This window comes from Serratia sp. PL7, from assembly GCF_945957435.1.
Genome location: NZ_CAMFLB010000010.1, coordinates 115,344 through 172,638, shown reverse-complemented (window position 1 = coordinate 172,638; position 57,295 = coordinate 115,344). Strand labels below are relative to the sequence as shown.

The following is a 57,295-nucleotide window of genomic DNA, read 5'->3' as shown; positions in this document are numbered from 1 at the left end:
GGAAACGGAAATCCTCCAGCATCGGATGGTTGCTAAAGCCCAGTTTGCCGGTCACCTTGATGCTGCGGGCCTTGGTTTGCACTCCGTTAAACTGAATGCCCTGCTCCACGTCGTAGCCTTCTACACCATCAAGCCCCTCAAGGAAGTCGAAGTGCCACCAGGCGCGGCGAAACTCGCCATCGGTCACGACCTGTAAGCCGATCTCTTGCTGTTTGCCGACAATATGGCGGATTTGCTCGTTTTCTACTGCGCGCAGCTGGGCCGCGTCGATCTCACCATTCTGAAACTGCTGACGGGCCGTTTTCAGCGCCGCAGGGCGCAACAGGCTACCGACAACGTCGGCGTGAAAGGCATGGCTGGCTTTGGACATGTTCTGCTCCGATGATGCACTGAGGGCTAGTCGCCATCAGTTCCAATCATTGACAAGTTGAATTATTACGCTGGGTTACAAATAGACATCCAGACGTCTACACCGCTTGAGTGCATCCTTTCATGTCACCGGTTACTCGGCAATGGAGAAATTTTCATTGGTGTTGAATTAAATTCAAGTTGGCCGGACTAATCCAGCCCCAGAAGCGTGCGGGTTTTGCGCAGCGTAGCTGGCGGCAGCGGCAAATAACCGTCGTGATTAACCAGATCCTGCCCCTGCGCAGACAGCACTCGGTCGAGGAACGCCGCCGTCAGGGGTTCCAGCGGCTGGTTGGGAGCTTTGTTGATATAGATATACAGGTAGCGCGCCAACGGATAGCTGCCGTTACGCACGTTGGTTTCGCTAGGTTCAATATAACGGTCACCCGTTTCTGCCAGAGGCAACAACCGCACCCCGCTGGCACGAAAACCGATGCTGGCATAGCCAATGCCGTTTAACGATCCGGCCACCGCCTGCACCACCGAGGCCGACCCCGGCAGTTCATTCACTCGCGCCATAAAATCACCACCGCATAACGCGCGCAGTTTGAAATACCCATAGGTACCCGAGGCGGAATTGCGGCCAAAGCGTTGCAAGGCACGTTGCTGCCAGCTGCCCTGCAGCCCCAGCTCTCCCCAGCGGTTAATCGGCGTGTTTTCCCCGCAGCGGCGGGTAGCGGAAAAGATTTGATCCAGCTGTTGCAGGTTCAAGCCACGTAGCGGATTGTCCTGATGCACCAGCACCACCAGCGCATCAACCGCGACCGGCACCGCCAGCGGCGCATAGCCATAGCGGTGCTCAAACGCCGACACTTCCGCCGCCTTCATTGGCCGGCTCATTGGCCCAAGCTGCGCCGCTCCTGCCGCCAATGCGGTGGGTGCCGTCGAGGAACCGGCAGCCTGCAGTTGCAGGTTCACGTTGGGATAGTGTCGGCTGAAATCCTGCCCCCACAGCGCCATCAGGTTGGCAAGGGTATCGGAGCCCACGCTGGACAGGTTGCCGGAAAGCATGCCATCCGGAGCAGCCACGGCCCCGCGGCCAACCAACAACAGTAGGCAAAGCAGCAAAGCTTGGGTAAATCGATTCATGGCGGGTTACCTGTTAATTTTTCACCGCATTCTCTGCTAAAGCCGCGGGAACAATCAACCGGTTAGGCAAGGTAAAGATAAAACGGGTGCCAATGCCTGGCTCGCTGAGGATCTCCAGCCGTGAATCATGATGGCTGAGCGCATGCTTCACGATGGCCAACCCGAGCCCACTGCCGCCGGTCTGGCGCGAACGCGCTTTATCCACGCGATAGAAACGCTCGGTCAGGCGCGGAATATGTTCGGCACCAATGCCCGGCCCGTTATCACTGACCTGGAACTGAGCCCCCTGCGGCGTCTGCTGCCAACTCACTTCGATATTGGTGCCCACCGGAGTATGGTTGACGGCGTTGTACACCAGATTGGAAACCGCACTACGCAGTTGATCCTCGTTACCGAACACCTGCAGATTTTCGTTCACCCGGAAATTGATCTGGTGATTACCACCGCTGAGCGACTGCGCCTCACGCTGCAATACCCGCAGCATTAACGGAATATCCACCTTCTCGTTCATATCCACGTTTGGTGCAGCCTCGATCCTGGAGAGCGTAAGCAACTGCTTCACCAGGCCATCCATGCGTTTGGTCTGCTCTTGCATGGTGCCCAAGGCTTTGCCACGCAGCGAACCATCCAGCTCTTCATCGCTCATCATCTCCAGGTAGCCCTGCAACACCGTTAGCGGCGTACGCAACTCATGGCTGACGTTGGCGAAGAAGTTGCGCCTAGCCCCTTCCAGTTGGCGCATCTGGGTCACATCTCGGGCCACCATCAGCAGTTGGCCTTCGGAATAGGGCATGATACGGAATTCGACAAAGTGCTCGTTATTCAGCTGTAGCGTCAGCGGCCGGGTAAATTCTTGCTGTTGCAGATAATGGCTGAATTCCGGATAGCGCAGCAGGTTAAGGATGTGTTGGCCATTATCTTCCGGCCAGCGAAAGCCCAGCAGATGCTGGGCCAGGCCGTTGCACCAGAAGATATTGCCCTCAACGGTGGTCATCACTACCGCATCCGGTAAGGATTCGGCCCCACTGCGAAAGCGTTTGATCAACAGCGCCAGCTCACGGCGGCGGCGGCGATTACGCTGCTGCATCTGGTACAGGCCATAGAACAGCGGTTCCCAGCTCCAGCGGCCCGGCGGCGGCGTCATGCTGCGGTCTACCCACAGCCAGTGGGAAAGTTTGAGTTGGTTATAAAAGTTCCAGGCCAGCGCGGCCAGCACCGAAACCAATAGCAGCCAGGGCAGATAACCGAAAATCAGCCCCAGCAATAAGGCAGGCAGGCAAAAAAGGGCCAGCTCCAGCGCCAGCCTCTTCCACGATAAACGTTCTAGCACGGTAACCTCTCCAGCGCTGTGCGATCAGTAGCGCGTTGAGAACCGATAACCGGTGCCGCGAACGGTTTGAACCATCTTGTCATGACCACTGGTCTCCAGCGCCTTACGCAGCCGGCGGATATGCACATCAACGGTGCGGTCTTCCACATAAACGTTAGTGCCCCAGACGTGATTAAGCAACTGTTCGCGGCTATAAACACGCTCCGGATGAGTCATAAAGAAGTGCAGCAGTTTGAACTCGGTCGGCCCCATCTCCAGCGCCTGCTCATTGGCCATCACCCGGTGCGAGGAAGGATCCAGGCTTAACCCCTGCATTTCAATCACTTCTTCTACTGCCATTGGTGAAATACGGCGCATCACCGCCTTGATACGTGCCACCAGCTCCTTGGGTGAGAAAGGTTTGGTGATGTAATCATCCGCACCAACCTCCAGGCCACGTACCCGATCCTCTTCTTCACCGCGCGCGGTCAGCATCATCACCGGGATATCCCGGGTCATCGCCTCGCGCTTCATATGCTTGATAAACTGAATGCCGGAACCACCCGGTAACATCCAGTCCAGTAACACCAAATCAGGGAACGGCTCAGACAGGCGCGTAACGGCACTGTCATAATCCTCGGCTTCCAACGGTTGGTAACCATTCTGTTCCAACACAAAGCACACCATCTCACGGATCGGCGCTTCGTCTTCCACCACCAGTATGCGTCTTGCCATCGTCAATCCTGCCAATGTGTTAGCGATCTCAGTTGATTGCGGTCGCCATTATGCGTCAGTTTTGTGACACTTTTATGAAAAAAAAGCCCGGTCGATCGCAGTAAGCATAGCGATTATTTCTGACGTTAAAGAAATATCATCATGCTTGAGTTACGATAAGGCCCATTTACGCCCTTATCATCCTGTTAGCGATGGAAGACCTATGCGCCTGATCCATACCTCCGACTGGCATTTGGGCCAGTACTTTTTCACCAAAAGCCGCGCCGCCGAGCATCAGGCCTTCTTACGTTGGCTGATCGAACAGGTGGAACAGCAGCGGGTGGATGCGCTGATCGTCGCAGGCGATTTATTCGATACCGGCTCCCCACCCAGCTACGCCCGTGAACTGTACAATCGCTTTGTGGTGGAGCTGCAACGCACTGGCTGCCAACTGGTGGTGCTGGGCGGCAACCACGATTCCGTGGCCACGCTGAACGAATCACGTGAGCTGCTTTCCTGCCTGAATACCACCGTGATTGCCAACGCGCAAAGCGAGCTTGAGCAGCAAATCGTGGTGCTCAATCAGCTTGATGGCCAACCAGGTGCGGTACTTTGCGCCATTCCGTTCCTGCGCCCACGGGATCTGCTCACCAGCCGCGCCGGTGAGTCTGGCAACCAAAAGCAGCAAGCTCTGCAAGAAGCCATCGCCGAACATTACCAAAACCTGTATCAGGCGGCCTGTACGCGCCGCGATGCGTTGGGTTTGCCACTGCCGATCGTCGCCACAGGCCATTTGACCACCGTGGGCGTCACCACCTCGGATTCGGTACGGGATATCTATATCGGCACGCTAGACGCCTTTCCGGCCCAGGCGTTCCCCCCTGCCGATTACATTGCGTTGGGGCATATCCATCGCGCGCAGAACGTCGCCAAATCCGAGCATATCCGCTACAGCGGTTCGCCAATCCCACTGAGTTTTGACGAGTTAGGCAAAGCCAAAAGCGTGTTTCTGGTCGATTTTGCCGACGGTGTGCTGCAACAGATCACACCATTGGAGATCCCCATCTTCCAGCCCATGCAGCTGATCAAAGGTGATTTGCAGCAAATAGAGGCTCAATTACAGCAGTTTGCCGATTATCAGGGCGAACTCCCGGTTTGGTTGGATATCGAAGTAGCCACTCAGGATTACCTCAGCGATATTCAGCGCCGCATCCAACAGCTGGCGGAAGATTTACCGGTTGAAGTGGTGCTGCTGCGGCGCAGTAAAGAGCAACGTAGCCAGACCATTGCCCAGCAGGATAAAGAAACCTTGAATGAGTTAAGCGTCGGCGAAGTCTTCGAGCGCCGCTTGGCGTTGGAAGCCGAGATGGCCGAACCGCGCCAACAGCAGATGCGGCAGATGTTCCAGCAGGTGGTGGAAACCTTGCATCAGCATGAGGAGCCATCGGCATGAAGATCCTGAGCCTAAGGCTGAAAAACCTCAACTCGCTACAGGGCGAGTGGAAAATCGACTTCACGGCGGAACCCTTCGCCAGCAACGGCCTGTTTGCCATCACCGGCCCCACAGGAGCAGGTAAAACCACCCTGCTGGATGCCATCTGCCTGGCACTTTATCACCAGACGCCGCGCCTGGAAGTCAGCGCCAGCCAGAACGAATTGATGACCCGCCATACCGCCGAATCGCTGGCCGAAGTGGAGTTTGAGGTCAAAGGCGTCGGCTATCGCGCCTTCTGGAGCCAACGCCGGGCGAAAAACGATCCGGACGGCAACCTGCAGGCTCCCAAGGTGGAGCTGGCACTGCGGGCAGACGGCAAAATCCTGGCGGATAAAATTTCCGATAAAAAAGAGCTGATTGCCGCAATCACCGGGCTGGATTTTGGCCGCTTCACCAAGTCGATGATGCTGTCGCAGGGCCAGTTCGCCGCCTTCCTGAACGCCAAGGCCAACGAGCGTGCCGAACTGCTGGAAGAACTGACCGGCACCGAGATTTATGGGCGGCTATCGGCACAGGTCTTCGAACAGCACAAGCAGGCGAAAAGCGATCTGGACGCTTTACATCATCGAGCCAGCGGGATTGAACTGCTCAATGATGAGCAGCGCCAGGTGCTGGAAAACCAGCTCGGGGAACTCGGAGCTGAAGAGCAGCTTCTTAGCCAACAGGCGCAGCAGCAACAGCATCAGTTGAGCTGGCTACAACGCTGGCAAACCATCCAGCAACAGACTCAGGATTATCAGCAACAGTTGGCTGTTGTGCAGCAGGAGTTTCAACTGTCCGAACCGCAGTTGCAACAGTTAGCTCGCAGTGAGCCTGCCGAGAAACTGCGCCCGTTGCTCAATGAGCGTAATCGTTGTCAGCGGGATAGTTTGGCGTTGCAGCAACAGATCGAACAGTTGGCTCAGCAGCAAGAGCGGCAATTGGCCGAACTAATCCCGTTACAGCAGCAGTTGGAGCAGTCGCAAAAGGCCAGACAAGCCCAGGCGGAACATCAGCAACAGCAGCAAACGCTGATAGATGACAAGGTGTTGCCGCTCGATCATCAGATTGCTCAGTCACAAAACCAACTGGCAGAAGCGCGTAAACAGCATGCGGAGAGCCAGCGGCAGAGCGAAGAGCTGCGGCGCACGCTGGAACAACTCACCGAAAGACGCGGCCAACTGGCTACCCTGGCGGGTCAATATCAGGCCAGGCAGCTTGAACTCACGGCGGCGCTGGATAGCCAACTCCAGCAGCAAGCCACGTTAGAGGCGCAATCCCCACAGGAGAAACTGCGTCACCGCCAGGCCGAACTGAGTGGCTTGCGCCCGGTTCGTCAACAGTTGTCCAAACTGGCCTTACTGTTCCAGCAGAACCAACAGCGCCTTGAGCAGCACCGGCTCGAATTCACTACGCGCCAAAAACAGCTGACCGAAGTAGAAACCCAGCTCGATGCGGTGCGCCAGCAGTATAAACAGCAAAAAGCGCATCTGACAGACGTTGAGAAAACGCTCGAACTGGAAAAGCGCATCGTCAGTCTGGAAGCCGAACGGGCGCGTCTGCAAACCGATGCCCCCTGCCCGCTGTGCGGCTCCACACAGCATCCGGCGATCGAGCAATATCAGGCCGTCAAACCGTCGGAAACGGAACAGCGCGTCGCTCAATTGCGCGCCCAAACCGAAGAGCTGCACACTAAAGGAACAGAGCTGCGCGCACGCAGTGAAAGCCTGAAAGAGCAGCAGCAACGCCTGCAAACGCAGTTGAACCAGGAACTTGAGCAGCAGGAAAGCCATCTGCAAAGCTGGCAGACCCTCAGCGCCCCCTTGGCCTTCGACTTTACGCTGCAAGACAGCGCCCGGTTAACCGCCTGGCTGGAGGCTTGCGATAGTGAGGAACAGGCCGGTCAGCAACTGCTGTTGCAGCACGAACGGCTCGCCAAGGCCGTACAGCTTGCGAAGGATGCCCTGAATGCCCTGCAAACCGAACAGCAAAGTTCGCAACAGGAAACGGCGCGGCTGAATGAGCGCTTTGAGCTGCTGCAGAAAAATCAGCAGGAAACTCAACGCCAATTGGCACAGTGGCAACAGCAGTGCCTGACGAATGAAACTCAGCTGCTGGCACAGCGTAACGAACGCATCGCGCTGTTTGGTGAGCGAACGGTGGCTGAAGCCCGTGAGCAGTTACGCACGGCACAAATCGCCGCAGAGCACGCCTTGCAGCAGGCTACTGAGCTATTGCACAAAGCCCAGGAGCAGCGCGATCGCCTGGCTGGCCAGTGGGTCGGTTTGCAGCAACAACAGCAACAGCAAGCCGAACGGGGACAACAGGCCGAGCAACAGTGGCAGCAGGCCTTGGCTAGCAGTACCTTCGACGATGAGGCCGCATTCAACGCCGCGCTACTGGATGACGACGTACGCCAGCGCTTACAGCAGCACAAAGAGCAGTTGCAGGAGCGCCAGGTGCGGGCCACAACGCTGTTGGCGCAGGCCGTACAAGCTCTGGAACAGCACCGGCTGGATCGCCCTGCGGAACTGGATGAAACCCAGGTTAATGTTGAGCAACTCACCACCGCGCTCGGCGAACTGGCAGAGCGGCTGAAAACACTACAGCTGCGCCAAGGCGAGGTGCGCAACCAACTGAGCAGCGATGCCGAGCGCCGCCTCAATCAACAGTCCCTGTTCGAACAGATCGCCCAAAGCCAACAGCAGTATGACGACTGGAGCCTGCTCAACCAGCTTATCGGCTCCAAGGAGGGCGACAAGTTCCGCAAGTTCGCTCAGGGCCTGACCCTGGATCACCTGGTGTATCTGGCCAACAACCAGCTTGGCCGCCTGCACGGGCGCTATCTGTTGCAGCGCAAAACCAGTGATGCGCTGGAGCTACAGGTGGTTGATACCTGGCAGGCCGATGCCCTGCGCGACACCCGTACCCTTTCCGGCGGTGAAAGCTTCCTGGTGAGTCTGGCGCTAGCGCTGGCCTTGTCCGATCTGGTCAGCCACAAGACCAGCATCGATTCGCTGTTCCTGGACGAGGGCTTCGGCACGCTGGACGCCGAGACGCTGGATACCGCGCTAGATGCCTTGGACAGCCTTAACGCCACTGGCAAAACCATCGGCGTGATCAGCCACGTGGAGGCGATGAAGGAGCGTATCCCGGTGCAGATTAAGGTGAAAAAGGTCAATGGGCTGGGAGTCAGCCGACTGGACGCGCAGTTTCGCATCGAATGACCGCGACTGAGGTTTACGTCAAGAGGTAACTACGACCAGAAGTGTGATCGCGGCGACAGTACAGGCTGAAAAGCATTGAGCCAGAGCCGACAACGGTTATCATGATAATGATTACAGGATTGTCACTGTGCATACAGGCAAAACCTGACCTCCGGGATCGCTCCTGGACGTCGGGTTTTTTCGTTTTCAGCGGGCCGGGAATAGCCATGAAAATCGCTAAAATACTCAATAATAACGTAGTGATTACGCTGAATGACCATCAGGAAGAAACGGTGGTTATGGGGCGTGGCATTGGCTTTCAAAAGAAAGCCGGGGAAAGTGTGGATGACAGCCTGATTGAAAAGGTGTTCACCCTCAACAGTGGCGAAATGAGCGAACGCTACAAAGAACTGCTGGCGGAGATCCCGCTGGCATGTGTGACCACCGCAGACAAGATCATCACCCTCGCCCGCGAGCGGCTGCCGGGGAAACTGCATAACATTGTCTACATCACGCTGACCGACCATATCCATTTTGCGCTGCAACGCCACGCGCAAGGGCTGGATATCAAGAACGCGCTGCTGTGGGAGATCAAGAAACTCTATCCAAACGAGTTTGCCATCGGGCTTGAGGCGTTAACCATCATCGCCCAGCGCCTGGAAACTACGTTGCCGGAAGACGAAGCTGGGTTTATCGCCCTGCACCTGGTCAACGCGCAGCTCAATGATGAAATGCACAACACCCTGCATATCACCCGCGTGATGCAGGAGATCCTCAATATCGTCAAATATCATTTCCGTTTTGACTACAACGAGGAAACCCTCAGCTACCATCGTTTTGTCACCCACCTGAAATTCTTTGCCCAGCGCCTGCTAGGCAAGAATTACGTCAACAGCGAGGACGATTCGCTGTATCAGGTAGTGAAGGAGAAATACCGCGAGTCATTCGCCTGTGCTGGCAAGATCAACCAGCACATCGAGAAGAGTTACCAGCATCAACTGACCAGCGAAGAGATGCTGTTTCTGACCATCCATATCGAGCGGGTACGCAGCGAAAGCGAGAAAGATTACACGCCGAAGGACTGAGACTGGGGTTCACAACGGGCGCAGCATGTGCGCCCTACGAAGGTTTGTTAGACCTGTGGCCAGAGCCAGGCGGCACCGCGTACACCGCTGGAATCACCGTGTATCGCCTTACGGATTGGCGTTTCGCACTCGCCGCCAAATACCCAGGGTTTCACCAGTGACGGCACCGTTTGATACAGCCGCTCCACGTTGCTCATGCCGCCGCCCAGGACGATCACATCCGGGTCAAAGAGATTGATCACGTGAGCCAGTGACTTTGCCAGCCGCATTTCGTAACGCTGAATAGCCAACTCTGCCACCGCATCCTGTTGTGCCACCAGCGCCATAATCTCGTGACCTTTCAGCGCCTGACCACTCAGCCGCGCATAATCGGTAGCGAAACCGGTACCGGAGATAAAGGTTTCTATACAGCCTTGCTTGCCACAGTAACAGGGCACCTCGGCGCGAAAACGCAGCTCGTCTTCATCCAGCCACGGCAGCGGATTGTGGCCCCACTCGCCGGAAATACCGTTGCCCCCGGCATGTACCTGGCCATTAATCGCTACCCCAGCCCCACATCCGGTACCAATAATTACCGCAAATACGGTTGGTTTTCCGGCGGCGGCCCCATCGGTGGCTTCTGATACCGCCAGGCAGTTGGCATCGTTAGCCAGCCGCACTTCACGTTGCAACATAGCGGAAAGATCTTTATCCAGCGGTTGACCATTCAGCCAGGTGGAGTTGGCATTTTTTACCAGGCCGGTAAAGGGCGACAGCGTCCCAGGGATCCCCACGCCCACCGAGCCTTGCTGGCCGGTTTTTGCCTCCGCCAGCGTCACCAGCCCGCAGATAGCCTCAAGCGTCAGTTGATAATCGTGACGAGGCGTGGCAATACGATGGCGGAACAGCTCCGCGCCGTCGTTGGCTAACGCAATTACTTCAATTTTGGTGCCACCCAGATCGATACCAATACGCACAATTTCTCTCCCCAATTCAGCACGACAACAAACTTGCCGCCCAGTGTAGCGCATAGCCCGGCTCACGCCACGCTCACCGAATGTGACACCAATGGCAATTTCCCTATCTGGCTGTGTGAAACGCGGCAGCGGACGCAAATCAGCGGGAATGAGGCGATTTTTCAGCGTCAATTCGTTATTATGCCGCCCTGCTTTTGATGAATCTGCGTGCCAAATGCACGCCCAGCCTGGGATAACATTATGCTGTGGTTTAAGAATTTGATGGTTTACCGTTTGAGCCGCGACGTTGCGCTAACTGCGGATGAAATGGAAAAACAGCTCAGCGCCTTTGCCTTCACCCCGTGTGGCAGCCAGGACATGGCGAAAACCGGCTGGGTTTCCCCGATGGGTTCTCACAGCGACGCACTGACGCACGCGGTTAACGGCCAGATCATGATTTGCGCCCGTAAAGAAGAGAAGATCCTGCCCTCTCCGGTACTGAAACAAGAGCTACAGGCCAAGATCGAAAAACTGGAAGGCGAGCAGCACCGCAAGCTGAAAAAAACCGAGAAAGACTCCCTGAAAGATGAAGTGCTGCACAGCCTGCTGCCACGCGCCTTCAGCCGCTTCAACCAGACCTATATGTGGATCGATACCGTTAACGGCCTGATTATGGTCGATGCCGCCAGCGCCAAACGCGCCGAAGATATGCTGGCGCTGCTGCGTAAGAGCCTGGGCTCTCTGCCGGTGGTACCTTTGACCATGGAAAGCCCGATCGAGCTGACGCTGACCGAATGGGTCCGCTCCGGCGAACTGCCAGCCGGTTTTATCATTCAGGATGAGGCCGAACTGAAGGCCATTCTGGAAGAAGGCGGAGTGATCCGCTGTAAGAAGCAGAACCTGATCAGCGATGAGATTGCCGTGCATATCGAAGCTGGCAAGCTGGTGACCAAGCTGGCGGTAGATTGGCAGGAACGCATTCAACTGGTGCTGGCCGACGACGGCTCACTCAAGCGCCTGAAGTTTGCCGATACGCTGCGCGATCAGAACGATGATATCGATCGTGAAGATTTTGCCCAGCGTTTCGATGCCGACTTCATCCTGATGACCAGCGAACTGGCGGCCTTGATCAGCAACACCATCGAAGCCTTGGGTGGCGAAGCACAGCGCTAAAACAGAAGGGGCGCAACAAGTTGCGCCCTCTGAGGAGTGCCGGGGAAAATCTTCATCCCCGGCCAAACTGTACTGATTACTTACTCAGATAACGACACAGGTAGGCCGTCGCATCGGCAACCTGAACGTTGAATTCACTCTGCGCAGGCACAAAGAACTTCTCGCCTGGCGTAAACACCTGCCAATCTGGTGCGCCCGGTAACAGCACTTTCAATGCCCCGGTGATCACCGTCATCTCTTCCGGCTGTGCGGTACCGAAGGTGTACTCACCCTCTTCCATCACCCCGACGCTGGTACGACCGATGCTGCTACTATCGTAACCGATAGACTTCACTTTCCCGGCAAAATACTCGTTCACTTTCAGCATAGACTGGCACCTGCGTAATCATCTTTGAGGGATCTCCATATTGGGGGATGAAACCGGGTCTGTCACTGGTTTTTGATGCGAAATGCGATCGTTACGCACGGCAAAACATGAGCGGGATCAAACAATGGGTTCGGTGACCAAGGTTCGGCGTTCTATTGCTCATTCAATCTGACAGGCATCACGGTTATTTCCGCTGTTGAAAATGGCTCAGGCTGCCATAAAGCGCCAGCAGACGGTCATATTCAGCAGGATCGTAGAAGCTGCAGGTACCGCGCCCAAACTCTTTGGCCACTTCCACGGCAAATTTCACCGCCAGCGCGATATCCACTTCATGGCTGGCACCGGTGCCACAGCCCGGCACCACCGACTCAGTACAGATTGCCACACCGACCACTGGCGCTGCCGTAGCGGTTGAAGGTTGCAGGATACTGTTGAGATGATGAACACCATTACCATAGGGCGTAATGTCCTGCATGGTGATCGGGAAGGTCACTGCCGGGCGGCCACTGGTCATTTCCATGATACGCAAAAGGTCTTCCGACACCCGCAGGATGTAGCCCTGTTTCACCGTCGGTGACAGCGCATAGCCCTTGTGGTTGATAATGCGATTGCCCTTGGTGGTATCGATCGACAAAATGGCATCGGCTTGCGGCACCACTTCGTTATCATTCATCGTGACGTCATCGATGGGTGAATCCATAAAATCGACCGGATCGTGTGGGCGAGTGGGTGCGTTCGGGCAAATATGCGTAGTGATCACCACATCACCAGGCAGAACGTCACCTTTGCGCTGCATTTCTGCCAGCTTTAGCGCACTGGCGATCGCCGCAATCGCCCCGTCACCGTCTGACACCAATCCTATGCGCGTGGGGCGAGCTCCAATGCCGCCCAACCGGCCAATAATTCCCAACGTTGGCGCATCACCACCGGATTGCTTGCCTGCACTGCCAGGGATCTCGATGCGGACAAAATCCGTGGTGCCCTTCTCACCGCTGACACGATGAGTGCTGGCCTTGACCGACGGGTAGTGGGCAAACAGATCGACCACGTCCTGCCCTTTGACATAGGCATTATCAATCAGCTCAAAGACCTGCAGCGTTTGTTGCAAACTCATGTTAATCCCTCGCAAATGTTGCCTGATAGGTTTATGCCTCCCGCAATTGCAGGCACGGCGTTATTTTCCCTTGCTGGAAAAGATCGAGTTGAAGAAGTTGTATAGCGCGTCACCGGCAATAAACCCGGCAGCCATGATCTCCATCGGCGCGCGGCCTTTATCCCCCCAGCGTTTGATGATCAGAATGCGCAGCGCGATACCGGCAAGCACCGCCCATCCTGCCAAGGCGTTATTAATCAGCAAACCTGTCGCAAGTAGCACGCCGAGCTGGCGTTTAGGCCCCCCAATAAACTGCACTATCGCGCCTGGTATGGCCCAAATCAGCAGGCTGGACGCAATACCGGGCTGGGCTCCTGCCTCAATGGTTTTGGCGTATACCCGGGCCACCGGTGGGATCAACTCCTGCAGGAAATAGCTGGTGTAAGAGAGATAAACCACGGGAATGGCGATCACAAAAGCAATCATGGCGGCAATCAGCTGAATACGCCGCCCCAGCAGTTCCTGCTGTAAATCCTTACCGTAACCCCGCAGGATAAAACCGGCTTTCAGATCAAAGCCCATATCGGCAAACGCCGGCCCGGTCGCTGCGGTAAAGCCGGTGAGAATGCACAGCGCCAGAGGAGGGAAACCAAGCATGATCCCAACGATCAGCGTGATCAGCGCCACTGCAAATGCCGGAAACCAGCCGGAATGCATCGCCGCAATGCCGACGATCAATTCATGTACAAAGGCAGCAAACGCGGCATAGATGACAAACAGCACCAGCATGGTCAGCGACATTTCGCTGTATAGCCCGCCCCCCAAAGCCAGCATCCCGGCAATCACGACATATCCGACAGCCCCCAGACCCAAGGCTTTGCGTACTTCACTGTCAGGTTGGGTATAGGTCGATGTCGAACTTTGATTTTTGTTGCGGATCACCTGCACCACCTGGATCAATGCCACCAGCCCGGCACCGACCATCACGCCATGCGGAATATAGTGCGCATTGATGTCGACACCGGTCAGCGGCTGGCCATAAGCACGCAGCAACAGGCCAACACCGAACATGCTCAGCGCCCAGATATTGCCAATAAATGCAGTACCGAAGGCCGCCATGGGGATCTTCAACATCGAGCCTGCAATCCCCACAACAACGCCGACAACCAGCAACCAGGCCTGTTTACCACCACGGTCACCGGCCTTGATAGCCTCCGCCGCCGCGACTCCCGGGGGCCAGGCATTCGCCGCCGGGAACACTTTAGTGTCAAACATCCGGTACAGCAGGTAAGCATCCAGCAGCATCGCCGCCGCTACGCCGCAAAACATCGGCAGGATCAATTGCGGTTGCCCCATGACATAAGGCACGGCAATCGGCATCAGCAGGCTATTGGCCGCCCCGAAAGTGGCTGAGGATATTACCGTTTGGGCCAGATTCTGAGTGTGTATAGAACGATAGCGTTGGAACATGCGCAGCGGGATCCGGGCCAGCAGCATGGCGATCAGCGCACCGATAATCGAAGTATTAGGCGTCACACCCAAGGTGGTGATCAACTGTACGCCAATTATCGCCCCGACGACGGATAGCAGCACCATCACCAGTAACGTACCGATATCTTTCAATGGATTACTCGTTATATCTGGTTTCATAAATCCACCCTATGAATATCCCTGCTAAATGGCAAAAATAATATTTCCGACATAGATTGCCGATAGAGTTCCATTATTCGAAACTCTATACAGTGAAATAGATTATTTAGTGCCTACCTTGGCCACATTAATGGCAGAAAGACTGTCTCTGCTATTAACTCATCAGCGAAATGCCCTGGTATTGGCGCGCTAATAAAGCCAGTTTACGGTGAGCTATTTGATCTGTTGCCAATAATCATCACCAAGTTTTTCCGCCAGTTGCCGGGAAACCGTCATTAATGCCTCAAGCACCTGGGGAGGATAAGGCTGGTCCTCGGTCTGTGAGGGGAATGAGAGACATAACCCCACCGTCTCACTGCGGTGTTTATTCATCACCGAGGTTGCCAATGAACTGATACCAGGCAGCGTTTCGTTACGGGCCAATGACCAGCCCTGCTGCCTGATGGTTGCCAACTTTTGCAGCAACGCCTCCAGCGTTTTTGGAGAGTTTGCCGAAGCAACCTGGTAGCCCGCAGCAAAGCGCTCACGCACCTGCTCATCACTCTCGCGCGCAAGTATCGCGCGCCCTACAGAAGTTTCTGCCGCTGGCGAACTGGCCCCCACCGGTGTCACCACCTGCAAAAAATGGCGGCCAGGCAGCGTACGCATAACCCAATTCTCCCGCCCCTCCAACACCGATATATAGCCGGTACAGAAGGTTAACTGATTAAGCTGCATCATCGCCGCCGTGGCACTTTCCACCAACGGAGTGGAAAGATAATGGCTAGCTACCCCAAGCAGCAGATAGCCAATATGGTACTGACGGCTTTGCGGGTCCCGCTCTAACAGCCCCTGGCTTTCCATCGTTTGTAGCAGGCGCGATACGGTACTTTTTGGCAGCCTCAACCTTTCGACGACATCAGTAAAAGAAATCCCCCCTTGGCCATGCGTTATCTGCCGTTGAGAAAATAGTTTTAATACCGCAGCAGCATTTTCCAAGGTAGTCATGGCTCGCCTTGTTCCACTATATGGAACCTAGTTCCCAATCAATATTTAGAAACCTAAAACCCATTCCACTTATCGTCAAGCAGTTTATTTTTATCACACAGCGAAATTACAGCGAATGATGCTTTAACATTGAGAATACTGCACAGATAGCAAAGTCATTTTCCGAGATAATTGGCATATGTCCGTCTTTCAGCGTCAATATCAGCATAAGCTACCAATATTCGCTAAGTCGTCAGCGCGGTTGATACCGCTATTAAAAGATGGCGCAAGATATAAATGGCGAGAAAAGTCTCGGACAGAATGATGGAGATGGAACCAAATGCGGGGAAAAACCGATCGGGGATAGCACAACGCAGTTGAAAAAATGAAGCCGGTTTATACCGGCCACTTGTTGTTACACCACAGGCTATTCACCCAGGCTTTCATCCTCGTAACGCCGCTTGGCGTCTAACGCTTCCCGCTCGGTTTCGTGCTCGCTGATCAGCGTATCGGGTTTCGGGTGATCGGCCCGTAGCTCATACCAACGAACCTGATTGCCCACTTCGCCCTTATCTACGGCCTTGATACGCGCCGTTCTCGGGTAGGGAGGTTTACTCGGCATAGTGCTCTCCAATGTGATGACCTGTTGTTAAGTATAGACAACCCCCCTGAAATGCCAGTTATCGGCGCGACCCCAAATCCCGGTCCTGGTGTTCACCGGCCAGCAACTGTGTCAACTCAACACAGGATTGGATCTGGCCATCACGCACGATGAAATGAGCTAACACCCTGATCTGGCTCTGGCTGCCATCACGTTTCTCAACATTCACCCAATGATGGGTGAAGACATTTTCCCCGGCGGCGGCGATGGCGAGGATCTGAAGCTGCATGCTGCAGGTGATCTGTTTAAGCAAGGCCATATGCTGGATAAACTGCGGGTAATCTAGCGTATGACCATCCACCGTCTGGTGATAGTGGCGGCTGAACAGATTGGCAATCAGCTCGGGCTGGTGTTCAGGATTAGCTACAATTTGCTGTAAAGCCGTAAGGACAAGAGTTTGGTGAATCATGCTGTTCTCTCCGGTGTGATAGCGTCCAAAGAGCATAAAGGCAATCAGCAATGGCATAATAACCGTATCAAGATATTCAATAACGCTAATCGGCCAACCTGATGAAACTGCACAGCGAACGTTTGTTGCACGCTAAAAAACACCTGACGCCTTGGCATCAGCATCAACAGGGGCAGGTCTATCTGTTGACCCACGGCATGATGATGTTAGAAACCGCGGGGCAGCAGTGGGCAATGACTGCCGGTAACCTTGGCTGGCTTCCGCCCCACTGCCCTCATCAGGCACTGGCCTGCGGCAAGGTGATCGGCTGGATCCTTTATTTACCCGAGACCTGCTGCAACACATTGGCGGCAACGCCACGCCTGACCGCCGCCAACGCCTTAAGCTCGGCGCTAGTTGAACGCGTTGCACAGTTTTCTGCGCCGCTCGACATGGCGCAACAACGTTTGGTGGAGGTTCTGCTCGATGAGATGCGAAGCGAGGAGGCCGAACCGCTGCAACTACCGCTGCCACAAGATGCCCGGTTGCTGAGAATTGCCTATGGCTTATTGAACGATCCCGCCAATGATCGCCAACAAGGTGAATGGGCTGCATGGGCGGGCTTAAGCCCCCGCACCCTTAGCCGACGCTTTATGCAGGAAACCGGCATGAGTTTTTCCCGCTGGCGTCAACAAGCCAGGGTGATCCGTTCGTTGGAGGCGCTATCGGCCGGTATGCCCGTTGCTAACGTAGCCAACGAATGTGGCTATGAGAACGTCAGCGCCTATATTGCCGCCTTCCGTCAGCGATTTGGCATAACGCCAGGGCTTTATTTTACTTAGTTAATCGGCTGCGGCTAAGCGGGCGCAGCATGCGGCGCCCCTACAGCACATAGCGAGTGGGTTGGGATTGGTCAGTGATATCGTGGCACAAGATGTGGCCTGGGAAATTACTTTACCGCCTCGCCTTGCAAGACCGCCAAGATTTGCTCGACTACCTGCTGGGGATTAGCGGTGCCATCCATAACATGGTGCGCAGCCTCCTGATAGAGAGCCTCACGTACCGCCAATACTTCCAGCATTTCTTCGGCAATGGGACGGCCAGTGAGCGTTGGGCGCTGCCCCTCTTCCGGAAACTCTGCCAGCCGTTGCGCCAATACGCTGGCTGGGGCACGTAGATAGAGCACCGTGCCATGCTGACGCATAAAACGCCGGTTCTCTTCGGCCAGGATCGCCCCGCCGCCGGTGGCAACTATGGTTGACGGTTGGGTTACCGCTTGCAAGGTCTGGGTTTCGCGCTGGCGAAATCCCTGCCAACCCACCTGTGCGACCATTTCCGCTACGCTCATTTGCGTGGTCTGCTGCATAAACAGATCGGTATCGATAAACCGATAGCCCAGCGCCTGCGCCAATGCACTGCCGACCGTGGTTTTACCTGCTCCACGAGCTCCTACCATAAAAATGGCTTGTGTCATTACGGGTTGTCCCTTTTGCGGTGACTGAATGCATTAGATTGCCTGCGAACCTGCCCGCAGGTCGATCGAGCGTTGGCGTTGTAACTGCATCATACCGCCCTGAATCTGTATTTCAATCTTTACGATAGTGTAAATTCCATAGCACAGCGGCTATTGGCAGCAAACCCATGTTCTACCTCCTGCGCCAGAAGATGCTGTAAATACGCATCCAACCGTGCGACAGGAATGGTACGAAAGCCAAGGCGCTGGTAATAAGGTGCATTCCATGCCACTTGCACGAACGTCGTTAGCGTTAACCGTTGGATACCTTAGCGCAAGGCCAGCCCGCTAATCTCTTCGATCAGGCGCTTGCCCACGCCTTGCCGCTGCCAATCGGCCGCAACCGAAAGCTCGGCGATATGCCAGCTGTGCGCAAAGGGCTGCACCGCGATAAAACCGGCGATCTGCTCAGTTGGGCTAGCCATCACCCACTCCTGCTGCTGCTCGATAAAATCGACGTGCTGCCGCGGGCTCATCACCTCACCTTCGGCAATAAACTGTAACTCTGGCTGCTGGCGAAACAGCTGGGCGGCGGAACGTTCAACCGCGACCAACTGCGGGATATCCTGCGGTTGTGCCAAGCGTAGCTTCAGGCTCATGTCTGGCTCCTGGTTAGCGGCCGGCTATTTAAACAGATTTTGCCGCAGGCAGAAATCACCAATAGCGCCACAAAGTGCTATATGATAATTACTCTCATTTAAATATTCAATCAACACCGAAGATACGCCCTGAACAACCTCAGCAGATAAAAAACCAAAAGCAGTCGCCACGCTGCGGCCTTGCAGGCTAAATTGGTATCACAACACCGGGGGATAAAAATGGCTCAACAGATCGTTACGCTGACAGACTACCCACACTTTGCCGATGTCTGTGCCGCTTGGGCATTTGGCCAATGGGGCTCACAACGCGGCGGTACGCTGGAACGAACCCGCCAACGCTTTGCTTTGTGCAGTAAACCCAGCGAAGATTTCCTGACGCTGCTGCTGATTGATGGCGAGCGCCCATTGGGGATGGCCAGCCTGTGGCCGAGTGACGATCATCATCGTAGGGATCTCTCCCCCTGGCTGGCCGGCGTCTTTGTACACCCGGATCATCGTCGGCAGGGTATTGCCCAGCGCCTGGAGCAGGCGATCGTCAGCGCGGCACAACAACGCAGCCATCCCGTTCTGCATCTGATCACCGATCACAGCGAGGCGTTGTACGCCGGTTGGGGCTGGCAAACTATTGAACGCCGCCAGCAATATGACGACGAAGTGGTGGTGATGGAAAAGCGGCTGTGATCAGCGCGGGGTACACACATACACCAGCGCAGGGGGGAAGTTACGCACCTCTAACCGCCGCTGCCAGTGAAAATAGCGCGAGAGCAGCTTTTCCGAGAGATGACTGTATTGGAACAGCACTAACGTGCCGTTATTGGCTCGTAAACGCTGCTGCGCCTGCTGCAAGATACGCACTCTTATCCTGAGCGGGATCGACAGCAGCGGCAAGCAGGAAAAAATAACGTCGTAATCGCGCTCCAGCCTTTCCGCCGAATAGGCCATCACCCGCAGGCGGCTATCATCAATCTGTTGCAGCTTATGGACGAAGCTGGTTTGAATTTCATAGGCATCCAGTTGAGCATCGGCCCGCAGGCGGCCCAGGATCCGTTTGGTCAGCACACCGTCCGCCGCCCCTAGCTCGGCCACCGTCAAGGCTTGCGTCCACTCGATTTGTTGCAGCATCGCCTGGCAGAGCCATTGAGAGGAAGGTGCCAATGTGCCCACGGTTCGGGGGGAGGCCATAAACTGGTGAAGGTAGGAGAAGTGATGCTTTAGTTGCAGCCGTGTCGCATTTAACATTGAGGCCTCCATCGTATGAGTTCCCCAATGTGGACTGAATTTCTTAAGGTTTCATTAACCCCATTCCGAAAACGGTCCTGATAGTTGTAATCAAATGCAACCAGGCATCATAAAATAAAAGCCAAAAAGGCTGCGATAATAATCAACCAACAAAATATTGGACAGATTATTATCCGCAGCCGTCTATTATATTGGCCAACCTCATTGGCCACTCAGCTATTTATCGTTGATTAATTAGCGATAAACTTCCGCAGTACCGCGCCAGTCGCTGGAATCCCCTGGATTATCCAGGCCAATGATTCGATAGTGCGATCCGCCGTCTGCAGTCGCTTTTTGTTTCAGCGCATGGATAGCGTCATCCGGTGAGCCGCTGATACCGGAAACCGACACCGTGCCGATGCTCTGCATGCTGCTGGCTTGAGCGCTATCAACCTGTTTGGCGCCCATGGTTGCGGCCATGGTGGAGAATGAAGCGGTGGCGATCAGTGCTGCTGCGATGCATGGTAATAGTTTCATGATTGACTCCGTTATTTTCATTTGAACTCGTTCTCAGTGAGGTTAATTATGAGTTAACCATTGAAAACAGACGTCATCCAATGTAAAGAAGCTCAATCATTGTGAGCAAAATAAGGAGAAAGTGAGAGTGGGTATTTCCTGATAGCGCATAACTTTATTTATAGCGCAAATTTTACGCTCTATTTGAAAAAATTAATAATTATATTTAGTCAACTGAGATAACCCGGTTTATTTTAAAGCAATTTTCCTTCTCCCTGCCCCCGCTCAACGGATAATTGGGCCAAACCTGGCCCAATTATCCGGCAGACATTCTTCTATCAACTTACTGCACCTGTTCAGCGCAATGGTTCTGGCAGGGTCAGCACCCACAGTTCGCTCAAGGACTCTGGCTGTACCAATGGCCGCAATTCAATCGTCGTGTTTACCGGTTTACCTGCCAAACTCAGCTTCCCTTGCTGATCCAGCTGATAGTCGCCAATCTTCTTCCCTTCAGGCTCAGCGTTGACCAGCTTGGCCTGCAAACCAAAGTCGTTGTCGTTAATCACCGCCAGTGTGCGATTGTCGATCAGCGCCAATCCTTCCACCTTCTCCTGCTGCCAACCCAGTTTACGCAGATCGACCACTTCACGTTTCTGGGCCAGCTTCACCCCACGCTTGGCCAGTTCGCTGGTATCAGCAAATTCCAACGCCTTGCCCTGGCCATCGAACGACGTCAGATCGCTGGCCTGGCTAAGATCAACCAAATAGATCTTGTTCATCATTTGCTTGTCTTTGTCACTGCCCTGTTCGATCAGCAGGATATGTTGATTATCGACCGCCACGATATCGCCAATCTTGGCATCTTTGGCTTTCTGGTAACGGGCGATATCGATCGGATAACCATACATGGCCGTTTTGCCACTGGCAGGATCAAAGCTGACCAAACGGGTAAACTGCGCCTGGTTTTTGCTCTTGCCATCGATATCCAGCGTGCTCTGCACCGCGGCCAGGATCCGCCCATCCGGTAACCGGGTTACGCCTTCAAAACCCCGGTTCGGTTGACGCCATTTAATGATGTTCGGCAGGCCGCTGGCAACCGCCTGCTCCCCCGCTAATGGTGTTGGGCCATATTTCGCCAGAATTTTACCCTGGCCATCGATATGGATCAGGAAGGGGCCATATTCGTCACATAGCCAATAGCCTCCTTTACCATCTGGCGTGATCCCCTCGGTATCCAACCCGCGTTTGTCACTCGCCAGCGGCTTGAGCGTATCCGTCAATGCCACTTCATTGGTTGAGCCAATCAGGTTGCCAGGCAACGGCAAGCCGCTAATAGGGCCGTTATCATCGTGCAAAGGACGGGCTTGGGTGGCAATGGCCTTACCGCCACCAATACGGATTTCCATCAATAAGGGTACAAAAGCCGGGTTGGCAAAAATCTTGGCCTCCTGTTTGCCGACTGCTGGCGCATCAGCGTTCGGGCCACGATCGGTCACGGTGGTCAGCAGTAGATCCCCCCCTTCCCGGCCATTAAATACCAGCCCGGAACCAATCCCTACCGGTAGCCCATTGGGAAACTGGCTGGCAAAAGCGCCGGAATAACCCACCCGATCGCCGTCAGGAAAGCTGACGTTGTAACGAGCAACGCCAATATCGGCAGCATAGGACAACAGCGGTAAGACAGAGGCCAACAACACGCCAAGCGGTTTGATTCTCATAGCATTAACTCTTTGTAAGGGAAAGTAACAGCCTGAGAGCCTAACCACCAACAATGACAGTTTTATGACGATCAAGTCTAAAACAACCGATAACAAATAGAAATAAACAATCAGCCCTTCATTATTGAGTGATAAAAACCAATTGAAAAATAAGAATTTACCCACGATAAAAATAAAACACAGAATTAATCCTATATAAAATAGGAAAATTACCCATCCACAAGATAAAAAAACAGCAAAAAATAAGATAATTTCTTAAAATATTCGCTTTCACATAGACAAAATAAAAAGATAGGGCTTTAATACCGGCCGTAATCGAAGGTGTGCACGAAAATTTATGTTTTAGACCACTACAATATTAAAAAGGTGCTCTATAGTTTTAGTGCTAACGCCCGTTAGTTTGTTCCCCCAGCAGGATGGAGTCTATGTCAAAGCGACTTTTTGCCGAATTTTTCGGTACTTTTTGGTTGGTGTTCGGTGGTTGTGGTAGCGCAGTGCTGGCCGCAGCCTTTCCTCAATTAGGTATTGGTTTTGCTGGTGTTGCTTTAGCATTCGGCCTTACCGTGGTCACCATGGCCTACGCTGTCGGCCATATTTCTGGTGGGCACTTTAACCCAGCGGTCACAATGGGATTATTTGCAGGCGGCCGTTTCCCTGCCAAAGATGTTATTCCCTATGTGGTTGCCCAGGTGATTGGTGGTATTGCCGCCGCCGCGGTACTTTATTTAGTTGCCAGCGGTAAAACCGGCTTTGATGCAACTACCAGCGGTTTTGCTTCTAACGGCTACGGTGAGCATTCACCGGGTGGCTATTCTTTGCAGGCCGCCATCGTTATTGAATTAGTACTGACTGCGTTCTTCCTGATCGTTATCCATGGTGTGACCGATAAACGCGCACCGGCAGGCTTCGCGCCTTTGGCCATCGGCCTGGCGTTGACGCTGATCCACCTGATCAGTATTCCCGTTACCAATACCTCAGTTAACCCGGCACGTAGTACCGCCGTGGCAATCTTCCAGGGGACCTGGGCGTTGCAACAGCTGTGGGTATTCTGGCTGGTACCGCTGATCGGCGGTGTTATCGGTGGCTTGATCTACCGTTGCCTGTTGGAAGACAAGAAGTAAGTATGGATTTTCAGGGCAGCCCGCAACGGCTGCCCTGAAATATTAACCTTTCACCGCTTCAAACATCATGATGTCACTGGTAAATGAGCCATCGGCCTGAATGGCAAAGTGTTGGCGAACATCTTCTGCTACCCCCTGCTGTAACGCACGGATCGCCGTGACAAAATGCTCAGGCGTACGCATCCGGGCCACCCAACTGCTGAACTCCAAATCAAGACGATCGGCCGTGACTTCCCGCACCAGCAACCCAGATTCAGTAAACATGCTCAGCCACTCACCCGGTGCATAGTTGCGCACGTGCGAAGTATCCCGTAGCACTTCGACCGTTTGCAGATAGATATCCAATAACGGATGCCCAGGGGAAACCACATCCATAAAGATGGCTCGCCCGCCGGGTTTCAATACCCGTTTAACTTCACGCAATGCCCGACCCACATCGTGCCAATGGTGTGCCGAGTAGCGGCTGATCACCACGTCAAAGCTGGCGTCATCAAAGGGTAAGTACTCCGCCACGCCCTGCTGCACCTGAATATTCGCCAATCCCTTTTCCTGTGCCGCGTTGCCGACCACCGTCAGCATCTGCGCCGACAGATCGTACGCCACCACCTGCGCCACATGGGCCGCAGCGGTAAAGCTGGCATGTCCTGCCCCACACCCCAGATCGAGCAAGCGGGCATCGGTACTCCCTGCCAACAGCTTGGCCAGGCGTTGCAGGTCTTTCCCTTGCGCATGTACCGCACTGGTCAGGTAGGCATTGGCCTGTTCGCCAAACTGGCGGTCGACCGCATTTTTATGGCTGTTGCTGATGCTCATAGCTGCTCCCATTATTATCTGGCTTACGCCGGTGCCGAGATGGCTGGTAATGACTATAATCAAGCAGCTATACGGGTACAATATGAGCCGTTATCCTAGTATAAACAGGTACCACCCTAATGGAATCAGACGCAATTTCCAGCCAGAAAGCCCTTGGTGCCTTTTTACGTGCGCACCGCGAGCGGGTCACTCCAGAAATGCTGGGCCTGCCCACCGCCACACGTCGCCGCACCAGTGGTTTACGCCGTGAAGAGCTGGCACAAATCAGTGGCATCAGCGCCACCTGGTATACCTGGATAGAACAGGGACGCGAGGTGTCGATTTCCCCCTATACGTTGGCACGCATCGCCACGGCGTTACGGTTGGGCCATGCCGAACGTCATTACCTGTTCACCCTGGCGCATATCGCCGATCCTGAAAAAGAACAGCCGCAGGAAACGATTAATGCCGCCGTACTGCAAAGCGTGCATCAAATGACCGTGCCCTGTTATCTGCTCGATCTCACCTGGAATATGGTGGCCTGGAACCCACAGGCGGAGGAGCTGTTCTGCGATTGGCTTAAGCAGGCAAAAACCCCCAACCTGCTGCACTTCATGTTTTTTCACCCTCAGGCGAAAGTGCTGGTCAGTGACTGGGAAAATCGGGCTCGACGAGTGGTGGCCGAGTTTCGTGCAGAAACCAGCCATCATCAGGGAACGGAAGAGATACGTGCCTTTGTGCGCAATATGACCCACAACAGCGACGCTTTTCATCATTGGTGGAAACAGCAGGACGTAATGGCTCGTGAAGGCGGCGAACGTACCTTCAGCCACCCACAGCAGGGGGAGCTGCATTTTCAGCAAGTAACGTTCTACCCGGCGGAGCACAGCGGGTTGAAATTGGTCATGCTAATGCCGTTGCGCTAGCGGTATTGCAGTTGCTGACAAAACATCAACCGGATCACCACGAAGAGAGTGCTGCATGCGGTGCCCGTGTAGCCATTCAACTTTGCCATCAATCGCAGATAGGTTTACCTGCCATTTATTTATCGCGCCGGGTAAACGCGCTAGGGTAATCACTAGCATCCTGTACTGCTATTGAGGTCATCCTATGCGATCCGAAGAACAACAACTTATCGATGGTTTGTTCAGCCGCCTGAAAGAGGCCCAGACCCAAACCGGCCAAAGGGATATTCAGGCAGAACAGCAGATCAACCAGCATATCCGCGAGCAACCCTCGGCACCTTACTATATGGCGCAGGCCATGATCATTCAGGAAGCCGCGCTGAAACGGCTTGACCAGCAGGTAAAACAGCTGGAAAACCAGGTTACACAGCTACAGAAAACGGCCAATAGCCAGCAGAGCAGCGGGGGATTTCTTGCCGGGCTGTTTGGCGCTGGCAACCGCAATGCGCCAAGCCCACAGGAACAATATCAGGCACAGCAGCAGAATAACGCCGCTTGGAACGGTCAACCGCAAGCAGGATATACGCCGCAACAGCCAAACTATGCTCAACCTCAGCAGGCCACCCCTTCCCGGGCCGGTGGTTTTCTTGGTGGAGCCTTGCAAACGGCGGCAGGGGTTGCCGGAGGGGTCGTGCTAGCCGATATGTTGACCGGGATGTTCCGGCATTCGCAACCGGAAGAGATCGTCAACATCATCAATAACCCCCCCGTTGATGACGGCACTATGGGGAGTTTTTCCGCGTCAAACAATCTTGACACCTTCAATAACGGCGACGATCGTTTTATCAACCAGGATAATGGGTTACAGCAGGCGGATTATCAGAACGATGACTTCTCCTCTGATGACTACAGCGACGACGACTCGTTTATCTGACGACTGACCAGCCCTCTCCATGCGGGGAGGGTTTTCTCCCCCCATCAAATGACACTAGGGCGTTTCATCTGTACCGATCTTGGCCAGAACCTGACGGTAGGCTTTGACTTTCTGGCGTTTCTTGAGCCAGATGGTGGTTGAAACGACAAAAATGGCGCCGGACATGGCCAATACGCCGGTGGGATGACCATAAAGCACCATCAGAGCAAAGTAAGCGGCTGAAACAATCGCCACCCATTTCGCCGAATTGCCGACGGCATTTTTTTCTAGACTCAACCGACGGAGTGCTTCTTCTTCACTGATTCCCATACGCGCTCCTTGTGAAATTAACACTCCATTATATGTGGAAATACCGCTGAATTTTCAATCGTTTTCTCAGTAAAGAAGCGTAAATCTCAATACGTTGCCCGTTGAGCAAAGAGAGGGGATGGGATTGGGGAAAAGTTTTATTGGAACAGGGTGCAGCGTGGCAACTGCACCCCACCGATCACTTGCCTGAGGTCAGCGCACTGTAGCTGGTCATCAGGTTGCGATAATCTGGAATATGGTTGGCAAACAGCGTCCCCAAGCCTTCGATATCATTACGCCAATCACGGTGCAATTCGCAAGCCACGCCGAACCAGGTCATTAACTGCGCCCCTTCGGCTTCCATGCGGCTCCATGCGGATTGCCGCGTCAACTCGTTAAAGGTACCGGAGGCATCAGTCACCACAAAGACCTCAAAACCTTCAGCCAGTGCCGACAATGCCGGGAACGCCACGCAGACCTCCGTCACCACGCCAGCGATGATCAGCTGTTTGCGACCAGTGGCTTTAACCGCCTTAACGAAGTCTTCATTGTCCCAGGCGTTAATCTGACCAGGGCGTGCAATATAAGGCGCATCTGGGAACTGGGCCTTTAACTCGGGCACCAAAGGACCATTGGGGCCAGTTTCAAAACTGGTGGTCAGGATTGTCGGCAGATTGAAGTATTTCGCCAGGTCACCCAGAGCCAATACGTTGTTCTTGAAACGATCGGGATCGATATCGCGTACCAGTGATAGCAGCCCAGCTTGATGATCTACCAGCAGCACGGCGGCCTGGTCTTTATCGAGACGCTTGTAATTTGCTGTCATGTTACAACTCCTTCCTAAGAGTAAGTTAAGTAGGTGCCCGATACGGAGAACATTTTCCGTACCGGGACACAGAGGTTATTGATTGCTGCCTGCGGTAGTCAGCGGCATCGCGCCAAACTGACCGCTGTTGAAATCACGGAAAGCCTGTTGGATCTCCGCCTCGCTGTTCATCACGAAGGGGCCGTAACCGACGATGGGCTCATCGATAGGTTCACCACTCAGCACCAGCAAGCTGACGTCACCATTTGCCTCAAGGGTGATTGAGTCGCCAGCGCGATCCAGCAGCACCATTTGCGTTTCCCGCACAATCTGCTCGCCGTTGACCAGAATCGCCCCATGCAGCATGACCACGGCCAGCGTATGCCCTTCCTCCACCTGCAAGGTGGTGGTATGCCCGGCGTTCAACTTCATATCCCACACGTTGATCGGGCTGAAGGTACGCGCTGGGCCAGCATGACCGCCGTAGTTGCCGGCAATCACCCTGACCTGCCCGGCGTTATCTGCCAGAGGCACGACAGGAATATCCTGGTTCAGCAAAGTCTGGTAACCCGGTGCCGCCATTTTGTCTTTGGCTGGCAGGTTGACCCAAAGTTGCACCATTTCTATGGTGCCCCCTTTCTGCGAAAAGTCTTTGGAATGAAACTCTTCGTGCAAGATGCCCGACGCTGCCGTCATCCACTGCACATCGCCAGGGCCGATCACCCCTCCGCTGCCGGTGGAATCGCGATGCTCTACTTCGCCCTGATAGACGATGGTGACCGTTTCAAACCCGCGATGGGGATGCTGCCCCACGCCACGTCGGCCACTGTGCGAGCGGAATTTGGTTGGCGCAGCGTGATCCAGCAGCAGGAACGGGCTCATCTCTGCACCCAGTTCGTTATATGAGAACAGGGAGTTCACCAGGAAACCGTTGCCGACCCAGTGAGCTTCCGGGCTGTTATAAACACCAAGGATCTTTTTCATCTTAAACTCCTGTTGCAGGCCTCGCGGCCTAACGTTGATGACAGAAGTTTAGTCCAAGGCGATTTGCCGCAGTAGTCGGCAAGATATACACTCAGTGTTCTATAAATAGAACAATAGGGGAACCGATGCAGACAGACCTGAACGATCTGTATTTCTTCGCCAGCGTGGTAGACCATCAGGGATTTGCCCCGGCAGGGCGTGCGTTGGGCATTCCCAAATCGAAGCTCAGCCGCCGCGTGGCGCAGTTGGAAGAACGGCTCGGCGTACGCCTGATCCAGCGTTCAACCCGGCGTTTCTCGGTGACCGATTTAGGGCAAAGCTATTATGTGCACTGCAAGGCGATGCTGGTTGAGGCCGAAGCGGCACAGCAGGCGATCGAACAGACCCGGGCGGAGCCTTGCGGCACGGTACGCATGTCTTGCCCGGTGGCGATGTTGCATACGCGTATCGGTAGCATGGTGGCCAGGTTTATGGCGGATTATCCACGAGTGACGGTGCATCTGGAGGCGACCAACCGCCGGGTCGATGTGGTGGGTGAAGGGTTGGATCTGGCGGTTCGCGTCAGGCCACCGCCGTTAGAAGACAGCGACCTGGTATTGAAAATCCTGGCTCAGCGCAGCTGGTGCATCGCAGCCAGCCCGGCATTGGTACGCACCATCGGCGCTATCGATTCACCCGCAGGGTTGCAGAACTACCCAACGCTCGATCTCGGCCCGGCCAGAACACAGCATCAATGGCAACTCAGCGGCCCGGAGGGGCAGACGTTCCAGTGGGAGCATCAACCCAGACTGGTCACCGACGACATGCTGATGCTGCGTACCGCGGCAATTGCCGGGGCCGGTATCGTTCAACTGCCGACCATGATGATGCACGACGAGATCCTGCGGGGCGATCTGGTGCAACTGTTGCCCGGCTGGCAACCTCAGGGCGGCGTGATCCATATTGTCTATCCCTCACGCCGTGGCATGCTGCCAGCGGTACGGCTACTGATCGATTTTCTGGCTCAGCAGTTCGCCGCCCTGGAGGAAGCGTGATCAGGCGGTGATTTCGATCGCGTTGCCGTCTGGATCGCGAATGATGGCCTCATAAAAGCCATCACCGGTCCAGCGTGGTGCCGCCTGTAAAATCCCCTCTTGCTTGGCCCGCTGTGCCAGTTCGTCCACCAACGCCTCGCTGCCGAGCGACAGCGCAATATGGGCCCAACCCACGCGTTCCTCCCCTTTCGCCCCCGGCAACAGGCCAGGAACGCACATGATCTCCAACGCGGGGCCATCCGCCAGTTGAACAAAACGCGAGATAAAGCCTGGGCGATTCTTGCTTACATACTCCTCCCCCGCTACGCCATTGAAATAGCGCTGCCAGAAGCCGACCTGAGCCTCAATATCCTCTGTCCATAGGGCAACATGGGCGATTTTCATCATCACTCTCCATCATCTGCGGGAATATACAGCACGCTGCCACCGCTGAGAGTGACCTGCTGTTCGAGTTGCGCATGGCCGCCACGGGCAATCACCAGATAATCGACCTGGCTGGCGGGCAGTAGCGTATAAGGCGCGTAGGTATTGAACTTGTCACGGGTACACAGCACCGCGACGTTGCCAGCGCGTGCCAGCATCTGCTTCTTGAACTGCGCCTCCTGATAGCGCAGCGCGGTAAAGCCACTGTCGGGATCGTAAGCACAGACGCCGGTAAAGGCGATATCGAAACGAAACGAGGCAATCTCGGCCAATGCCTTGGCATCGACGCTGCCGCCGATTTCTGCATCTACCTCACCGCCTATCAAAATAGTACGGATCCCGGGGCGTTCCAGCAGGCGGCTGGCCACGCTTAGCGCATTGGTCACCACGGTGAGTTGCCGATCGCGGGGCAGCAGATCGGCCAGATAAAGGTAGGTGCTTCCCGCATCAAGAAAGATCACCTGCCCGGTCTGGATCAGGGGCAAGGCTGCCTGAGCCAGCCGCTGTTTTTCATCGCCACTTATCTCAACCCGCTCGGCCATGTAGCCACCGGCAGGCGTGAGCGCCAACGCCCCACCATAGATCCGTTTGCACAGGTTTTGCGCCGCCAGTTGGCGCAGATCGCGGCGGATGGTGGCCTCGGTGGTATGCAGCTGCGCCGCCATTTCGATCGCCAGCACTCGCCCCTGCTGTTGCAAGGTGGCAAGGATGGCCTGGTGGCGCTCATTGGGCAGCAATTTTGACATTCTGAAGGTCCAGCGAAGTCACAATGAACACAAATGTATACAAACAAACACAAACGTACAATGGTTTTCTATAAAAAGCGCTTTTGGCGATTTTCGCCGTCAGGATGTTGGCTATACTGGAAAAAGTTACGTTAACGCGGACGTAACGCTCTGATTAAACACCCATTGAAAGGCAAGTTGCGGCTGGAAAGACAGGCGGCCATAAAGGAAAAACAATGCTATTGAGAGTTGCAAGCTGGCTGTTTCAACTACCGGGCAGGCTATTGGCACCGTTCTTCCGCAATCGGCTGACCCTGTTGATCTTCTTTATGCTGCTTGCTGCCGGGGTTTTGCTGGCTAAGCGCCACTTGAGTGAAGGAGTACAGGAGGAGAGTTTTACCCTTGCCGCGCCACAGAATTACGTGATCCAACGAGAAGCCCCGTTACGGGAAGCACGCCAACACTGCGTTGGGTCGTTGCCAGATAATCAGGGCAGCCCATGGCCCGCTTCGGCAGGTTATCTGCATGAGCCAGATTGGCAAGCAGGCAGCAAATTGCAGACGTTGGCGCTGGATAATCAGCACAATAAATTTGCCGTATTGGTCAAACTGGAGAACGCCACCAAGCAACTGCTGGCCGAGGTGTTCCTCCCCGCCGCCAGCAGTTTCAATATCAAGCTGGAGCCCAACGGCCGCTATGTGATGAAGGTGAAAAACATCCACAGCGGTTGTAGCTTCCGTACGGCCCTCTCGGTGGCAGATCGGCCCGATGGCAGGCTGCCATTGACCTTTTCAGAGGAAGGGCCAGGCCAATATCATCCGATAAGTGATAGAGAGTTCTAGCACCGTCCTACCGGGTTATTTTTTCGCCGGATGGTCGCGGCGGAACAGCTCCCAACTTTCAATCTCTTGCCCATCAGGCAAGGTACAGGTGGAATACTGCCCCTGAGCATTCTGCTTGGGGTTAAGCTTGCCGCCAATCTGGCCGCAATACACATCTGCCGGATTCGCCATGCCAATTACCTTCGGCGGCACAGGCGCATCATCATTGGTTTTCGCCGTACACCCCTGTAACAAAGCCACACTAGCGAAAAGAGAAAGCATCAGGATCTTGGTCATTGAGATTATCTTCACCGTGAATTGAGCGGGAGCATCGCTCCCCCAAAGGGATCAGGAAATAAAGGACATGCCCTGTTTCAGCACCAGATCGCAGGCTTTCTGCTTCACCTTCTCGGTAATTTGCGAGGTGCCAAGGCTATTCAGATCCAGCGTGTTGCCCTTGCCGGTATTCAGCAGGCCACCCAGTCCTTGCTGATAATCTTCACTGTTGGCATTGGCCGTGCTGGTGATGCCCAGTTTATTCAGCAGTTGGTCTTTCACCGCTTCGGTGCCGTTCGCCGACAGGACGTTATTCTGCACGCAGTATTGCAAGATCCCTGCGGCGTTGGTCATGCTGGAGGAGCTCAACGCTTTATCACCGCCGTTGAGTAATCCGCTAAGCGAAGACAGCGACATGCCACCGTTGCTGGTGCTGCCACCCGATTTGCTCAGTTCTGTGGCAGCACTGCTGAGGGAGTCCATCAACCCGGCTGCCTGGGCGCTGCCCACAGCCATTACCGTGGTCAAGCTCAGGGCCAACAATAAGCGATGTTTGGTATTCATAACGGTAAGGCTCCTGTTTAACTTCAAAATGACGGCGTAATTAATCCGACGCCTAGCTCGGACGCCGTGCCAGCCGACAAGTTCCTTTTATTCGAGCCGTAACACATTTTTCAGAATTTCGGCAAGCCATCAGAACTGCCAACGCAGCCAGGCGAAGAACACGTTACCGTTATTGTAAGTGCCCGGAATATAGGTAGCCTGGAAGGTCAGTTGCTTATAGCCGATCGACGCCAATGGCAGCGGCGCGGGGATCGGGATATATTTCCAGTTGTCACGAGCGGTCACGCTGGCGGTAAATCCCAGCCCCAGACGGAAATCTTCCCCTTCAATCGGCCGCCAGATCTTCTCGTAGGCATAACCGCCGATCGGCTCCCATTTGTTGAAGGAGTCCTTGAACGCCATAAAGTAGATCGCGTGCCAATCACCATCTGCATCAAACCGCGAGATGCCATAGCCCGCTCCCCAAGGGCGCTCGTTGTAATCGTCGGTCTTTTCCTTGTCGTAGGTCCAGCGGTTATGCCAGGTGATCGCCGGGAGATAGAGCTCCTTATTGGGCGAGTTGTTCCATGTTTCCGCCACGTTGCCGGTAAAACGCCCCCACCAGCCTGGATCTTCAGCGTGCGCGACATTGCTATTTTCCGCACTAACCTCGGCGTATGAAGGCAGTGCAGGAAATATCAACGCCAACCCCCCGGCTAACAAGATCCTTTTCACCATCATTTCGCAACTCCTGTAAAAATAAAAGCGGGGATTCTTACCGATCGCCCTATCCTGAGCAAGCCGTTTATCACGGGCCCACTCCTTTTATCGCCCCTCGTTGAGAGACAGTTAAGTTTGGTGCCCATTGGCGTACGCGCCCAAGTTATGCGCCTGTACACGCGTTGTCTGTCAGAAAACTCCGGTTATCCTGCTTGCACCTCAACGACTTATGGAGGAACCTTAGGTTTTATTTGCCGAGGGATAGGTATGGTTATTGGTCCATTTATTAATGGTGCAGCAATATTGGCCGGTGGTATTGCAGGGGCAATGTTGGGTCATAGGCTGCCGGAGCGGGTGCGCCTGGCATTGCCAATGACCTTTGGTATTACCTCGATGGGAATGGGCGTAGTGCTGATCGGCAAGGTCGCACATATGCCGGTGATGGTATTGGCACTGGTACTGGGAGCACTGCTTGGCGAGCTTTGCTACATCGAACGGGGCATCAGCCGCATCGGAGGCTGGGCCCGTAATCTGATGGCCCCCAAAGGCGCTGTCAGAGAGGACCAGAAAGAGTTTCTGGAGGCATATGTCGCCATTATCGTGCTGTTTTGTGCCAGCGGCACCGGCATCTTTGGCTCAATGCACGAAGGGATGACCGGGGATGCCAGCGTGCTGATCGCCAAATCGTTCCTCGATCTGTTCACCGCGCTGATTTTTGCTTCCACGCTTGGCCTGGCCGTGGCGTTGATCGCCGTCCCGCAGTTGGTCATCCAGCTAGCGCTGGCGTTTGGTGCCGTGTTCATCTTGCCGCTGACCACGCCGGCGATGCAGGCCGATTTCTCTGCCGTTGGCGGGTTAATGATGTTGGCCACCGGCTTGCGCATCTGCGGTATAAAGCTGTTCCCGGTAGCCAATATGCTGCCAGCATTGGTGTTGGCGATGCCGATTTCGGCGGCCTGGATCATGTTCTTCTGAGCGCCACTTTCCCAGTTTAAATTATCCTCCTCCTGGCGTAGCGAAAAATTGACGCTCAGCCAGGAGAGCAATGAAGATGGCGGAAAGTACCCGTCTGGCGTTTCCTTTCTGCCCTTGCCGCAATTTCCTGCGGCCATCAATGCAAGAAAAGTACCGCCCCCTGCGAAAATCGCTGTTGCTACCCCTTTTGGGTCGTAAACTCCTTGATACGATAGGCAATCCTTCCCCAAACCCGTGCAACTTGAACAAGCCGCCACTTTCACCAACTGTTAATGCTGACGCCCTACAAGCGACTCGCATTTTCAACGATTAACCGCGCGACATCGCCAGCCGTTCCCTGCTGCGCACGGTTAAATAACAATAAATTGACGTGAATGTGGAGCAATCAATGAGGATCACCATAGGTTCATTCATCCTGCAACAGCTGCGCGCCCTGAAAGTGGATCGCATCTACGGCGTACCCGGCGATTACAACCTGGCACTGCTGGAAACCATCGAGCACGATCAAGAGTGCGAATTCATTGGCAACTGTAACGAGCTGAACGCCGCTTACGCCGCCGACGGCTATGCCCGCCTCAAAGGCGCAGGGGCATTGATCACCACCTATGGCGTGGGCGATCTGGCGGCCCTGTCCGGCATTGCCGGAGCCTATGCAGAATCGGCCCCGGTAATTTGCATTGCAGGTACGCCACCGCTGCACGCCATGCAGGGCAATGCGCTGCTGCACCACTCCCTGGCAGACGGCAATTTTGATAACGTGATGAACTGTTTCCGGCAGTTCACCGTGGCGCAGGCGCTCATCACCCCGGAAAATGCCGCCACGGAGATCCCGCGAGTCATCGCCTGCGCCTGGCAACGCAAAAAGCCGGTTTACCTCCAGCTCCCTTCAGACATTTGTGAAGTGGAAATTGAGGTTGCCGATAATCCCGCTCCATATCGCTTACCAACCAGCGATGCCAGCCATCTACAGCTTGCCAGCGCCGCCCTGCTCGAACGGATTAACCGTGCTAAACGGCCAATCATCCTGATCGATCAGATGGTCGAACGATATCAACTTCAAACGCAGGTGTTAGCGCTGGCGGATAAATTCGCCATCCCGTTAACCAATATGCCCACGGCAAAATGCGCGATCTCCGAGAACACGCCGGGCTGGCAAGGTGGCTATAGCGGCGATCTATCTCGCCCCGAGCTGTTCGAGCTGATGGCCCAATCGGACTGCATCCTCAGCTTTGGCGTACGCCTGGTGGATTCCACTACCGGCTATTTCAGCCAGCAGATCCCAGAGCAGTCGGTGGTGGATATTCAGCCTTTTTCGCTGAAGCTGGATAACCTCTCCTATCCGGCGGTAACGGCAAGCGAGCTGCTGCAAGCTCTACTGGAGAAAGCTCCTGCCACCAGCCTGCCGCCGCTGAAGCCACTATCCGGACCACAGCAAAAACTGGCGACGCCAAGCAGCGAACCACTCGATCAGGACTATTTCTGGCAGCGGATACGGCGCTTTATTCAGGCGGATGACGTGCTGGTCGTTGAAAATGGCACCTCTGGTGCAGCGATCGGCGGCATGCGGATGCCAAACGGCGTTACCGTGGTCAACCAACCGATTTGGGGATCGATCGGCTATACCTTACCGGCATTGCTCGGCACGATGATGGCCGCGCCCGAACGCCGGCAGTTGCTGTTTATTGGTGATGGTTCTTTCCAGCTCACCGCCCAGGAACTCTCAACGCTGTTACGCCATGAGCAAAAGCCGATCGTCTTTTTGATCAATAACGACGGTTACACCATTGAGCGCTATATCCTTGGCGAAACGTCGTCTTATAACGATATCGGCTCGTGGGATTACGCCAAACTCCCGGCGGTGCTAAGCCCGCAAACCCAGGCGTTTTGCGTCGCGGTAGAAACCAGCCAACAGCTGGAGATGGCGCTGGAGCAGGCTTCGCGTCAGGACCAGTTGGCGTTTATCGAGGTGAAGTTGCCAATGATGGATTCCCCACCGGCGATGAAAGAGTTCTGCCGCCGCTGCAACAGCTTTAACTTTGGGCTACACAACCCAAGGCGCATTGCCTGATAAAACCAGGGCCTGGCGCAGGGATACCGCCAGGCCAAACTGAACGGGTATACTGTGCTCCTCTCAACGGCTAGGCAAAAGGCCATTAAAGATGTATTTTATATACATCAAATATAGAGGAACATCATGATGGATCAGCAGACCCCCCTGCCAGAAAACTATTACACCCAAAAATACTCCCTGACGGCCACCCATTCCGAAGTCCTTGAGGCCGCCAAACTGATCGTGCCCGGCAAGACGCTGGATCTGGGCTGTGGCAGCGGCCGCAATTCGCTGTATCTCAACCTGAAAGGCTTTGATGTTACCGCCTGGGACAAAAACGCTGCGTCGATCGCCGCGATAAACCAGATCATAGCCACCGAGCAGCTTTCACACATCAGCGCCAGCGAGCAAGATCTCAATACTCATCGCTTTAGCGGCCAGTACGACTTCATCTTGTCTACCGTGGTGTTTATGTTCCTGGATCGCCAGCAGATCCCACGCATCGTGCGCAATATGCAAGACAGCACGGTTAAAGGGGGCTACAACCTGATCGTCGCGGCCATGGATACGCCAGATTACCCTTGCACGGTGCCCTTCTCATTCACCTTCAAGCCGGATGAGTTAAAAGAGTATTACCGAGATTGGGACATCATCAAATATAACGAGAACCCCGGCGAACTGCACCGCGTAGATGCCGATGGCAACCGCATCAAACTGCGTTTCGCCACCTTGTTGGCGCGTAAATAGTCCGCAAGTGTCACGCAGTACAAACCAAATGTCAGGCAGATGAAAACCGCACTGGGCATAACGCTATAGACTGTTAAGAGTAACGATCCGTTTATTCCCTTAGGAGGGCGTATGCCTAATGTGACCATACTGGACAGCGTAGTCCGTTTCCTCGATCGTCAGCATGGCCTGTATATCAACGGCCAGTGGCAAACCTCACAGGCCGAATCGCGGCTGGCGGTCTATAACCCAGCCGACGGCAAAAAAATCTCCTGCACCGCCGATGCCAACGCCGCCGACGTGGAACTGGCCGTCATCTCGGCCCATCAGGCCTTTACCGCTGGCGTTTGGGCACAGCGCCTACCCGCCGAACGTGAGCGCATTTTACTGCGCTTCGCCGATCTGGTTGAGCAACACGCCGAGGAGCTGGCCCAGTTGGAAACCCTGGAACAGGGGAAATCCATCAACATCTCTCGCGCCTTTGAAGTGGGTTGCACACTGAACTGGATGCGCTATACCGCCGGGCTGACCACCAAGATCGTCGGCCAAACCCTGGATGTCTCCATTCCGATGCCGCCGGGAGCCAAATATCAGGTCTATACCCGCAAGGAGCCGATCGGCGTAGTGGCCGGGATTGTCCCCTGGAACTTCCCGCTGCTGATTGGCATGTGGAAGGTGATGCCAGCGCTGGCTGCGGGCTGTTCTATCGTCATCAAACCGTCTGAAACTACGCCTCTTACCCTGCTGCGAATAGCTGAGCTAGCCAGCGAGGCAGGCGTACCACCGGGCGTGTTTAACGTGGTGACCGGCAAGGGAGCTGTCTGCGGTAAGGCGCTGACGGAACATCCGCTAATCGCCAAAGTGAGCTTTACCGGCTCCACGCCGGTGGGAAAAGGGATCGCACGCGCAGCGGCGGATCGGTTAACCCGAGTCACGTTAGAATTGGGCGGTAAAAACCCGGCCATCGTGCTGAAAGATGCCGATCTGCAACAGGTGATCGAAGGATTGATGGCCGGCAGCTTCCTCAACCAGGGGCAGGTCTGCGCCGCCAGCTCACGTATCTATATCGAAGCACCGATTTACGATCGGCTGGTCGCCGGTTTTGAACAGGCAGTGAAGTCGCTTTCTGTCGGGCCGGGGATGGATGGCAACGCCCAGATCAACCCACTGGTGTCCAAAGAGCACCGCAACAAGGTGGCCGCCTATCTGGATGATGCCCGCAGCAAACACGCCGAGTTGATCACCGGTGCCGCCGGGCCAGACTTACAAGGCTTCTATATTCCCCCAACGCTGGTGATCAATCCCGATGACAGCCTGAACCTGGCGCGGGAAGAAGTGTTTGGCCCGGTCGTCAACCTGATCCGCGTGGCGGATGCCGAGGAAGCGCTGCAGAAGGCCAACGATACCGACTATGGCCTGACAGCCAGCCTGTGGACCACCAGCCTGCAAGCGGCGATGGCTTATACGCCACGCATTCAGGCGGGCACGGTGTGGGTCAACACTCATACGTTAATCGATGCCAACATGCCGTTTGGCGGCTTCAAGCAGTCTGGCAGCGGCCGTGATTTCGGCCCGGATTGGTTGGATGCTTATACAGAATCCAAATCGGTGTGTATTCGTTACTAACCGCGCTGCATCCGTTAAAAAGTAGGGGGCGAATTCTCATTCGCCCCCCTGTTTTATGGATAACTCAAAAAACTATTGCTGCTTTTGCCCGTTCAGATTCAGCGTTGGTGTTTCATCGAAAAAGTTCCACGGTTTGAGCAACGCGTGCACCCACTCGGTTGGCATAATCGGCCACTCTTCCGCTCGCGCCACATGGGTGGTGCCGGTGGTGAGCCAGACCACGTCGTCGGTGTTGTCTATCGGCTGATTGTCCGCCGTGTATTGGCCCAGCCCGGTATCGTGGATCGAGCGGTTCGGGTATTTGCCTTCCGGATAACGCTCATTCGGGTTGTAGCGGGTCACCCACAGTTGCCGATCCATAAAGCTCAGACGGTGGTAAATCCATTCCTCCTTGCCAAAATTGGCTCCCTTGGCGATCGGGTGCGTCCCTCCCGCATACGGTATCAACTGATAGGAAACCGGGTTACCCATCTTGTTCAACCGGCTCGGGTTGCTGAGCAAGCGGATAGTGGAAGGATCGAATTTCTGTGCCGCCTGCTGTTCGGTGGTGACCTTCACCTGATCGACCTGCATGGTGCTGGAACGCGGGCCACCCCGATCGTTAGGCTTCACATCCGGGTTCAACTCCACCAGGCTGTTATTTTCGCCATCGACATCCATATCCAGCCGGAAGTTGTAAATGTGCTGGTGGGTGGTGCCGACAATGTTGTGATCGATTAGCGTGCCGTATTGCGTATCCTGCTTGGCGGTCGGATCCTGCATGGTTCTGGCTTTCACCCCTTTTACCGCTTCGATCCCCGTAGCCCCAGCGTCGATACCAATGGTGCCGTTCTGGTGGAATACCCAGTCGAAGATGTAATCGTAGTTGCCCACCGTACTGATCCAGCGCACCACCAGTTCACGGCGTTCGGTGCTGATATTCGGCTGCCCCATTTCCTGATGCTTGTACTCTGGCCCGGCGTAACGCTCAAAGATGGCGATGGCACGTGGAATATCGGTCGGCTTACCGGTGTAATCGGCAATGGTCTCATCCAGCAAGACCGCGTTTTGCGGTGCATCTTTGCCAAGGGCAATCGGTGAGGTAAGCGTGCCCATGCCGTAATCCCCGGCATCCAGATAGGCTTTGAAATACCAGCCCACGTCCGGATCGCCATAAGGCACGATCATGCCCCCCAATGACCCTTCATACATCACCTTGCGCTTACGGCCATTGTCGTTATAGGTCACGGTTGAAATCACCGGCCCGACGCGGGAATTCAGATGCAGGTGGAAATCCCAGTTCTGCCAGTGGATAGTGTTGCCGGTGATGGTGTAGTTTTTGCCTTCCGGCTCTATGATATCCAACGGTTTGATTTTCGGGGCCTTGCGGTCGCGTCCGTCGTACGGCGTTGGCTTCATCGGCACCGGGATCACCGGCCCCTCTTCAATTTTGATGATTTTCTTCTGTTCGAGGTCGACCACTGCTACCAGGTTTTCGATCGGATGAGCCCAGTAGTTGCCATCACCAACGTCGAGATAGCTGACCACTTTCAGCAGGCGTTGGTCCTGCTGCAGGCCATCTTTGCCGTCAAAATAACCCACGGTCAGCGGCGTGGTAATCACTTTGCTCGGGTCCGTAACGCCATGTTTGTTCAAGGCTTCGGCATACGCTTTACTGGCGTTGATTATGCTCTGAACGCTGGCGAAGTCATCCAGCAGCACCATTCCCTGAGCATCTTTGATCGGCTGCCAGGACAGCACCTTTTTCTGTTGCAGATCGACCACGGTTTCAATCACATGTACCCCGTCGAGCAGCGTGATGTCGGCCTGCCGGGGCTGCTGTACGTCGCGACCGCTTAGCACGAACTGCCAGACCTGGCTTTTTTCCGGTTCACGCAGCGAGATTTCGGTAAAGCGCACGTTGTTTTTATACTGCGGAGCCGCCTTGATGATAGCGACCGCCGCGTTAATCTCCGCCGCACTCAACGGATTTAGCGGATGGGCCCGGTGCTCTACCGCAAAGGTCTGATCCAGGCCGGACTGGAACACCTCGTTGATAAACTCGTCGGACATATAGGCCGTTTTACCCTTGAACACCACCGGCACCTGTAATCTCAGCGGCTTGCCGTTAACGATGGCTTCGCGGCTATCCGGTTTGACCTTCACATAGGCGCCATCTTTAACGATCACGAACATGCGGGCGTAGTCATCCCACTGCACACTAGCACCAAACTCCTCCAACGTTTTTTGCAAAGGCACCATATGTGCCGCGGCACCATGAGCCAACGCCGCTGGCTGCCAACCCGCGCCGATCAGCAAGCCTAACGCCAGCGCAATCGCCGCTGGCAGGCGTTTGGTTTTGATTCTTGTTGTGTTAGCTACCATCTTTCCCCCGTCACCCATCAAAGAGACATTACCGCCGTTGTTGTTGTGATGAGCCCGTTTTACGGGGCCCCAATTCACCATAGCAACTCTTCACTGGGGATATTTTGTTGTGCTTGCCATCCGATTTGTCACTCCTGACAATCTGCTGGCAAATCATCCAGGCGGGGTTACAGATACTGCTTGCGGTACGCGCTCGGCGAGACGCCAAAACGGGCCTTGAAGGCGGTGGAGAAATGGCTGTGATCGGTAAATCCCCAGTCATAACCAATATTGGCCAGCTTTTGCCGCTCCTTGGTCTGGCGCAAAACCTGGGCGCAGAGATCCAGACGACGGTTTTTAATGTACTGCGCCACCACCAGCCCCTTGCGGGCAAATAGCCGGTACAGGCTACGCACGGAGACGCCGATCTCACTGGCAACCCATTCTGGGCGCAGCTGTTCGGACTGAATATGCTGATCGATAAACGCCAGCGAACGGGTAAAAATGCGCTCGTGGCTATCTTGCCCCTCGTCTTGCTCCATCAAGGCAGGCTGTAACAAGGTGGCCACGGCGTTAAGCACCGCTTCGCTCTCCAGGCGGCTCATCTGCGCATTCTGCATACTGCCCAACACCAACTGCTGGCTGAGCTTAGCCACTGCGTTATCGGCAGCAATACGCCGTGCACCGGGCAGATCGGTAAAACGCAGTTGCTGCTCGAGATAACTACGCGGCAGCAGCAGTGATAACTGTCGGGAACCCTGTTGGTAGGTAAAGCTGCTGGGCTGCGCGGCATCGATCAGGGTGATATCCCCGGCAGACAGCACCGCCTGCCGATCGCCCTGCTCCATAACCGACTGGCCACGCAGTTGGAATACGGTAAAAAAGTGGCAACCGTCACTTTGCTCTACTTCGCGGCGGGTGCGATAAAGTCGGGTCTGGGCAGCATCGACTATGCTCAGGCGTAATGCATGGGAGTGGAACTCCTGGATCGCACCGGCAAACCCAGGTGCCAGGGTTTTGGCACAAAACCGGCCACAGGCAGAATTGATTTGGCCTAACCACTGTTCAAAACTGGCATCAGCGAGCCGGGTAGCAACCACCATGATTAACCCCTTGAAACATAAGTAACAAAAGAGAACAGGCTTATCGTACTGAGCAGCATGCCCCGGTAGCTGCGGCAAGTTGGGCATCAGTCAGAAAATCAACATAACAAACCGATAACATACGTTCAACATTGTTCAGGGGGTTTGATGCCGGGATCACAAACTACAGAGAGAGGATAACTGTCATCGCGGGGATAATTGCTATAAATAATCGCAGAAAGAAGAAGAGAATGTGGGGAATAAAGGAAAGGTACAACACCATCCATAGTGCCGTACCTTAACGATTACTTGCGATTAAGCACCGCAGCGAGCCAGATCGGCTGGTTCACGAGTCAAAAATTCACCGAACTTGCCTTGGCAGGTGGCAACGCGACGGCAAACGGTTACCGCAGAAGAACCGCTACCTGTGGTTTGACGCTCATAGGTAATAACACAGCCAAGTGCATAACCGCCAACAACATTTGAAACTTCAGATGCGTTTAATTTTTTCATAAATATATCCTTATAGTAATTACCAAAATGAACTTGCAATATTTTGCTAGAAAACAACCTTAATTTGACGAGATATAGTCGTCTTAAAGCGATTAAATTATAATAATAGAATAAATCCACAGTCAACATTAAAGCCTTACCAACACCACGTTATGGATTGGTCTCAATTAAAAACAAGAATAATCCACCATTAAAACCCTAAACATACATTCATTATATGATTAATAAAAAAATATCGGATACAAGATATTACAATATCGGCAATAGCAATAAACCCAGCTGACCAGTTATCATCGTATTGGACTTTATTGAATAGAGTTCATCCTGGTAAGTCCCCAACAGCAGACTAAACACGAGTTGATTACGTGATCTATATCACTGTATAAATAAACAGTGTATGTAACATAACCAATCAGGCACGACAAGAATCAATACCACTGGAGAATACCATGAATAAAAATATCGTTAGCTGGTTTGAAATTTATGTTACTGATATGCCCCGAGCAAAGAAGTTCTATGAGGCAGTATTCAACACGCAGTTAGAAAAGCTGGAAACCGAGGGCATGGAATACCTGATGTTCCCTTACCAGGAAGGTGGGGAAGGGTCTGGCGGCGCACTGGTTAAAATGGCTGGCGTGCCAGTTGGAGCTGGCGGCACCATGGTTTATCTGTCATGTGAAGATTGCGCCGTAGAAGAAAGCCGCATTGTGCCAAACGGCGGTGAAATCCTGAAAGAAAAATTTGCCATCGGCGAAAATGGTTTTATTTCCATCGCCAAAGATAGTGAAGGCAACGTGATTGGCCTGCATTCCATGAAATAATACTGTCTGACTATAACAATACGCAAATGATGCCCCTCACCCTAGCCCTCTCCCAGAGGGAGAGGGGATCAGATCGAGTTCATTGATTGTTCTGCATAATCCCCTACCTTGTTTTTTCTTACTCCCTGGTGGGGTTCTGAAAATTCGGCGACACACCATGGATGAGGGAGCGATCGTGTTTTCTGAGATTATCTATTTACGTCCAAAAGAGCCGTTCGAGTTCATTGATTGCTCTGCATAATCCCCTACCTTGCTTCTTCTTACTCTCTGGTGTGGTTCTGAAAATTCAGCGACACACCAGGGATAAGGGAGCGTTCGAGTTTTCTGAGATTATCTATTTACGTCCAAAAGAGCCGTTCGAGTTCATTGATTGCTCTGCATAATCCCCTACCTTGCTTTTTCTTACTCCCTGGTGGGGTTCTGAAAATTCGGCGACACACCATGGATGACGGAGCGATCGTGTTTTCTGAGATTATCTATTTACGTCCAAAAGAGCTGGGGCTATCAGCTCCCTCTCCCTGTGGGAGAGGGTTGGGGTGAGGGGAACAACCAAATAGCTGCATTTATTACCCCCTCCTCTGTAGCTTATTAATAAATTTGACAAAAAGTAACTTTTGTCATTTATTTGATGCCGCTGTTCGCTCAGCCACACCCGCCATCAAATCAGATAAAAAAACTGACTGAGGCCGATAAAAACTATTTTTTATTTCACCAGGAAGGGAATATGCCGCTACATTTACGCCATTTAGTCTTGATACCGCTATTAACGTTGGTGGCTTGCCATCAACCCACTGCTACCAACCCCACCCATTCCCTCACCGCTACGGCTAAAAATTCACCGGCGGTGGTAAGCAATGCCCGGTTGGAAATCTCGCAAAGTGCGCTGGAATATAACACCCACAAGATTCAGCAACTGTTGGGCGATAAAACGACCCTTTGCGCCATTTTGAAAGGGGATGCCTATGGGCACGACCTGTCGCTGGTGGCCCCCGTGATGATCAAGAATCACGTACAGTGCATTGGCGTGGCCAGTAATCAAGAGCTGCAAACCGTGCGCGAACTCGGCTTTAAGGGCCGCCTGATGCGCGTGCGCAATGCTACGGAAGCAGAGATGCGCCAAGCTACTGACTATGACACCGAAGAGCTGATCGGCAATCTGGAAATGGCGAAGCGCCTGGATGCCATTGCCGCTCAGCAGGGCAAAACTCTACGTTTCCATTTGGCATTGAACTCTGGCGGCATGTCACGTAACGGTCTGGAAGTCGGCGATCGCGCCGGATTGGCAGAAGCCAAGGCTATCTCAGCACTACCCCATCTGAAAATGGTCGGCATCATGTCCCACTATCCTGAGGAAGATGCGGCGGCGGTGCGCAAGGATCTCGCCCGCTTCAAGGTTCAATCTCAGCAGGTGCTAGACATTACCGGGATCAAACGCAGCGACGTGACCTTACACGTTGCCAATACCTTCGCTACCCTCACCGTACCAGAGTCCTGGCTTGATATGGTGCGCGTTGGCGGGGTGTTTTATGGCGATACCATTGCCAGTAACGACTATAAACGCGTGATGACCTTCAAGTCATCCATCGCGGCACTCAACCATTACCCTAAGGGCAATACCGTCGGTTACGACCGCACCTACACGCTGAAACGTGATTCGGTGTTGGCCAATATCCCGGTGGGCTATGCAGACGGCTATCGCCGAGTGTTCAGCAATGCCGGTCATGTACTGATCCAGGGGCAACGGGTGCCGGTGGTGGGTAAAACCTCGATGAATACCGTGATGGTAGATGTGACCGGGCTAAAGAACGTCAATCCTGGTGATGAGGTGGTGTTCTTCGGTAAGCAGGGTAATGCAGAGATCACCGCCACCGAAGTTGAAGACATCAGCGGCGCGTTGTTTACCGAGATGTCGATCCTTTGGGGCGCGACCAATAAGCGCGTATTGGTGGATTAATTAACTCCCCCAGGCAAAGGCTTGCGCCGTGAGCTGGGGGAAATCTATACCGTTTACTCGTCGAAGAACCAGTACCCCTGATTAACCAGACCGGTTAACTCGGCAACAAACGCCGGGTTTTGCAGCGCGCTACCCAGTTCTTTTTTGCCAAGTAGGGTGTAACGGCATAGGGCATCGGCGGCTTTAGGCTCGACGGTATCCAGGCGTTCGCTATTGATAAAGAAGCTGCCGCCAACCTCCAGCACCCTTAAGCCACTCAGGCGAGTCAGGACGGCACCGTCCATCAGCGCTTCGGCAACCTCATCCTGCTCGTAAGGCGGTTGCGCTGGGGCAATATCCAACTCGTGGCGCGGCGTGGTCACGAAACGACCAAACCACTGTTTAAAATCTTCCGGCTGATTAATCATCTCGGTCATCATGCTGCGCAGGCGATCAAGCTCATATTCTTCAACCCGGCCAGGGTGTTCCCGGCAGGTTAAATCAGGATCGCTGTAGTGCTCGCCACCGAGATCGTTTTCCAGCGCATAGTCCGCAAAGCTGCTGATGAGGTCCCTGCCGTTAGGGCCACGGAAGCCAACGGAGTAGTTAAGCGCGGTTTGGTGGGTAAAGCCGTCGTGCGGGAAGCCCGGCGGAATATACAAGATATCACCCGGCTCCAGATCTTCATCGATAATCGGCTCGAAAGGTTCCACGTGCAGCAGCGCCGGATGCGGGCAAAACTGCTTCAGCGGCAGTTTGTCACCCACGCGCCAGCGGCGGCTCCCCATGCCCTGAATGATGAATACGTCGTACTGATCGATATGTGGCCCTACGCCGCCGCCAGGTACCGAGAAGGAGATCATCAGATCGTCCAACCGCCAATCCGGTAACACGCGGAACGGGGTCACCAACTCCGCTGACGGGGCATGCCAATGGTTAACCGCCTGGGCCAGCAGCGACCAACCGGTTTCTCCCAGGTTATCAAAATGCTCGAACGGCCCGTGGCTAGCCTGCCATTGGCCATTGGTTTGGCTGACCAGACGGCTGTCTACCTCAACCTCCATCGCCAGGCCAGCCAACTCGTCCGGGGTGATCGGATCGACAAAGTTCGGGAAGGCATTTTTTAACACCACAGGTTGTTTTTGCCAGTATTTCTCTAAAAACTCGGGCCAGTTAAGATTCAGTTGATAAGCCATGGGTCCACACCAGTGAGAAGACAAACGGGCCTGATTATAAAGAGGCTGACACAGGTGGCGCCTTGTCATTGGTCAATGACTGGGCGTTCAATCAGGCGAAAATGATGCCCCTCACCCCAACCCTCTCCCACAGGGAGAGGGAGCTGATACGGCGCTGTAGTCAAGTATGGGAGGCGATCTGTAGCATCAACGGCCAGACTCAAAGGGGCGCTGCATGCTGCGCCCATTTGGATAATCAATGGTTAGCTGGCGCCCTCTGTTACCCCCTATACAGGGTCAGAGTCAGGTGCAGGAAGCAATTTGCAGCATATTTCGCCTCCCTTAAACGAAAAAAGCAGATTGAAGTGGGTTATTACCCACCGCAACCTGCCTGGTGATTCAGTGCTTGGTCAAATAATGATTAATGCACTTGCTTGTCATCGACAAAAATATGGTGCGAGGAGCGTGCACGCGGGTGGATAAAGAAATGCCCTTCTGGCGCAGAATCCGTGCTTACAGGCACCAGCTTGAGGTTGGTCGCCTTCAGGCGTTTATCATGCAGCGCATAGATAATGAACGGGATAGCCACTACCACCAGGAAACACACCACCAGCATAGTCACGTACATATGGTTGGCTTCTACCCCAGCCAGACCTGAAGGCGGGAAGAACGAAACCACAAAGGCAACCGCAGAGATCAGCAAACCAATAGTAGCCACGGCAAGCTTGACCATTTTGCCCCCCGGAATATTGAAGACACGTTCGTTTTCCGGCTGTTTGCGTACCAGTTTGATGTAGCCCAGGAACAGCAGGAAATAGCTGCACAGGTAGATCACCACGGTCAACGCCAGCGCAATCAGGAAGGACATGTTATTGCCGCCCCCGGTGTTAGTCAGGACAATCAGCGCAATCGAGGTAATCACCAACTGAGAAATCACCAGTACGACAGGCACACCATTCTTGTTCATTTTGGCAAAGCGAGCAGGCAAGATCCCTTGTTGTGCGGTAACCAGCATGCCGCGAGACGGGCCAACAATCCAGGCGGCGATTTCTGCCAACACGCCCAACAGCAGCAGTGCAGCAATGACGCGCACAGCCCATTCAAACTGCGGACCGAAGTGCGAGATCAACACGCTGAAGGTTTGCATCACCCCCGCAGAAAGGTTGATTTCACCATGTGGGATCACCGCTGCGATAGAAAGCCCGCCGACAGAACTTAAACAAATCGCCGCAACCATCAGCAGCAGCATGGCAAGCGGGTAATCCCGGCCTGGGTTTTTCATCTCGTTGACGTGAGTCGCCGAGGCTTCAACGCCCATATAGCTCAGGATAAACGCCACGAACACTACCAGCGTGCCCATTTGGGTAAAGTCTGGGAAGAAAGTAGAGGCGTTCATTTCGATGGCCAACGGCGCACCAGAATGCAGATAGCTGACGGACAGGATCACCAGGACAGCCGCCGGTAACAGGATGCCGGCAAAGAAGCCAATCTTGGCAATACGCGCGGTGTTTTTGGTACCACCGAACTGGGTGAAAGCCAATCCCCACAAGATGACCAATGCAGCGACGGTTTTAACGATCGGGTCTTCGTTCAGTTCAGGCCACTTGAGGATATAAGACAGCGCCCCCAGCACAAAATAGAGCATAGGGATGAAACCTATGGCAATTTGCAGATAGCCAAAAGAGATGGCGGCAAAGCCCCATTTCTCACCCAAAGTTTTAGACACCCAGGTGAATACCCCGCCTTCCTGCCACCCTTTTACGGTCGCCATCTCGGCGGCACATAGACCGACGGGAATAAACCATAAGAACCCGCCTAACAGCAGGAAGAAGATGAGAGAAAAACCCGAGGTTGCAAAGGTCGGATATTCATAAACCGCCATCACCATAGATGCGGTAATAGCAAAAAAGCCTAACAACGTTAATTGTTTTGGAGCGGCGCTTTTTTCTGTGCTCGCCATAACGATTCTCCTGCAGGAAGAGGTTACTCTTTCCAGCGAATATTGGTGGGGAAAAAAGCGGGGCTGGCATCAGCGCCGCCCCGAAATAATAAAACCCTGGCCTTAGCCGTGATGGAACCCGCTGCCTTGTTGCGCAGACACTGGGTTGATGACAGGGTGATTCTCGAATTCAATCAGCGCCCTTTTGATATCTTCGATCAGCAGGCAACCGAGGTCGTAGCTCACGCCGTGGCGCACCAGGATGCGTTGAATTACCAGATCTTCACGGTGTGTTGGCATCGAATAGGCCGGAACCTGCCAACCGCGAGCGCGCAGTTTTTCCGCCAGATCGTAAAGGGTATAACCACCTATCGCCGCACCGTCTTTCAATTTCCACGCCAGCGCCGGGATGCCCTTATCGCTGTCACCATCAAACAGGATTTCAAACGGCCCTAACTTGCCAATCTCGGCCGCCAAATGCTGAGCCGTGGCGTAGCAAGCGCTGTGGATTTTGGCGTAGCCTTCGCGGCCAAGGCGCAGGAAGTTGTAATACTGCGCAACGATCTGGCCACCGGGGCGTGAGAAGTTCAGCGCGAAGGTTGGCATGTTGCCACCGAGATAGTTGACGTTGAAAATCAGCTCTTCAGGTAAATCCGCCGCTTCACGCCATACCACCCAGCCTGCACCCAGCGGCGCCAAACCAAATTTATGACCGGATGAGTTAATGGATTTCACCCGTGGCAGACGGAAGTCCCACTCCAGTTCTGGCGAGCAGAATGGAGCCAGGAAAGCGCCGCTGGCACCATCGATATGCATCGGAATATCCAGGCCGGTTTCCTGCTGCAGGCGATCCAGCGCATCACTGACCTCTTTCACCGGCTCGTACTGGCAGGTGAACGTCACGCCCAGCGTTGGCACGACACCGATGGTGTTTTCGTCAACGCGCTTGAGCACTTCTTCCGCGTTCATGATCAGACGTTCGCCTTCCAGCGGGATTTCACGCAGTTCTACGTCAAAGTAACGAGCAAACTTGTGCCAGCAGATCTGCACTGGGCCACAAATCAGGTTTGGTTTATCGCTAGGCAACCCCTGCTCAGCACGCTTTTTGCGCCACTGCCATTTCAGCGCCAGCCCACCCAACATGGCGGCTTCCGAGGAACCGATGGTTGAACAGCCAAGGGTGGTTTCCGGCGTTGGCGAATTCCACAGGTCGGCCAGCATTCTGACGCAGCGAGCTTCAATTTCGGCCGTTTGCGGATATTCGTCTTTATCGATCATGTTCTTGTCGATAGACAAATCCATCAGTTCGCGAATTTCGTCATCCACCCAGGTCTGACAAAATGTCGCCAGATTTTGGCGGGAATTACCGTCCAGCATCAGTTCATCACGGATGGCATTAAAGACGTTACGTGGATTACGCTCGGTAATGGGGAAGGTTGACTTAGGTAATTTACCCGCCAAATCTACGGACGCGTAAACATCATCATTTTCATTATAAGCCGGGGTGTTATTTGCCTTATTCATAATAATAACCTTTTAATATAGACCTACTAATCAAGAATTAAATTCGCGATATCAGGCAGCATAAATAGCGTTATTATTTGAACGCTACGTTCGCCGCAAAACTTGATAAGGATATTAAAACAGGCATCGTTTCGAAGATATGAGAGGGATTGGTAATTACTGTAGGTGCGGGACTACACTTGTAGGCTTATATCAAGGGGCGCAGCAGACTGCGCCCTTGGGTATGAATATACCTATGGACGGGAAAATGCCTCAATGGCTGCATTCAGCCCCTGCAGCAACTGTTCCAGCTCGCGCATGCCCTCTTCTATCACCGCCTCATGCTGTTGTGCCGCCAGCGCATTTTCCAGTTCTTCACTAAGCAGATGCAATGACTTGGCCCCCAGCAGCTGAGCCGTACCGTTAATGCGGTGTAAATGGCGTTGCAGAGTTGGCCAGTCCTGTAATTGGAGTGCCTTGCTCGCCGCCGCCAAATCTTTGTCATTTTCCAGGCGCGACTGTTCAAGCATCTGGCGCATCAGGGCGCTGTCACCCAAGCTGAGTGCCTGCAGCGTAGCCATATCGACAAACTCGCTGAGGGGAGCGGCCTGCGAAGGCCCCGCTACGCTTTGCAACGCCGCTTCCAACTGCGGTAAATCCACTGGCTTAAACAGGCACAGGTTCATGCCCATCGCCAGGCAGCGCTCTTTCTCTTCGGCCTGTGCGTTAGCGGTTAGCCCCCAGATAATGATGTCCCGATTGAATTCTCGCACCCGGCAGGTCAGCGTGATGCCATCCATATTAGGCATGTTGAGATCGGTGATGAGTAGATCGTATGGATTAGCCCCGATCAAGGCCAGGGCTTGCACACCATCAATGGCCTCATCGACCCGATAGCCAAGCGTAGCCAATTGACGACGAAGCAGCAGCCGGTTGGTCGGGTGATCGTCAGCAATCACAATCCTCAGCGCTTTTGGGCCACTGACTGGCGATTTCGGTGTGAATGACACGGCGGTAACCTTATCCAGATCCGTAACCGCGGTGGTGAGCGTCACCGTCATGATGGTGCCCCTGCCCGGCTGGCTTACCATCTCTATGGTACCGGCCATGCGTTCAACCAACTCACGGCAGATCGTCAGACCCAATCCCGATCCGGTCTGTTGTTTGCCCCCTTTGGTCTGACTAAAGGGCTTGAACAGGTGTTGCTGTTCCTGCGGGCTAATGCCTGCCCCGCTATCTTTCACGCTCAGCGTCAAGCGAGTTTGATCGGTGCCCTGCGCGTGCGTTTGCGCTATCACTTCGATCCCTCCCTCAACGGTAAATTTGATGGCGTTACTGAGGAGATTGGCCAGCACCTGTTTCACTGCCTGCGGATCGAGCCACAGCGCCTGAGTTTTTTCCAGGTGGTAATCGACCGACAGCCGCAGGTTTTTCTGCGTGGCTACCCCTTCGAAACTACTGACCGTCGTTGCTAACAACGAGGCCAGATCCACCCATTCTGGCGCCAGTTCAAAGTTACCAGACTCAATTTTTTCCATATCCAGTACATCGCCAATCAGGCCGAGTAGTGACTGAGCAGTGGAATAAGCCAACTGAATAGATTCTTTCTCAGCTTCCGGACTTTGGCTATGGGTGGTCAGTAACTCAAGGAACCCCATAATCGCACTCACCGGCGTACGGATCTCATGGCTCATGCTGGCAAGGAAAGTGCTCTTGGCCCGATTGGCATCGATGGCCTTGTCTTTCTCCACCTGCAACGCCTCCATCAGTTGCCTGGATTCGGTAATGTCCTGCCAACCGCAAGTCAGCGTCGGCGGCGTGTTGGCGGGCAGCTGGCACAGCGTTAGCCAGTGCAAAATCAGGCGTTCTTCCGTGCCATTATTCAGCACCAGTTGATGAGGGATAACCTGGTTGACTTGCAGCCCTTGCTGGATATCGGGTTGAAGCGCTGCGAAAATGTCTGCCAGCGGGTTACGGCGATCGAACAATGAGTGATGCATCGCGGCATGTAACTCGGGGGTGAAGAAGGCCCCGAAGGCACTGTTGTAGCTTTCGAGCTCGCCCTCCAGCGAAATAACGTACACCGGCACGGGGATCGAGTTGAATAAGGTTTGGCGGAAACCGAGCTGATACTCCAGCGCAGCCTGTGCCTCTTTGCTTTTACGGATGGCCCGCAGCAGATAGGCTCCCCACAGCAAGCTGCTGACAACCAGCAGCGTCGCCAGAACAATCACCAGGTAAAAAGGCCGATTATAAAGGTTCCAGGTATCAATTTTCACTTCGGGGGTTTTTACCCACTTCCCGGCCAAATTCATCAGCTCTTTGGGGGGAATATCGTCGAGTGCCTTGTTCAGAATGCTTTGTAATTCTTGCGAGCCACGTGGAATGACAAAGGAGATCTGGGCGGTGCGCTCGTCGGGAATACGGAAATAGCTCAACCGATTGGGATAATAGTGATCGATGATGTAGCGCGAGGCGAGCTGTGTGGATACCACCGCATCAATTTCCCCCCGATCCAGCATGCTCAGCGCCGCGCCGGTATTCTCAACCACGACCCATTGCACACCCGGATATTTGGCTTTTAGCTTTTCCGATAGCGAGTGGTAAGCCGGAATAGCCACTTTCATGCCCGGTTTCAACGTTTCGCTCTGCTTGGCCGTAACGCGGGTGACGATCACAAAAGGAGTAGCCAAAAACGGATGAGTAAAGGCAGCCTGCTCTTCCCGCTCGGGGCTGTACGTGGCCGAGGACAGGATATCCCAATCACCACTTAGCATAATCCTGGCCATCTCTTCATTGGAATTGGCAATCACCGGTTCAAAGGTCAAGCCGGTTTGCAGCTGGATCAGATTGAGGATATCGCCAACGATCCCGCGTATTTCCTGGTTTTCATCCACCATGCTGAACGGGGCGTAATAGGGGTTAATCACTACACGCAATTTGCGGTGTTTTTCCAGCCAGCGAGTTTCCTGTGGGGTAAGAACCAGCTCTTTGGTTAAAAAGCTGAGGTTCCCCATATCAATCCAGGACTGAGTAATCTGGCTGTGCTGAGGTTCGGTCAGTGAACTGATAAAGCTGTCGACAATCTTGATCAATTGCCGTTGGCTATCGAGCGCAATAAGCACGTCGCCGCTTTTCGGCGCTCGCCAGAACTTCACCATTCCCAGCGTCTGGTAGAAATCGCGCGCGATAATAAAACTGGCGGTGATGTTATTACCGATAAAGTAATCACTATGATGGCTGGCAACCGAGGTCAACGCCTGATATTCATTGGCAAAAGAAGTGATGCTGGCGTTAGGAAAAGACTGTTTAATAAATGATTTTGGTGGAAAATCCCGGGAGATCGCTATCCTGACTCTGTCGCTATTATCGTGAAACGGCTTCATCACCTCGCCAAGCCGGGTCACCAGAGTTGGATAGCCTTGCACCAACGGCAAGCTGGCAATAACGGGAGCCTTTGGCTGGCTAATCCCACCGAGCGTACTGAGAACAAGATCGACACGGCCCGCAAGAAGTGCTGCCAATGCCTGTTGCTCATCGGCGTAGAGCTTGATGTTCACACCGATATTCAGAGTCTTTCTCAGCAGCGCAAGATAATCCGCATTCATCCCCCAATAGCGCCCGGTGACGCTATTCATACTCAACGGTTGGGATTCAACACCATACACCGCTATGTTAAGACTGCGCTTTTGCGCCAGCCAGATAAAGTCATCATGGTCCAAGTAGATGGCCGGAGGCGTGACCAGGTGGTTACTCGCCAGCGTTAACGTGATCGGCCCATTGCTCACCGCCCGTGCAGGCAGCATCAGAAACAGCAAAACCAGCCAAAACCCCAGCGCCCGTTTTAACATGCCTTCACCCAATTTTATTACGGTTGGCAAAAGCAAACAGATCGGCCAACGAGCTACAGCCGAGCTTCTCCATTAAACGGCTTTTATAGGTGCTGACCGTTTTATTGCTGATAAACATCGCCGCCGCAATCTGCATATTATCTGCACCGCTGAGGAGGGAACGCATCACCTTGATCTCCTGGCTGGAGAGCGATGCCAGCATTTCCTGTTCCGAAGAAAGACTGCCGACAAAACCGTTCAGTGAGAAAGGAAAATAGCTGTAGCCATTCTGGGCAGCATGCACCGCGGCGATGATATTGGTCATGCCCTCTTTTTTACTGATAAAAGCATTGGCCCCGGCATCCGCGCTACGCTTGCCGTAGAACAGATCGTTTTTGGCGGAGACCACGATAATGATTTGGCTGAACTGCTGCTTTCTGAGCTTTTCAACCACCTCAATGCCGCTCATGATGGGAATATCGACGTCGACAATCACCACGTCTGGCTGCTGCTGCGCCACCTGTAGCAGCGCCTCTGCCCCATCCCCTGCCTCGCCAATGACGCTGATGCCTTCACTTTGCAGCAGGTTCTTGATCGCCATACGAGCCAGAGGATGGTCGTCCACAATTACGGCGCTCAAAGACTTGGTTTTACTCATTGTCGTTTCCTGGGTCATATAAAAAACACGGGCAGCGTTGGTCAGCGATGTTTCTTCGCTCACGCTCTATTTTAAGGATTTCAAGCTATCTACGAGCTTATAGCATAACCCTGTTTATAGTTCTAATTCGCTTTTGGCCCCCCTCTCACACCGTGAGAGGGTGCTGTACGGAGCCGAAGTCAGGTGCAGAAGTCAATCTGTGGCACATTCAGCCCCCACTCCCTGCTCCTGTAGCTGCGGGGTGGACTTCACCTGTAGGACGCTGCCTGCAACGATTTCCGATGTCTCTGCTGTGTTACGGCAACGCCCGCTTTTATAATCACTACGAACCTTCAGCGTTTCTTCCCGTAAGCCTATGCCGCTTTAAGCTGAAGGTGATTAACCAAGCCATTCAATGAATAAATTACGCGCTGAGCTTATTACCCACAGCAGCGTAATGGTTTGCTATTGCTCCTAAAACAGACAAGCAAGGGTTTTTCCATGCCACATTTACCGCAGCCAGACAGTAACCCGGTGAAAACACCATTAGAAAAAAGAAAGCAATGGCTGCTCATTTTTCTAATGGTGATTGTTATTGCGGCTATGGCCAGTGCAACCTGGTGGTATTTCAATTCGCGCAATGTGCAAAGCACCGATGATGCCTATGTAATGGGCAATCAGGTCACTATTTCTTCGCAGGTTAACGGTAGCGCGGTCAGCGTGAATTACACCAATACCGATTTAGTCCAGCAAGGGGATGTCTTGGTCAATTTAGATGATACCGATGCCAACCTCAACTTTAAAAAAGTCAAAAATAAGCTGGCGGAAACGGTGAGAAAAACCAAACAGATCTATGTCAACGACGCACAATATAATGCCAATATTGCCCAAGCTAAAATCGCTTATCAGCAAGCGCAGGCCGATTATCAGCGCCGTACCCAATTGATGGGAGCGGGGGCCTTTTCAAAAGAAGACCTGCAACATGCACGTAATGCCGTTAGCAGCAGCAAAGCGGCGCTGGACGTCGCTATCGAGCAATATCGCAGCAATCGTACCCTGATCCAGAACTCCACGCTTGAACAGCAGCCGGCCATCCTGTTGGCGGCAGAACAAATGCGCGAAGCCTGGCTCGCGCTACAGCGCACCAAAATTCGCAGCCCGGTGACCGGCTATGTTGCTCAACGCAATGTGCAGGTGGGCGAAACGCTCAGCGCTGGCCAGGCCTTATTATCCATCGTCCCGGCCGATCAGCTGTGGATTGACGCCAACTTCAAGGAAACCCAGCTCAGCGGCGTGCGCATTGGGCAAAAGGTTAGCGTGGTGAGCGATCTGTATGGCAGCAATGTGGTGTTCGACGGCGTGGTTGAAGGGATCAATATGGGGACCGGCGGCGCGTTCTCGGTACTGCCCGCGCAGAATGCCACCGGTAACTGGATCAAAGTGGTTCAACGCCTGCCGGTGCGTATTACCCTGGATGCGGAACAGCTCAAGGCATACCCACTGCGGATTGGCTTATCCACCACGGTGACCTTGCGCGAAAACAATACCAATGGCCCTGCCCTATCTACCACCCAACGCCAGAAACCGGCTTACCAAAGCCAGGCGCTGGTGCTCGATACCTCCAGTATCGACCAGGAAATCCAAGACATCATCAAAGCCAATGCGATGTGACTTATGAGCAACAACACACTGCTGCCGTTAAAAGGCTGGTCATTGATCCTGGTGACGCTGTCGCTATCGATGGCGACCTTTATGCAGATGTTGGATTCCACCATCTCCAACGTCGCCATTCCCACCATTTCCGGGTTCCTGGGTGCCTCTACGGATGAAGGAACCTGGGTGATCACCTCGTTTGGCGTCGCCAATGCGATCTCCATCCCGATAACCGGGCGTCTGGCGCAACGGTTCGGCGAGCGTAAGCTGTTTTTAGCTTCGGTGACGTTGTTTGCACTGGCGTCGCTATGCTGCGGGTTCTCCACCAATCTCGATATGCTGATCTTTTTCCGCGTCATTCAGGGATTGGTCGCAGGCCCGTTGATCCCACTATCGCAAAGCCTGCTGCTGCGTAACTACCCGCCGGAGAAGCGTAATATCGCGCTGGCGCTGTGGTCGATGACGGTGATTATCGCCCCTATCTTTGGCCCGATTATTGGCGGCTATATTTGCGATAACTACGACTGGGGCTGGATATTTTTAATCAACGTTCCATTCGGTATCATCGTCGTTGCCATTACCGCATGGATGCTGAAAGGAAGAGAAACACCCACCGAGCCGGTAAAAATCAACCTGTTCGCCCTGAGCCTGCTGGTGCTAGGTGTGGGTAGCCTGCAAATCATGTTGGATAAAGGCAAAGACCTCGATTGGTTTAGCTCTACCACCGTGATAGTGCTGGCCGTGATCGCCGTGGTCGCGCTGATTTTGCTGATTATCTGGGAAGCCACCAACGATAACCCGATCATCGATCTGAGCCTGTTCCGCTCACGTAACTTCAGCATCGGCGTCCTGTGTACCAGTTGCGCGTATCTGATTTATGCCGGAGCCATTGTGCTGATGCCGCAGCTGCTACAGACGGTGTTTGATTACACCTCGGTGTGGGCAGGGCTGGCCTATGCTCCCATCGGGCTGATGCCGCTGCTGATCGCGCCATTGATTGGCCGCTACGGCGATCGTGTTGATATGCGGGTATTGGTGACCTTTAGCTTTATCGTGTATGCCGGTTGCTACTACTGGCGTGCGATGACGTTTAATCCGGCGATTGATTTTACTGCCGTGGTGCTGCCGCAGCTGATGCAAGGCTTCGCCGTGGCTTGCTTCTTCCTGCCGCTGACCACCATTTCATTGTCAGGGCTCGCACCAGAAAAATTCGCTGCGGCCACCAGCCTGAGCAACTTTTTCCGGACGTTATCTGGCTCGATCGGTACGTCACTCACCATGACCCTGTGGAGCCACCGGGAGTCATTTCACCATGCGCAACTGACGCAGTCAGTGACGCCATTCAACCCGGCGGCGATCAACCTGGATCACCATCTGCAAAATCTGGGGTTCAATCAGCAGCAAGCCGCGACCTATATCAACGATCAAATTACCCAACAGAGCCTGCTGATGTCGGCCAACGATATTTTCTATCTCTCTGCCGGGGTGTTCCTGATGCTGACCCTACTGGTGTGGTTCGCCAAACCCCCGTTTAATACGGCCAAGACGGGGTGATAAACGGGAACATAGAGAGGCGCTGACGCGCCTCCTGATTTACTTGATCCGTTTACCGGAGCCATCAACAACCTTTTCGCCGTCCTCTTTGGCCAATGCCCCTATTTGCGGATTGGGCAGGATATCAAGCACCGTTTCGGAGGGGCGGCATAGGCGGGTCCCCAGCGGCGTCACTACAATCGGCCGGTTAATCAGAATCGGGTGCTGCAACATAAAATCGATCAGTTGCTCGTCGGTGAAGACGTCTGCTGCCAGCCCTAACTGCTCGTAGGGTTCCACGTTATTACGCAGTAAGGCCCGCACGCTGATCCCCATGTCTGCAATGAGTTTCACCAGTTCAGCGCGACTGGGGGGTGTCTCCAGATAATGGACGATCGTTGGCTCTGTACCGCTGTTGCGAATGAGCGCCAGCGTATTACGCGAAGTGCCGCAGGCAGGGTTGTGGTAAATCGTGATCATGGATGTTCCTCGCTACAAAGTGA

54 protein-coding genes (2 of these 54 only partly in view) are annotated in these 57,295 nt (G+C 54.1%); 19 read left to right on the top strand and 35 right to left on the bottom strand.

The genetic code is table 11. The features are described from left to right. The 4 genes from N6G83_RS31345 to phoB form a co-directional block, all read right to left on the bottom strand. Positions 1–370, bottom strand: the 5' portion of a protein-coding gene (locus N6G83_RS31345; RefSeq protein WP_211136007.1) for a cobalamin-independent methionine synthase II family protein. Its footprint begins 734 nt before the window's first position; the window shows 370 of its 1,104 coding nt (coding positions 1–370); the start codon lies at positions 368–370; its stop codon lies off the left edge, out of view. Positions 371–558: 188 nt separating this feature from the next. Next, on the bottom strand, positions 559–1,497 hold the full coding sequence (locus N6G83_RS31340) for a PstS family phosphate ABC transporter substrate-binding protein (protein WP_211136008.1): 939 nt from the start codon (positions 1,495–1,497) through the stop codon (positions 559–561). Between the two features lie 13 nt (positions 1,498–1,510). Further along, complete coding sequence (gene phoR, locus N6G83_RS31335; protein ID WP_024528666.1) at positions 1,511–2,827, bottom strand: phosphate regulon sensor histidine kinase PhoR; 1,317 nt, start codon at positions 2,825–2,827, stop codon at positions 1,511–1,513. A 24-nt stretch (positions 2,828–2,851) separates the two neighbouring features. Beyond that, complete coding sequence (gene phoB / locus N6G83_RS31330) at positions 2,852–3,541, bottom strand: phosphate response regulator transcription factor PhoB (RefSeq protein ID WP_021180214.1); 690 nt, start codon at positions 3,539–3,541, stop codon at positions 2,852–2,854. 202 nt (positions 3,542–3,743) lie between these two features. On the opposite strand from phoB, the gene sbcD reads away from it, so the two are divergent. From sbcD to licT, 3 genes are all read left to right on the top strand, one after another. Then, positions 3,744–4,973 (top strand): exonuclease subunit SbcD, encoded by a 1,230-nt coding sequence (gene sbcD, locus N6G83_RS31325; protein WP_211136009.1) that lies wholly within the window; start codon positions 3,744–3,746, stop codon positions 4,971–4,973. Next, the gene (gene sbcC / locus N6G83_RS31320) at positions 4,970–8,221 is read left to right on the top strand and encodes an exonuclease subunit SbcC (RefSeq protein ID WP_260524084.1); all 3,252 of its coding nucleotides are present in this window, start codon (positions 4,970–4,972) and stop codon (positions 8,219–8,221) included. The genes sbcD and sbcC overlap by 4 nt, the downstream gene beginning before the upstream one ends. Before the next feature lie 206 nt (positions 8,222–8,427). Continuing rightward, positions 8,428–9,285, top strand: coding sequence for a BglG family transcription antiterminator LicT (gene licT / locus N6G83_RS31315; protein WP_024528670.1), 858 nt, complete (start codon positions 8,428–8,430; stop codon positions 9,283–9,285). Positions 9,286–9,332: 47 nt separating this feature from the next. Here licT and mak read toward each other — a convergent pair whose 3' ends face one another. Further along, complete coding sequence (mak, locus tag N6G83_RS31310; protein WP_211136010.1) at positions 9,333–10,241, bottom strand: fructokinase; 909 nt, start codon at positions 10,239–10,241, stop codon at positions 9,333–9,335. A gap of 240 nt (positions 10,242–10,481) precedes the next feature. On the opposite strand from mak, the gene rdgC reads away from it, so the two are divergent. Next, positions 10,482–11,393, top strand: coding sequence for a recombination-associated protein RdgC (rdgC, locus tag N6G83_RS31305; RefSeq protein ID WP_024528672.1), 912 nt, complete (start codon positions 10,482–10,484; stop codon positions 11,391–11,393). A gap of 76 nt (positions 11,394–11,469) precedes the next feature. Here rdgC and ppnP read toward each other — a convergent pair whose 3' ends face one another. The 6 genes from ppnP to N6G83_RS31275 all read right to left on the bottom strand — a co-directional run bounded on the left by ppnP (position 11,470) and on the right by N6G83_RS31275 (position 16,539). Beyond that, positions 11,470–11,760: a pyrimidine/purine nucleoside phosphorylase gene (ppnP, locus tag N6G83_RS31300; RefSeq protein WP_021180225.1), complete on the bottom strand. Its 291-nt coding sequence runs from the start codon at positions 11,758–11,760 to the stop codon at positions 11,470–11,472. A gap of 184 nt (positions 11,761–11,944) precedes the next feature. Beyond that, positions 11,945–12,874 carry a DUF1177 domain-containing protein gene (locus N6G83_RS31295; protein ID WP_098928462.1) on the bottom strand — a complete coding sequence of 310 codons (930 nt, stop codon included), beginning with the start codon at positions 12,872–12,874 and terminating at the stop codon, positions 11,945–11,947. Positions 12,875–12,934: 60 nt separating this feature from the next. Beyond that, positions 12,935–14,503, bottom strand: coding sequence for an OPT/YSL family transporter (locus N6G83_RS31290; protein WP_021805522.1), 1,569 nt, complete (start codon positions 14,501–14,503; stop codon positions 12,935–12,937). A gap of 213 nt (positions 14,504–14,716) precedes the next feature. Beyond that, positions 14,717–15,490 (bottom strand): IclR family transcriptional regulator, encoded by a 774-nt coding sequence (locus N6G83_RS31285; RefSeq protein WP_024528674.1) that lies wholly within the window; start codon positions 15,488–15,490, stop codon positions 14,717–14,719. Between the two features lie 406 nt (positions 15,491–15,896). Next, entirely contained in the window at positions 15,897–16,091 is a 195-nt protein-coding gene (locus N6G83_RS31280) for a YaiA family protein (protein WP_199061333.1), read from the bottom strand. A 58-nt stretch (positions 16,092–16,149) separates the two neighbouring features. After that, the gene (locus N6G83_RS31275) at positions 16,150–16,539 is read right to left on the bottom strand and encodes a nuclear transport factor 2 family protein (protein WP_211136011.1); all 390 of its coding nucleotides are present in this window, start codon (positions 16,537–16,539) and stop codon (positions 16,150–16,152) included. A gap of 101 nt (positions 16,540–16,640) precedes the next feature. Between N6G83_RS31275 and N6G83_RS31270 the strand changes: the two genes are divergently transcribed. Next, complete coding sequence (locus N6G83_RS31270) at positions 16,641–17,360, top strand: AraC family transcriptional regulator (RefSeq protein ID WP_409529729.1); 720 nt, start codon at positions 16,641–16,643, stop codon at positions 17,358–17,360. A gap of 107 nt (positions 17,361–17,467) precedes the next feature. Here N6G83_RS31270 and aroL read toward each other — a convergent pair whose 3' ends face one another. Then, positions 17,468–17,992 (bottom strand): shikimate kinase AroL, encoded by a 525-nt coding sequence (gene aroL / locus N6G83_RS31265; protein WP_024528677.1) that lies wholly within the window; start codon positions 17,990–17,992, stop codon positions 17,468–17,470. A gap of 308 nt (positions 17,993–18,300) precedes the next feature. After that, positions 18,301–18,630: a GNAT family N-acetyltransferase gene (locus N6G83_RS31260; RefSeq protein ID WP_248006649.1), complete on the bottom strand. Its 330-nt coding sequence runs from the start codon at positions 18,628–18,630 to the stop codon at positions 18,301–18,303. Between the two features lie 219 nt (positions 18,631–18,849). Between N6G83_RS31260 and N6G83_RS31255 the strand changes: the two genes are divergently transcribed. Further along, positions 18,850–19,311, top strand: coding sequence for a GNAT family N-acetyltransferase (locus N6G83_RS31255; RefSeq protein WP_211136012.1), 462 nt, complete (start codon positions 18,850–18,852; stop codon positions 19,309–19,311). Here the strand turns inward: N6G83_RS31255 and N6G83_RS31250 are convergent, their stop codons facing one another. The 3 genes from N6G83_RS31250 to N6G83_RS31240 form a co-directional block, all read right to left on the bottom strand. Next, positions 19,312–19,869, bottom strand: a complete 558-nt coding sequence (locus N6G83_RS31250) for a class I SAM-dependent methyltransferase (protein ID WP_024528680.1) — start codon at positions 19,867–19,869, stop codon at positions 19,312–19,314. 234 nt (positions 19,870–20,103) lie between these two features. Continuing rightward, positions 20,104–20,385, bottom strand: a complete 282-nt coding sequence (locus tag N6G83_RS31245) for a DUF1471 domain-containing protein (protein WP_074030744.1) — start codon at positions 20,383–20,385, stop codon at positions 20,104–20,106. 335 nt (positions 20,386–20,720) lie between these two features. Continuing rightward, the gene (locus N6G83_RS31240; RefSeq protein WP_211136013.1) at positions 20,721–22,082 is read right to left on the bottom strand and encodes an esterase-like activity of phytase family protein; all 1,362 of its coding nucleotides are present in this window, start codon (positions 22,080–22,082) and stop codon (positions 20,721–20,723) included. A 425-nt stretch (positions 22,083–22,507) separates the two neighbouring features. Here N6G83_RS31240 and aqpZ point away from each other — a divergent pair, with 425 nt between their 5' ends. Then, entirely contained in the window at positions 22,508–23,203 is a 696-nt protein-coding gene (aqpZ, locus tag N6G83_RS31235) for an aquaporin Z (protein ID WP_024528683.1), read from the top strand. Between the two features lie 42 nt (positions 23,204–23,245). Here aqpZ and N6G83_RS31230 read toward each other — a convergent pair whose 3' ends face one another. Beyond that, a complete protein-coding gene (locus N6G83_RS31230) occupies positions 23,246–24,016 on the bottom strand; it encodes a class I SAM-dependent methyltransferase (RefSeq protein WP_074030742.1) in 771 nt (256 codons plus the stop codon). A 119-nt stretch (positions 24,017–24,135) separates the two neighbouring features. Between N6G83_RS31230 and N6G83_RS31225 the strand changes: the two genes are divergently transcribed. Both N6G83_RS31225 and N6G83_RS31220 read left to right on the top strand, forming a co-directional pair. Beyond that, complete coding sequence (locus tag N6G83_RS31225) at positions 24,136–24,921, top strand: helix-turn-helix transcriptional regulator (RefSeq protein ID WP_024528685.1); 786 nt, start codon at positions 24,136–24,138, stop codon at positions 24,919–24,921. A 184-nt stretch (positions 24,922–25,105) separates the two neighbouring features. After that, a complete protein-coding gene (locus N6G83_RS31220) occupies positions 25,106–25,834 on the top strand; it encodes a DUF2076 domain-containing protein (protein WP_074030739.1) in 729 nt (242 codons plus the stop codon). Between the two features lie 54 nt (positions 25,835–25,888). On the opposite strand, the gene N6G83_RS31215 is transcribed toward N6G83_RS31220, so the two are convergent. The 3 genes from N6G83_RS31215 to N6G83_RS31205 form a co-directional block, all read right to left on the bottom strand. Further along, complete coding sequence (locus N6G83_RS31215; protein ID WP_024528687.1) at positions 25,889–26,143, bottom strand: hypothetical protein; 255 nt, start codon at positions 26,141–26,143, stop codon at positions 25,889–25,891. 178 nt (positions 26,144–26,321) lie between these two features. Continuing rightward, positions 26,322–26,948 carry an isochorismate family cysteine hydrolase YcaC gene (ycaC, locus tag N6G83_RS31210; RefSeq protein ID WP_065683886.1) on the bottom strand — a complete coding sequence of 209 codons (627 nt, stop codon included), beginning with the start codon at positions 26,946–26,948 and terminating at the stop codon, positions 26,322–26,324. A 75-nt stretch (positions 26,949–27,023) separates the two neighbouring features. After that, positions 27,024–27,911, bottom strand: a complete 888-nt coding sequence (locus N6G83_RS31205; protein ID WP_024483887.1) for a pirin family protein — start codon at positions 27,909–27,911, stop codon at positions 27,024–27,026. Positions 27,912–28,036: 125 nt separating this feature from the next. Between N6G83_RS31205 and N6G83_RS31200 the strand changes: the two genes are divergently transcribed. Then, entirely contained in the window at positions 28,037–28,945 is a 909-nt protein-coding gene (locus N6G83_RS31200) for a LysR family transcriptional regulator (RefSeq protein ID WP_065683885.1), read from the top strand. On the opposite strand, the gene N6G83_RS31195 is transcribed toward N6G83_RS31200, so the two are convergent. Next, complete coding sequence (locus tag N6G83_RS31195; RefSeq protein WP_211136019.1) at positions 28,946–29,329, bottom strand: VOC family protein; 384 nt, start codon at positions 29,327–29,329, stop codon at positions 28,946–28,948. It lies immediately after the preceding gene. Positions 29,330–29,331: 2 nt separating this feature from the next. Then, the gene (locus N6G83_RS31190; RefSeq protein WP_065683883.1) at positions 29,332–30,114 is read right to left on the bottom strand and encodes a DeoR/GlpR family DNA-binding transcription regulator; all 783 of its coding nucleotides are present in this window, start codon (positions 30,112–30,114) and stop codon (positions 29,332–29,334) included. 215 nt (positions 30,115–30,329) lie between these two features. Between N6G83_RS31190 and N6G83_RS31185 the strand changes: the two genes are divergently transcribed. Further along, positions 30,330–30,935 (top strand): hypothetical protein, encoded by a 606-nt coding sequence (locus N6G83_RS31185; protein ID WP_211136014.1) that lies wholly within the window; start codon positions 30,330–30,332, stop codon positions 30,933–30,935. 15 nt (positions 30,936–30,950) lie between these two features. On the opposite strand, the gene N6G83_RS31180 is transcribed toward N6G83_RS31185, so the two are convergent. From N6G83_RS31180 to pagP, 3 genes are all read right to left on the bottom strand, one after another. Further along, positions 30,951–31,211 (bottom strand): DUF333 domain-containing protein, encoded by a 261-nt coding sequence (locus N6G83_RS31180; RefSeq protein WP_024528694.1) that lies wholly within the window; start codon positions 31,209–31,211, stop codon positions 30,951–30,953. 51 nt (positions 31,212–31,262) lie between these two features. After that, positions 31,263–31,754, bottom strand: a complete 492-nt coding sequence (locus N6G83_RS31175; RefSeq protein WP_024528695.1) for a DUF2501 domain-containing protein — start codon at positions 31,752–31,754, stop codon at positions 31,263–31,265. Positions 31,755–31,883: 129 nt separating this feature from the next. After that, positions 31,884–32,474 (bottom strand): lipid IV(A) palmitoyltransferase PagP, encoded by a 591-nt coding sequence (pagP, locus tag N6G83_RS31170; protein ID WP_024528696.1) that lies wholly within the window; start codon positions 32,472–32,474, stop codon positions 31,884–31,886. A gap of 246 nt (positions 32,475–32,720) precedes the next feature. On the opposite strand from pagP, the gene N6G83_RS31165 reads away from it, so the two are divergent. The 4 genes from N6G83_RS31165 (at position 32,721) to N6G83_RS31150 (ending at position 37,830) form a co-directional block, all read left to right on the top strand. Next, positions 32,721–33,428 (top strand): DUF554 domain-containing protein, encoded by a 708-nt coding sequence (locus tag N6G83_RS31165; protein ID WP_024483879.1) that lies wholly within the window; start codon positions 32,721–32,723, stop codon positions 33,426–33,428. Between the two features lie 388 nt (positions 33,429–33,816). Further along, positions 33,817–35,496 carry an alpha-keto acid decarboxylase family protein gene (locus N6G83_RS31160; RefSeq protein WP_211136015.1) on the top strand — a complete coding sequence of 560 codons (1,680 nt, stop codon included), beginning with the start codon at positions 33,817–33,819 and terminating at the stop codon, positions 35,494–35,496. A gap of 126 nt (positions 35,497–35,622) precedes the next feature. Then, complete coding sequence (gene tehB / locus N6G83_RS31155) at positions 35,623–36,225, top strand: tellurite resistance methyltransferase TehB (protein ID WP_409529728.1); 603 nt, start codon at positions 35,623–35,625, stop codon at positions 36,223–36,225. 111 nt (positions 36,226–36,336) lie between these two features. Further along, a complete protein-coding gene (locus N6G83_RS31150; protein WP_211136016.1) occupies positions 36,337–37,830 on the top strand; it encodes an aldehyde dehydrogenase family protein in 1,494 nt (497 codons plus the stop codon). Between the two features lie 72 nt (positions 37,831–37,902). Here N6G83_RS31150 and tynA read toward each other — a convergent pair whose 3' ends face one another. The 3 genes from tynA to N6G83_RS31135 form a co-directional block, all read right to left on the bottom strand. Continuing rightward, entirely contained in the window at positions 37,903–40,194 is a 2,292-nt protein-coding gene (gene tynA, locus N6G83_RS31145; RefSeq protein WP_260524083.1) for a primary-amine oxidase, read from the bottom strand. A 167-nt stretch (positions 40,195–40,361) separates the two neighbouring features. Next, on the bottom strand, positions 40,362–41,276 hold the full coding sequence (gene feaR, locus N6G83_RS31140; protein ID WP_211136618.1) for a transcriptional regulator FeaR: 915 nt from the start codon (positions 41,274–41,276) through the stop codon (positions 40,362–40,364). Positions 41,277–41,570: 294 nt separating this feature from the next. After that, the gene (locus N6G83_RS31135) at positions 41,571–41,768 is read right to left on the bottom strand and encodes a DUF4762 family protein (RefSeq protein ID WP_074030732.1); all 198 of its coding nucleotides are present in this window, start codon (positions 41,766–41,768) and stop codon (positions 41,571–41,573) included. Between the two features lie 449 nt (positions 41,769–42,217). Here N6G83_RS31135 and N6G83_RS31130 point away from each other — a divergent pair, with 449 nt between their 5' ends. Then, positions 42,218–42,589 carry a VOC family protein gene (locus N6G83_RS31130; RefSeq protein ID WP_024528704.1) on the top strand — a complete coding sequence of 124 codons (372 nt, stop codon included), beginning with the start codon at positions 42,218–42,220 and terminating at the stop codon, positions 42,587–42,589. 724 nt (positions 42,590–43,313) lie between these two features. Beyond that, positions 43,314–44,543, top strand: a complete 1,230-nt coding sequence (gene alr / locus N6G83_RS31125; protein ID WP_211135717.1) for an alanine racemase — start codon at positions 43,314–43,316, stop codon at positions 44,541–44,543. Positions 44,544–44,596: 53 nt separating this feature from the next. Here the strand turns inward: alr and N6G83_RS31120 are convergent, their stop codons facing one another. The 5 genes from N6G83_RS31120 to evgA all read right to left on the bottom strand — a co-directional run bounded on the left by N6G83_RS31120 (position 44,597) and on the right by evgA (position 53,609). Beyond that, positions 44,597–45,718: a cupin domain-containing protein gene (locus N6G83_RS31120; protein WP_199061352.1), complete on the bottom strand. Its 1,122-nt coding sequence runs from the start codon at positions 45,716–45,718 to the stop codon at positions 44,597–44,599. A 400-nt stretch (positions 45,719–46,118) separates the two neighbouring features. After that, entirely contained in the window at positions 46,119–47,657 is a 1,539-nt protein-coding gene (gene gadC, locus N6G83_RS31115) for a glutamate:gamma-aminobutyrate antiporter (protein WP_074030721.1), read from the bottom strand. A 102-nt stretch (positions 47,658–47,759) separates the two neighbouring features. Next, positions 47,760–49,160, bottom strand: a complete 1,401-nt coding sequence (locus N6G83_RS31110; protein WP_260524082.1) for a glutamate decarboxylase — start codon at positions 49,158–49,160, stop codon at positions 47,760–47,762. 233 nt (positions 49,161–49,393) lie between these two features. Continuing rightward, on the bottom strand, positions 49,394–52,990 hold the full coding sequence (locus tag N6G83_RS31105) for a transporter substrate-binding domain-containing protein (RefSeq protein ID WP_260524081.1): 3,597 nt from the start codon (positions 52,988–52,990) through the stop codon (positions 49,394–49,396). Positions 52,991–52,994: 4 nt separating this feature from the next. Further along, positions 52,995–53,609, bottom strand: coding sequence for an acid-sensing system DNA-binding response regulator EvgA (gene evgA / locus N6G83_RS31100; protein WP_024528709.1), 615 nt, complete (start codon positions 53,607–53,609; stop codon positions 52,995–52,997). Between the two features lie 498 nt (positions 53,610–54,107). Here evgA and N6G83_RS31095 point away from each other — a divergent pair, with 498 nt between their 5' ends. Further along, positions 54,108–55,277 (top strand): EmrA/EmrK family multidrug efflux transporter periplasmic adaptor subunit, encoded by a 1,170-nt coding sequence (locus tag N6G83_RS31095; protein WP_211135719.1) that lies wholly within the window; start codon positions 54,108–54,110, stop codon positions 55,275–55,277. Between the two features lie 3 nt (positions 55,278–55,280). Then, the gene (locus N6G83_RS31090; protein ID WP_211135720.1) at positions 55,281–56,813 is read left to right on the top strand and encodes a DHA2 family efflux MFS transporter permease subunit; all 1,533 of its coding nucleotides are present in this window, start codon (positions 55,281–55,283) and stop codon (positions 56,811–56,813) included. Positions 56,814–56,852: 39 nt separating this feature from the next. Here N6G83_RS31090 and arsC read toward each other — a convergent pair whose 3' ends face one another. Beyond that, positions 56,853–57,272: a glutaredoxin-dependent arsenate reductase gene (gene arsC, locus N6G83_RS31085; protein ID WP_211135721.1), complete on the bottom strand. Its 420-nt coding sequence runs from the start codon at positions 57,270–57,272 to the stop codon at positions 56,853–56,855. Positions 57,273–57,284: 12 nt separating this feature from the next. Further along, positions 57,285–57,295: the 3' portion of an arsenic transporter gene (locus tag N6G83_RS31080; RefSeq protein ID WP_211135722.1), read on the bottom strand. The gene runs 1,279 nt beyond the window's last position; 11 of the gene's 1,290 nt are visible here — the last part of the coding sequence; its start codon lies off the right edge, out of view — the gene reads right to left on this strand; the stop codon is at positions 57,285–57,287.

What these genes read in the sequence shown, in the direction of transcription:
- N6G83_RS31340 (WP_211136008.1), bottom strand. Translation starts at nt 1,497, where the DNA reads ATGAATCGATTTACCCAAGCTTTGCTGCTTTGCCTACTGTTGTTGGTT.
- phoB (WP_021180214.1), bottom strand. Translation starts at nt 3,541, where the DNA reads ATGGCAAGACGCATACTGGTGGTGGAAGACGAAGCGCCGATCCGTGAG.
- sbcD (WP_211136009.1), top strand. Translation starts at nt 3,744, where the DNA reads ATGCGCCTGATCCATACCTCCGACTGGCATTTGGGCCAGTACTTTTTC.
- sbcC (WP_260524084.1), top strand. Translation starts at nt 4,970, where the DNA reads ATGAAGATCCTGAGCCTAAGGCTGAAAAACCTCAACTCGCTACAGGGC.
- licT (WP_024528670.1), top strand. Translation starts at nt 8,428, where the DNA reads ATGAAAATCGCTAAAATACTCAATAATAACGTAGTGATTACGCTGAAT.
- rdgC (WP_024528672.1), top strand. Translation starts at nt 10,482, where the DNA reads ATGCTGTGGTTTAAGAATTTGATGGTTTACCGTTTGAGCCGCGACGTT.
- ppnP (WP_021180225.1), bottom strand. Translation starts at nt 11,760, where the DNA reads ATGCTGAAAGTGAACGAGTATTTTGCCGGGAAAGTGAAGTCTATCGGT.
- N6G83_RS31295 (WP_098928462.1), bottom strand. Translation starts at nt 12,874, where the DNA reads ATGAGTTTGCAACAAACGCTGCAGGTCTTTGAGCTGATTGATAATGCC.
- N6G83_RS31290 (WP_021805522.1), bottom strand. Translation starts at nt 14,503, where the DNA reads ATGAAACCAGATATAACGAGTAATCCATTGAAAGATATCGGTACGTTA.
- N6G83_RS31285 (WP_024528674.1), bottom strand. Translation starts at nt 15,490, where the DNA reads ATGACTACCTTGGAAAATGCTGCTGCGGTATTAAAACTATTTTCTCAA.
- N6G83_RS31280 (WP_199061333.1), bottom strand. Translation starts at nt 16,091, where the DNA reads ATGCCGAGTAAACCTCCCTACCCGAGAACGGCGCGTATCAAGGCCGTA.
- N6G83_RS31275 (WP_211136011.1), bottom strand. Translation starts at nt 16,539, where the DNA reads ATGATTCACCAAACTCTTGTCCTTACGGCTTTACAGCAAATTGTAGCT.
- N6G83_RS31270 (WP_409529729.1), top strand. Translation starts at nt 16,641, where the DNA reads ATGAAACTGCACAGCGAACGTTTGTTGCACGCTAAAAAACACCTGACG.
- aroL (WP_024528677.1), bottom strand. Translation starts at nt 17,992, where the DNA reads ATGACACAAGCCATTTTTATGGTAGGAGCTCGTGGAGCAGGTAAAACC.
- N6G83_RS31260 (WP_248006649.1), bottom strand. Translation starts at nt 18,630, where the DNA reads ATGAGCCTGAAGCTACGCTTGGCACAACCGCAGGATATCCCGCAGTTG.
- N6G83_RS31255 (WP_211136012.1), top strand. Translation starts at nt 18,850, where the DNA reads ATGGCTCAACAGATCGTTACGCTGACAGACTACCCACACTTTGCCGAT.
- N6G83_RS31250 (WP_024528680.1), bottom strand. Translation starts at nt 19,869, where the DNA reads ATGTTAAATGCGACACGGCTGCAACTAAAGCATCACTTCTCCTACCTT.
- N6G83_RS31245 (WP_074030744.1), bottom strand. Translation starts at nt 20,385, where the DNA reads ATGAAACTATTACCATGCATCGCAGCAGCACTGATCGCCACCGCTTCA.
- N6G83_RS31240 (WP_211136013.1), bottom strand. Translation starts at nt 22,082, where the DNA reads ATGAGAATCAAACCGCTTGGCGTGTTGTTGGCCTCTGTCTTACCGCTG.
- aqpZ (WP_024528683.1), top strand. Translation starts at nt 22,508, where the DNA reads ATGTCAAAGCGACTTTTTGCCGAATTTTTCGGTACTTTTTGGTTGGTG.
- N6G83_RS31230 (WP_074030742.1), bottom strand. Translation starts at nt 24,016, where the DNA reads ATGAGCATCAGCAACAGCCATAAAAATGCGGTCGACCGCCAGTTTGGC.
- N6G83_RS31225 (WP_024528685.1), top strand. Translation starts at nt 24,136, where the DNA reads ATGGAATCAGACGCAATTTCCAGCCAGAAAGCCCTTGGTGCCTTTTTA.
- N6G83_RS31220 (WP_074030739.1), top strand. Translation starts at nt 25,106, where the DNA reads ATGCGATCCGAAGAACAACAACTTATCGATGGTTTGTTCAGCCGCCTG.
- N6G83_RS31215 (WP_024528687.1), bottom strand. Translation starts at nt 26,143, where the DNA reads ATGGGAATCAGTGAAGAAGAAGCACTCCGTCGGTTGAGTCTAGAAAAA.
- ycaC (WP_065683886.1), bottom strand. Translation starts at nt 26,948, where the DNA reads ATGACAGCAAATTACAAGCGTCTCGATAAAGACCAGGCCGCCGTGCTG.
- N6G83_RS31205 (WP_024483887.1), bottom strand. Translation starts at nt 27,911, where the DNA reads ATGAAAAAGATCCTTGGTGTTTATAACAGCCCGGAAGCTCACTGGGTC.
- N6G83_RS31200 (WP_065683885.1), top strand. Translation starts at nt 28,037, where the DNA reads ATGCAGACAGACCTGAACGATCTGTATTTCTTCGCCAGCGTGGTAGAC.
- N6G83_RS31195 (WP_211136019.1), bottom strand. Translation starts at nt 29,329, where the DNA reads ATGAAAATCGCCCATGTTGCCCTATGGACAGAGGATATTGAGGCTCAG.
- N6G83_RS31190 (WP_065683883.1), bottom strand. Translation starts at nt 30,114, where the DNA reads ATGTCAAAATTGCTGCCCAATGAGCGCCACCAGGCCATCCTTGCCACC.
- N6G83_RS31185 (WP_211136014.1), top strand. Translation starts at nt 30,330, where the DNA reads ATGCTATTGAGAGTTGCAAGCTGGCTGTTTCAACTACCGGGCAGGCTA.
- N6G83_RS31180 (WP_024528694.1), bottom strand. Translation starts at nt 31,211, where the DNA reads ATGACCAAGATCCTGATGCTTTCTCTTTTCGCTAGTGTGGCTTTGTTA.
- N6G83_RS31175 (WP_024528695.1), bottom strand. Translation starts at nt 31,754, where the DNA reads ATGAATACCAAACATCGCTTATTGTTGGCCCTGAGCTTGACCACGGTA.
- pagP (WP_024528696.1), bottom strand. Translation starts at nt 32,474, where the DNA reads ATGATGGTGAAAAGGATCTTGTTAGCCGGGGGGTTGGCGTTGATATTT.
- N6G83_RS31165 (WP_024483879.1), top strand. Translation starts at nt 32,721, where the DNA reads ATGGTTATTGGTCCATTTATTAATGGTGCAGCAATATTGGCCGGTGGT.
- N6G83_RS31160 (WP_211136015.1), top strand. Translation starts at nt 33,817, where the DNA reads ATGAGGATCACCATAGGTTCATTCATCCTGCAACAGCTGCGCGCCCTG.
- tehB (WP_409529728.1), top strand. Translation starts at nt 35,623, where the DNA reads ATGATGGATCAGCAGACCCCCCTGCCAGAAAACTATTACACCCAAAAA.
- N6G83_RS31150 (WP_211136016.1), top strand. Translation starts at nt 36,337, where the DNA reads ATGCCTAATGTGACCATACTGGACAGCGTAGTCCGTTTCCTCGATCGT.
- tynA (WP_260524083.1), bottom strand. Translation starts at nt 40,194, where the DNA reads ATGGTAGCTAACACAACAAGAATCAAAACCAAACGCCTGCCAGCGGCG.
- feaR (WP_211136618.1), bottom strand. Translation starts at nt 41,276, where the DNA reads ATGGTGGTTGCTACCCGGCTCGCTGATGCCAGTTTTGAACAGTGGTTA.
- N6G83_RS31135 (WP_074030732.1), bottom strand. Translation starts at nt 41,768, where the DNA reads ATGAAAAAATTAAACGCATCTGAAGTTTCAAATGTTGTTGGCGGTTAT.
- N6G83_RS31130 (WP_024528704.1), top strand. Translation starts at nt 42,218, where the DNA reads ATGAATAAAAATATCGTTAGCTGGTTTGAAATTTATGTTACTGATATG.
- alr (WP_211135717.1), top strand. Translation starts at nt 43,314, where the DNA reads ATGCCGCTACATTTACGCCATTTAGTCTTGATACCGCTATTAACGTTG.
- N6G83_RS31120 (WP_199061352.1), bottom strand. Translation starts at nt 45,718, where the DNA reads ATGGCTTATCAACTGAATCTTAACTGGCCCGAGTTTTTAGAGAAATAC.
- gadC (WP_074030721.1), bottom strand. Translation starts at nt 47,657, where the DNA reads ATGGCGAGCACAGAAAAAAGCGCCGCTCCAAAACAATTAACGTTGTTA.
- N6G83_RS31110 (WP_260524082.1), bottom strand. Translation starts at nt 49,160, where the DNA reads ATGAATAAGGCAAATAACACCCCGGCTTATAATGAAAATGATGATGTT.
- N6G83_RS31105 (WP_260524081.1), bottom strand. Translation starts at nt 52,990, where the DNA reads ATGTTAAAACGGGCGCTGGGGTTTTGGCTGGTTTTGCTGTTTCTGATG.
- N6G83_RS31095 (WP_211135719.1), top strand. Translation starts at nt 54,108, where the DNA reads ATGCCACATTTACCGCAGCCAGACAGTAACCCGGTGAAAACACCATTA.
- N6G83_RS31090 (WP_211135720.1), top strand. Translation starts at nt 55,281, where the DNA reads ATGAGCAACAACACACTGCTGCCGTTAAAAGGCTGGTCATTGATCCTG.
- arsC (WP_211135721.1), bottom strand. Translation starts at nt 57,272, where the DNA reads ATGATCACGATTTACCACAACCCTGCCTGCGGCACTTCGCGTAATACG.